Raw genomic sequence first — 57,671 nt, forward strand, 5'->3', positions numbered from 1 at the left:
GATATTTGCCCTATTTAAAACCGATAAAAACATATCAATAGAAGACATAGACCCTGCGGGGTGACCAGAATTAGCCACACTGGTCATCTTCAATATATCTCCTCTGGCGATTAACGACAAGCTTTTTAGTTCTTTTAAACTTTTTTTCAATGATTACACCTCCAACGTTTACATTGTCATTATTGCGTAAATCACTTCATCTGTAGTTCGATTTCGTCTACTCTGATTAACGGACATCCAAAGAATTCTATATCCTATCGGGGTTACAAGGCACATACTATCTATTTCCTAAACACCTCCTATCTTTACCAGTGTTTCCCCTGCCTGCTCCCATGATAAAAATTATACATTCGACCTTTTGAAAAAAGTTGTTAAGTACTTGGATCTTAGTATTTTCAACTTCTTAGCTGATGCCGCATATGATTCAACCGATCTTTACGATTACGTCTATTTGAAAAGCCGTTTCAATCGCTTTCATTCCTCTTAATCCTTGAATTTATTTAGCTATTTCATAAGTTCTATTCTTAATTATTTCCTAAATAAACACAGACAGAAAAAAATTAATGCATTAATTATAAAAATTCGAATCTTTAATTCAAATTACAATTGTTCTAGATATTCTTTCATAGCTTTAAGCATTATACTAATTGAGGTGGCACCTGCATCCTGATGACCAATAGCTCTATCGTTTAAATAACGTGCTCTACCCCGTTTTGGAGTCATTTCTTTGGTAGCCTCTACGCCTGTCAAAGCACTTTGGTAGGCCATATTCACCCCTTCTTCAATAGATAAACCATCTTTGGTGGCTTGGCTTAGTGCTTCAGCTGCAGGTTTTAAAGCGTCAATCAGTGTTTTATCTCCTGGTTTTGATTTGCCTAATTTACAAACATCCGCCACAGCGACGGTAAACATTCTGCTTAGCAAATCCAAATCTACTTCCTTTCTATCTCCAGCAATTTTGGCAAAAGATAAAAAAATAGTGGAAAAAAGTGGACCCGTAGCTCCACCTATCTCCTGCAATAAAGTTAAACCCACAATTTTATTAACTTCAGCAATAGTTGATAAATTCTCACTATTTCTCAATTTGTCTTCTACTTTTTTGAACCCTTTAGCCATACTAATTCCATGATCTCCATCTCCAATTGCAGCATCAATTCTACACAAATAATCTTTATGATTTTGAATTTCTTCTGCAATTTTTAAAATCATTTCTTTATATTCTTTGACGTTTATACTTTTCATTAAATCACCTCTATTAATTTATGATTTATTTATTTCCCACAAAATCTATATCCAGGGGAATCAGCTTTATTCTTATATAATTCTTTTAATTTATCATTTAGTTTCATTAATGTAAATGAACAGCCTGCCATTTCTTGAGTTGTACAATATGACCCTATTTCTACATCGTAAACCTTGATTTGCTTTTCTTTTAAAATTTTATCCAATTCATTATACATGATTAATAGTTCCATTCTAGTTGTAGAACCCAACCCATTAACCAAAACTGAGACTTCATCTCCTTTTTCAAAGGGTAAATCTTGTAAAATCTGCTCAGACATTGTCACTGCAGTTTCTTTGGCTGCCACCAATTTAACGCGCTTCACCCCGGGTTCTCCATGTAATCCCATTCCAATCTCCATCTCATCTTCGGCTATATTAAAAGTTGTTTTACCCGTAGAAGGTATAGTAGCCGAAGTTAATGCAACACCTATACTTCTAATATTATCTCTAGCTTCTTCAGCAGTTGATTTAACCTTTTGTAAATCCGCGCCCGTTTCAGCAATAGCTGCAGCTATTTTAATGATAAAAAGAACACCGGCTATGCCTCGCCTTTCTTCTATTCTATCAAGAGGGGCAGAAGCAACATCATCCCAAACTCTAACCGTCTCTACATTGATACCTTCCATTTGAGCAAGATCTGATGCCATACCAAAATTCAGGTTATCCCCCATATAATTATTATATATATAAAGAACACCTTTGCCGCTATTTGCTGCCTTAGTTGCTTCTAAAATAGCTGTCGATGGAGGGGCTGCAAAAACATCACCAATTACGACAACATCTGCCATTCCTTTACCAATTAGTTCTAGAAACATTGGTTCATGACCTGAACCTCCCCCAATTAAAATTCCAACTTTATCTTTGATAGGAACATTTTTTCTAGCAGCAGCATTTATTTCACCAATCCTTTTTACTTTGTTCTTATTTGCCAGTAAAAATCCTTCAAACATTTCATTTACAACATTATCAGGATTATTAATTAACTTTTTCATTCGAAATCCTCCTCGTATTATGTATTGATATGAAACTTAAAAAATGGTACTAAAAATCTGTTTTTTGATCTTTTTTATTATTTCTTTTGTAAAGAGATATCCTAATGCTAAAATAGTACCACGATGATTAGCGAGGGAAGATTCCCTTCCTCTCTGCAAGGTCTTTTGGTCGTTGCTTAAAAAGATTGCTTCCTGACTTAGCAGTCAACTTGCTAACCGATTACTGCATCACCTTTGATTAGACCATCAGCAAGGCTATTTTTCATTGGTGGATGCTCATAGAGCGCGAGGCTGCCTTTGGCTGCTAAGATGAGGGTATCTCTTTCTTTCATCCTTTATCTTTCTTCGAAAGGTGGTTCTCAGTTTTTAGCTTTACAAAGGCTTACACGCCATAGGTTCCATTTAGTTCATACACTCGCTTCTGAAAAGAATTGGATGCTTTCCAACATTTATCTGAAATTCAGTGAATTGGCTGTGAATAATAGAGATAAGCCCTTTTCCGATATATATGGTGCTACATCTTGCGCTGCTTTGACTAAGTTCTAATCTTAACTTCCTTTCAATCTCATGATAAGTTGGCTAAGTTTGCAGGACTGACTTGGAGAAAATGTCAATCAGGGAATTATTTCTCTTTTTCTTTTTTTCAAGCCTATTTTGTGTTTTTTAAAAGTATGGGTATTGTCAGTTACGCTAATTTTTAACAATTTTTTTTGATTTTTATCTCATGATATATCACTGATTAGCTTTTTGAGAATTTTTATTAATGAAAGTTTCATACACCTGGTGAATAATATTTGAAAAAGAATTTGCTTTCCAAGCTGCTCTGCCAATAAATAATCCATCTACATTATTTTGATTTAAAATAGAAAGGGCATTTTCTTGGTTAACACTTCCCCCATACAGGATAGGAATTTTGTTAGAAATTTCATCATTATATAATTTTTTTAGGGTTTGTCTGATAACTGAATGAATTTCTTCAATGTATTCTGGAGTAGCAGGTTTTCCTTTCTCACCTATAGCCCAGACAGGTTCATAAGCAATCCATAAAATATCATTCAGTTCCTTTTCAATATCATTTAATTTAACCCCATTCAAAATAGTCTTAATTTGAAGCTTAATAAACTCCTGACTCACTCCATATTTTTTTTCTTCTTTTCTCTCTCCTACGCAAATTAAAGGAATGAAGTTATATTTTAAAGCTGCTTTAACTTTTTTATTTAATTCAATATCATTCTCATTATAGTATCGCCGTCTTTCAGAATGTCCCAATTCAATTAAATCTATTTCAAAATCTTTTAACAATGGAGGAGATATCTCTCCAGTATATTCTCCTTCATCCATCCAATGCATATTTTGTGCACCATATAAAATTCTACTATCTTTTAATATTGTTTTAGTAATGTCAAGAGCGGTATAAGGAGGGATAACAAATACTTTTATATTATCAAAATTAATATCTTTGAGATAATTTTTCAAATCATGTAAATAACTTTTAGTTTCTGATATTGTTTTGTGCATCTTCCAATTAGTACCTAAGTATATATCCTTCATTTAACAACTCTCCCTTACCTTTCTTAAAAATAATTTAATTTTAACTACTTATAGTTTTTTTAAAATTTTGGTGTTCGTAATCTTTAATTAAATTTAACTTTGGCACAGAACGTCCACCACTGAATTCTAAGCTAAGCCATTTTTCTAATAGTTTTTTTACTACTTCTGGCCCAGTATTTCTGGCACCAAAAGTAATAACATTCGAATTATTGCTTAATCTTGCCCTTTCAGCAGCATAAATGTCATAGCAAGCTGCAGCATAAATACCAGGAAATTTATTAGCAGTAATTGCCATGCCAATCCCAGTTCCACAAATAAGTATACCCTCTTTTTGATAATTGCTTTCTATAATTTTCTGAACTACCCTTTTAGCAATCTCAGGATAAAAGGTATTATCATTTTCTGCGAAAATCCCTACATCTTCATATTCAACTTCCAATTCATCGAGGAAATTCACAATTTCATTTTTTAAATTAAAACCTGCCTCATCAGCGCCAATTACATATTTTTTGCCTTGTATTACACTCATTTATTTATACCTCCCCACATTAATATGTTATAGTGTCTTTAGAAACTCTAAAACATGCATTGTAACCAACTTTTAATACCCTCAAGATTGTACTTTTACCTCCTCACTGTATAATTTATTTGATACCATATTTTTATTATTTCGTAAGGAGGTCATTCAATTGTCATTATACGGTAACTCTTCTCAACTGTACTTTGATTTCGTCTACTCTGATTATATGAAAAAACATTCTGAATTTTCTTATCTCCTCTACGTTCCTTCTGAGGCTACTTTCTCTTCATTTAAGAAGGAGTTTGGTCCTTCTTATTTGGATAAGGTTATCGTTTTTACCGTCCTTAAAGGTATCAAAGAGGGGATCTTTGATACTAGCTATCTTGTTGCTGATTCTTACCCCATTGTCTTTAATTCTTTTTTCAACAACAAGAAGAGTCACGGTAAATTCAAAGATTACAAAGAGTACTATCGTTCTCCTTTAGAAGCAAATTTCGGCGTTAAACCTGTTTCTAATTCTAAACCTATCTACGATAAGTACGGTAACCCAAAGAACGCTATGTCTTATCTGGGTTACAAGGCTCATACTATCACTTTCCTAAACGTTCCTCAGTTTCCAAATCTAATAAGGACCAATTATGTTGCCCACATAGGGGGGAAAGTCACTTAAAATAAATTTTTCAATAAATATTCAAAATAGTAAATTTATAATAATCCACTATTCTAAATTTCGATGGCGACTTTCCATTTCTTCTCTAGTTTTTGCAAGCTTTCCTTGTAAATCCATCACAATCAAATCAAAAAGAATTAATAAACTTTGTTCAAATAAATTCCCCATGGGTTGTTCAGAAGGTACCACATCGGCGGTTCCTAAATAAACGGTTGCTGGAAGAAATAATACTATATCAGCAATTGACGGAGTCTTTTGTTTTGGATCACCTGTGATCACAGCTGTCTTTGCGCCTTTTTGTTTGGCAGTTTCCACGACATAATGAATATGACCTATTTTTCCACAGCCAGAAGTAGCAATTAATAAATCTTCCTTTTCTATTGCTGGAGTAGTCACATCCCAAATCCAGTGACTTTCTATACCTAGATGCATTAAGCGCATGGCAAATGCCTGAGTAGCAAGCCCCTCTCTTCCAACACCAATCAAAATAACCTTTTTAGACTTTAAAATATGTGTGACTAAATCTTCTACACTAGCAATATCAAGTCTTTTAAAAACTTCTTTTAATTCATTAATAATTGTCAAAGCTTTTCCTTTATAATCCATTTTAACAGACCCCTTTTACAAGACAATTAGTAAGAATTTCCATCGTTTTTTTAACATTTTCATAAACAATCTCGTCACTTTCTTCAAAGGGAAAAATTAATTCTACATATTGTACAACGTTTTCTGCATTGGTTCTTTCAATTAAATCTTTTATCAATTTTGGAGCTAACTTTCCCTCTTGAGTGAAATCCCAATGCCTATCAAGTTTTCCATCTGTTTGTTGGAGATGGAAGCCATCAATATATTTTTTACAAGTATTAATCCACAAGGTCATATCCGCCTTTTCTTTAAGAAGCGGTTCAAATAATGCATGACCCCAGTCAATTAAAAGGCGTATAGGAATATCTGTGGTACCATCTAAATCTTTCATTAGTTGTAGAGATTCTTCCGGGGTACTAGGAAATTCAGTAAATAGTGGAGTCGGTTCAATTAATATTTTTTTTAAACCCTTTATTTTAGCATAAGCTGCAAGTTCACGAATATGATCAATGGCGATTTTATAAATCTCTTTTCTTCGGTTTTTATCATAAGCGTCTTTATGAGTCATGCCTCCCAAAGGAGTTCCAATTGTATCAGTTTCCATGACGGAAGTCATATCAATAGCACGTTTAAAAAAGTCAACCGCAATTTTTCTTTCGTCGTCAGTAGAAGCTAGCAGCTGAGGATAGGTATATGCAGCTATACCTGCAAAGGTGCCATCTAGAATTATATTTTCCTTTTTAAACATTTTGCTCCATTTTTTAGCAATTTTATCCCTCTTTAGTACAGGCCACCATGGATTCACTATATCCCAAGTAAATTGAATATATTTAGTTTTAAAATCGTTGCTAATCATAGGGACCAATTCCTCTGGTTCGTACCACCGCTTAACGGCAAACGATAAATTTAAACCCAGTTTCATAAGTATTCATCTCCTAATTTCATTGATAAGATGGGTAAAACAGAGTACTCCTGTCGGACTTTACTTAAGGCTATCTTCGTTCAAAAGGTTAAGGGTTTTACAGTAAGGGAGTTGATTCATTTCCTTAAGAGTAACCCTTTCTTTGCTAAATGCATCGTTTCGATCCTATTATCAACTATCTACCTTCTGAAGCTACTTTCTTTTCTTTTAACAGATACAGAAACTATTCATAAGGATAATTTCCGCAACTTTACTTCATTGATAAAAGTTTTTCTCAAAAAATTTTTCACTACTAAATGTTTTTTGGTATTTCTAAATCTTCTAATTTCCACTTTTTGAGACCATACGTGATATAGAATCAATAATGACAGCTGCAACAACAATTGCACCGCTTACAGCTGTTTGCCAGTATGGGGAAACTCCAAAGAGTACGATAATATTATTTACAATAGCAATAATAGCTGCTCCCAGTAGTGCGCCAGCCGGACTACCCACCCCTCCAGTTAGAGCAACTCCTCCGATAACAGATGAAGCAATTGAATCCATCACCCAGCTTTCACCTATACTGGGTTGAGAAGAGCCAAGACGAGCAACCATAAGCATACCAGCTAATGCTGCAAGCAAACCAGTAATCATAAAAGTAGCTATTCTAACTCGTTTCACTCTAATTCCTAATATTTCTGACGCCTCTTTACTATTACCGATAGCGTACATATAACGACCAAAAATTGTAAATTTGGTAATAAATACTATTATTACAAGGGTGATTAACATAATTATAAAAGGCATAGGTATATTAAAAAATGTACCCTGTCCTAAAAAATATATCTCTTTTGGAATACCGATTATAGCCTTTCCTTTAGAAATAACTAAATTTATTCCTTGATATACCCCTGTCATACCTACTGTTACTACTAAAGCATTCAAATTAAAAGTGGTCACTAAAAAACCATTAATGAAACCAAAGCCAGCCCCTAATAATAAAGACAAAACAAACGCAATATAAGGATTCATTGATGCGTTGACCATCATTATACCGCCTAAAACCCCACTTAAACCTGCGATAGCTCCCACAGATAAGTCTATTTCGCCTAGTATCAACAGACAAGCCTGACCGATGGCAACAATGCTCACAAAAGCTAATGAACGGATTACAGATTGTAAATTATACACGGTTAAAAAATATGGTGAAGCAATTGAGGCAATAACAATTATTAATATAAAAACAATGAATATACCACTCATACGAAATTGTTTAAACTTCTGTATCAAATTATTTCCCTTTATATTATCCATAGCTCCCTCCTAATTCAAACTATACTCTATGCCTTGATTTCCTATAATTGAATGCATAATTGTTGTTTTTTCAGTATGTTCAGTTTCAAATTCACCCGTTATTTTACCTTTATAAATAGTAATAACACGATTAGTACATTTGAGAAGTTCGTCGAGTTCCGAAGATACTAGAATAATACTTATACCTTTTTCGGCTAATTCTTGCATTAGTTTATAAATTTCTTCTTTTGTTGCTACGTCAATACCTTTTGTAGGCTCGTCAAAAATCACCACTTTAGGGTTAGTAAACATAACACGGGCAATTATTACCTTTTGTTGGTTGCCTCCGCTTAAATAGTTGATCTTTTGCTCCATAGAAGGAGTTTTAATATTAAATGAATTTATTGCTTCTTTGACTATTTTCTTTTCTTTATTTGTAGATATAGCAATACCATTTTTTAACTGGTTAAGTATCTGAATGCTAATATTTTCTCTCACGCTAAGTTCAGGCAGAATACCTGCCTCCTTTCTTTCTTCAGGAAGATAAAACAGCCCATGTTTAATTGAATAAACAGGATCTCTAAATTTCCATGGTTTATCTTCCAATTTGATTTCCCCTGAAAAAGCAGGAAGGATACCAAAGATTGTCTGCATAATTTCCGACCTACCTGATCCGATTAAACCAGCAAAACCTAGAATTTCACCTTTGTGTAGTTCAAAATTAATATTTGAAAATCCTACTCCCGATAAATTTCTAACAGAAAGAACAACATTTGTAGTAACCTTTTTAGAACGATAAGTATAGTTCTCGTCAATATTTCGACCGGACATTTTTTTTACAACCCATTTTTTATCAACTTCGTTGACAAGAGCCTTCCCTACAACTTGACCGTCACGAAGAACAGTTAGGTTATCGCAAAGAGCAAATATCTCTTCTAATTTATGTGATATAAAAATTATAGATTTGTTTTCTGATTTTAATTGAGTAATCACTTCAAACAGGTTATCAGTATCTTTTTGAGTCAAACTAGTCGTAGGTTCATCGAGAATAAGAATTTCAAAAAACTTGTTAGCTACTGCTCTTGCCACCTGGAGTAATTGTCTATTTGACACAGATATATTTTTTACGTAATCATCAGGTGAAGCATTAATTTTAAATTTTTCTAACAGTGGAACTGCTTTTGAATGAAAAATTTTTTGATTTAAAACTATTCTTTTAAAGCCAGTTTTATTAAAAGGCATGAATAAATTTTCTGCAACTGACATGTGATTAAATAAATTTAGTTCCTGAGGAACATAAGAAACTTTCTCGAACAATGTTTCATCATCAATGACGTTTTTACCTTTAATCTTTATTATACCTTTATCTGGCTTATAAACTCCAGTTAATACTTTTACTAATGTGCTTTTCCCTGCTCCATTTTCTCCAATAATTCCGTTGACTTTTCCCTCTTCTATATTTATGTCAACATTGTCCAGAGCTTTAACGCCAGGGAATACCTTAGTGATATTATAAGCTTCTACTATAGGCATAAAAACACTCCCTTTTAATTAAATTTTATAATAAAGGTTGCCATTGTTAAACTATGGCAACCTTAAAAATTGAGGATGTGTAAACTATTCTATTTTCCCCTTAATACCCTAATTCTTCGAGATTTTCTTTAGTTATAATTTCTATACCGGTATCAATCTCTTTTGGCGTATCCATCCCCAATGCTCTTTGCCAAAGCATCAGCACAGAATAAGCTCCTTGCATTTGTGGTTTGGTAGATGAGGAAGAATCGACGACACCTTCTCTAATAAGTTCGATCAACTGGTTGAGATTATCCAGTCCAACCACTTGAATATCACCAGCTCTTCCAGCTTCCTTAACTGCAAGTCCTATTCCAATAGGTCCTGCTGCATCGCATGCTACAAATCCATCAATATCTGGATGAGCAGCTATAATTGCGGCAGCTTGTTCTTGAGCAGTTTGGATATCATCATTGTCAATACCTTCAGCTACAAGTTCAATACCAGGATATTTGTCAAAAACGGCTTTATGGGCCTCGTAACGAATTCGATGGTTGGGAGCTGTAGGTACACCTTGCATAATAGCAACTTTACCTTTACCTCCAAGCAATTCAACCAATCTTTCTGACGCAATTTGAGCTTGTTCAGCAAAGTCATTACCAATTTTTGTTAAATTCATGCCTTCTGGAGATTCTGAGTCAAAAATAACAACAGGGATCCCCATATTAACTATTGATTCCAATACAACTTTATTTCCAGCTTCATCAAGAAGGTCAACAGCAATACCATCAGGTCTAGTAACTGCAGCTTGTTCGAGAATATTATTCTGTAACACCACTTCTCCCCTGGAAGGGGCTCTGTAATCTATTATTATGGTATCTCCAGTCTGTTCTTCAAGAAGCTTAGCCTGAGCTCTTGCTCCCTCAACAACCAAATCGAACCAGGGATGAACAACTTTTGGAACAATTACAAATCTATATTCTTTTGCGAAGGCAATACCATTTACACCTATCAGGCCGAACACTAATGCAAAAATTAAAAATAACTTGAATCTTTTCATAATCCTTACCTCCTTTATAATATGTTTATATACTATCTTTAGAAACCTCAAAGTGCTCATTACATCATGGATTTAAAAAACTATTTTTTCAAAGTACCTCCTTTCTCCTTATGCACTTTTATTCAGTATTTGAAACTTTTTTATTAGTTCTCTGAAAATCGAAACATTTTATTGTATTCTCTAACCCTCATAAAAACCACCTCCCATTTTAAAAATTTTTCTCTTTATAAAGTTTTTAATTTTTGTCATTACAAAGTGACCAAAGATATTTATCAAACAAAAAATGCCTTAGCATATATTTCAATATACTAAGGCATTCATGACCTCATATTATTAAATTTTTTATTGAATATTATCATCCCATCCTTGAGGATAACTTTCTAAAAACATTTAATCATATTTTCATTTTTATGTCAAATCTGACTACAAGCGATTACAAAAGATTACAGTCGATTAAAAGGAAATAAAGCCAAATAATAAGAAAATCCTTAGTTTTTCTAATAAATATAAAATTTGATATAATAAAAAATGAAATTATTTAATAATGTGGTGAAAATAAATGCCAGTAAAGATTTTTAAAATTCAGAATTTTAGTGTAAAAGATCAAGGCGTAGAACTTTTAAAAAAATTCTCCTTAGAAATACAAAAGGGAGAAGTTATAACCATTGTTGGTCAAGAAGGCTCAGGTAAAAATGCCATTATCAATGGATTGATTGGTAAGTTACCTGCAGAAGGGAAATTGTTTCATATGGGGCAACTTATCCCTTTCAGTCTATATGATCTAAAAAAAATAAGATTGAAATTATTAATCAAAGTCTTAAATTATCAGAGAACCTATCTGTTTCAGAGAATTTGTTTTTAGATGCTTCTTTTAAGAAAAAATCATTCATTTTTTATTTTAAAAGAAAAACACAGAGAATAGTAGAGGAAATTTTAAAAAAGTATAATTTGAACTTATCACCAGAGATGAAAGTAGGGGATCTTACACTAGAAGAAAAGAAAAATTTGGCATTTGTGAGAGCTTTTTCTGTTAATCCAGATGTTGTGATTTTCTACGAACCAGCAGAGAATATTTCTTTAAGTTCTTTGATGAATCTTCACAATATGATAAGAACACACAAAAAAGAAGGTAAAAGTGTAATCTACATAACCAAACAATGGGAAGATGCCTTGAGAATCGCTGATAAGATCGCAATATTGAATGAAGGTGAGGTTACCGAAATTCTGGACTCCCAAGAGGTAAAAAATAATCCTAAAAAATTGATAAATAAGATTATGGGAATTAACTCTGATGACAATAATGTAAATCCTGAAGAAAGTCAACTAATTGAATCGGTCTTCGAAGCTGCAGAATATTTAACATCAGAATATGAGCTAGATGATCTTATGAATCTACTTGCAAAAAACGCTGCAAAGGCTATGAAGGCAGACGCTTGTGGGATATCTCTGATGGATGAGGACACAAACACAATAATAGACAAAGCTTTTTACAAACGAAATAAAAACGTGGAAGTTGAACCGAATGAATCAGAAATCTTAAATTTAATTGGGGATGAGAAAGTTTATTATTTTTCAAAAAGAGATAGAGGCTTCGAAAAATTCTTTAAAATCAACAAAGATATCGGTAGTTTTATATGTGTCCCTTTGTACATAAGATCAAGGTTGAGTGGTATAATCCATATTTATTACAAAGAAGTATATATCTATTCTGAAGAAGAGATAAAATATTTAGAAACTATTGCTCATCAAGCTGCTTTAGCAATTCATGACACAAGGTTGGTTGGAAGTTCTGTATTGTTGCAAGAGAGTCATCATCGAATCAAGAATAATCTACAGTCCATAATTAGTTTGATGTCTTTGTATAAAATGTCGATCAAAAAAGATTCCAGGAAAGATATAGTAGAGATGCTCGATGATTTAATGTCTAAGATAAAAAGCATCGCTGCTGTGCATGAATTGTTGTCGAAAGATAAATTGGGTAGAAGTATTATCAATCTCAAAGATATGATAATAAAGATAGTCAAATTCATGAACAGTACAAGAAAAGAGATAAAATTTAACTTTGAATTGGACGATATTTTTGTTTCATATAGCAAGGCCTCTGCTATAGCTTTGGTGGTGAACGAGTTAGTTACTAACAGTCTAAAGTATGCTTTTGTTGGTAAGGATAATTGTGAGATTACTATTATTTCAAGATTTGAGAATGAATCAATAAAACTAGTGATTTCAGATAATGGAGTAGGATTTCCACAAAATTTCGATATTCAAAAAACCCAGGGGCTTGGTTTATCGATCGTATATTCTATAATTACTAAACAACTAAATGGGGAAATAGAGATGGAAAGTTCGAACGGTGCCAAAGTACGAATTGAAATCCCGATAAAACAGATTAGTAAGAACAGTTCTGTTGAAGAAATGGAGAAAATTTGAAGATGTTGGGGGTTAAACTATGAAGGATTTGAAAGTATTGGTCGCCGAGGATGAATATTTAATTTTAATGGGGTTAAAAAGTAACTTAGAAAATTTAGGATATAAAGTAGTTGGAGAAGCTACAAACGGTGAAGAGTTGATCAAATTAGCTTTAGAAAAAAAGCCAGATATGATTATAGCCGATATCAATCTACCTGTTATGGATGGTTTGGAGGCATTAAGAAGGATAAGCGAGAAGGTTTTTATTCCCACATTGATTGTAAGCGGCTACGATGATGAAGAATTGATCGATAAAGCAAAAAATCTAGGAGTCTTGGGGTACTTAATAAAGCCCATAGACGAATCAGATTTGAAGGCTGAAATTGAAATCGCTCTTTCTAGATTTGAGGATATTAAGAATTTAAAAAATGAATTAGAAGTAACCAAAGAAACCTTGGAATCAAGAAAATTAATAGAAAAAGCCAAAGGTATCGTAATGGAAAGATTACGATTGAACGAAGAAGAATCTATGAAATTTTTGCAAAAAAAGAGTAGAAATTCCAACAAAAAGTTAGTTGATGTAGCGCAGGAGATTATAGAAGCTGACAAGGCTTTTAGAATTGATTAAGTTGCACACAGCAGTCTATTTTCAATCTTTTATTTCTTCTATTTTGTATTCCATAATGTTATTTAAAATATTTTTGTCGTCTCTCCATTTGTCACGGACTTTTACGTAAAGATCGAGGTAGACTTTTCTTTCAAAAAGTTCTTCAATGTCTTGCCTTGCCAATTGACCGATCTTTTTAATCATACTTCCGTTTTTACCTATTATAATAGGTTTTTGACTTTTCTTTTCAACATAAATTTCTGCTCTTACGTACAAAACGCCGTTCTCTCTTTCTTTCAATTCTTCTACAACTACCCCGCTTGAATGAGGGATCTCTTCCTTTGTTAAATGAAAGATTTTTTCCCGAATTAACTCAGAAATGATGAACCTTGACGGTTTATCGGTGATCATATCTTCTGGGTAGTATTGGGGACCTTCGGGTAATAAATCTATAATACTTTGTTTTAATTCAAAAAGATTTTTACCCGTTAATGCCGAAATTTCGATGGTTGTAACTATATTTGAACACAAGCTTTGTATTTTTTCTGTCATCAGGTTAATTTTCTCTTTGTCTTTTACCAGGTCGACTTTGTTCACAAGAAGAATGGTAGGAATTCTTGATTTATCGACTATTTCGGCAACTCTTAAATCTGAATTTCTTAAGCCATCCTTTGCATCAATCATAAAAAGTATCAGGTCAACGCCTTTCAATGCATTTATTGCAATATTGACCATGTATTCCCCAATTTTTCTTATAGGTTTGTGAATACCTGGGGTGTCGACAAAGACTATTTGATAATGATCTTCCGTTAATATACAGTTTACTCTATTTCTTGTGGTTTGTGGCTTGTCAGAAACGATAACCACTTTTTGACCCAACAAAGCGTTTATCAATGTTGATTTTCCAACGTTAGGTTTTCCTGCCAAGGCAACAAAGCCACTTTTAAAACTGTCGTTTTCCATGTTTTCCTCCAAAAAACTATATTTGAAAAATCACACTTATTATTTATATTCTAGTTTAGTATTAAACAAAAGTCAAGTTATAAAAGGCAATTTTTCAAACTGAGTTATATTGCAATTCGCTTCCAGAGCGGAAAAGATGGATTAACACTGTTACCCTTGTAAAATCAAAATTTCTAAAATAATATGTATTATATTATAATTAAAACTAAATTAAATATGTTATAATTTCAGCGAAAAAGTAACCTCAATCTTTGCTCTATTATCTGGCAAAGGAGGTGAAAAAATGGTCGAAGTAACTAATGATGTTTCTTTAAAGGTAGAAAATCTAAATTCCCAAGTTGGTGGATTCAGGCTAAAAAATATCTCTTTTGAATTACCTGTTGGAGAAGTTTTGGCTATTTTAGGACCTTCGGGTTCGGGTAAGACGGTGCTATTAAGAACTTGCGGGTTTGAATAAAACTGAGTCTGGAGCAATTGTCTTTGGAGACGAAAGGATAGAGAAGTATTCCCCAAGAGACAGGAAAGTCGGGTTTGTCTTTCAAAACTATGCAATTTTTCCTCATTTAGATACGAAATTGAATTTAGGTTTCCCTTTGTACATTGGTGGGAAAAAGAAAAAAGAAGTTTATGAGATAGCAATAAAGGCGGCAGAAGAGTTAGACGGTTTACCAAATTATTTAGAGTTAAAGCCTGATGAATTGCCCGAAGGCATGAAGCAGTTGATCGCCTTTGGGAGAGAGAAATTACACGATTGTAGGTTGTTGCTCCTTGATGAACCGCTAAGTCAGTTGGATAGAAAGCTTCACGTAGAAATGAGAGCTTTGCTCAAAAGATTTATAAAAGAGTTAGGTAAAACAACGATTGCGGTTTTCAGTGATCCTGAAGATGCTTTGTCGGTAAGTGATTATCTTGCTATACTGGATGATGGAGAACTTCTGCAATTTGGAGAAACCTTCGATGTTTACCAGAACCCATCAAACTTAAAAGTTATGGAACTTACTTCCAGATTAGGATTGAACACAATAGACGTTGAAATCAAAGATGGCAACGCATTAAATAAATTAAAAGTGAATAAAGAGGATGGTAATTACAAGTTATGCTTTAGACCTGAAGAAATAGTCATTAAAGGCGAAGGATTCGAAGTTCAGACGATAGAAAGTTATATCTACGATTCTTCTCATAATTTGGTAGAATGCGATTTCCATGGAAAACCGATCAGACTCTTGGTACATAAAAATGCACCTGAGAAATTTAATTTTATTCCAACTAATCCTAAATATTTTTTATAATTTATACTAAGGGATTTTGGAGAGTGACCTCCAAAATCCCTTCTTAAAAAGTAATTACGAAGGAAGGTAGAAAAAGCAAAAATGGGAGGAAAATACGTTTTTGGAAAGAGTTGGTGGGGTAAAAAATGGGTAGAGGCCTTGAAAAATATCGATAGTGATACTAACAGGTTGCCACGCGGTAGAAGTTACGCAAAAAAAGGAGCGGTTTTGGAGATTAAAATTCAAAAAAACTCTGTAATATCGGCAAGGGTTCAAGGTACTAGGCCAAATCCGTACAGGGAAAAGATAGCTTTACCTGTTTTTACGGAAGAAGAGAAAGAAAAAATTAAAAAAATTCTAAGCGAAAGATTAGACCTTTCTGCTATGTTAATTGGTGGGAACCTTCCCGAAGAACTTTTAGATATTACCAAAAATATGGGAATAAAGTTGTTCCCACAAAGTTGGAATGAGATAGATGCACATTGTTCATGTCCTGATTGGGCAAATCCTTGTAAACATTTGGCAGCCGTTTACTATATTATAGCCGATGAGATAGACAAGGACCCTTTTTTGATCTTCGAAATGCACGGCATGAAAAAGAAAGATTTGATAGAAATCGCTAAAGAGACAGAAAAAACTTCTGATTCTATCTTTACAGATAAAAAGGAAGAACCTTCCAAACCGATGGAACAACCAGATCCCTCGTATGAAAAGTATGAGATAGAAAAGGTTATAAACCTACTACCTGATGAGGCTTATTTTTACGATGGGAAAAACTTTAAAAACCTTCTGTTGAGGATGTACAATCAGTTATCGAAAGCAATAAACGAAGAAGATGGAAGGGTAGATGAAGAGTTTAACCCATATTTCAAGGAGACAGAGATAAAATTTATTTATTCTCCCATTACTCCATATATAATTTTAGAAGGTGAACCGTTAGAAAAATTAGAATGTAAAAAAGAAAAGAACTATTTTACGGTGCATTACGAAGATTTATTCGATTTATTTGGATCGATACCTCTTGTGGAAACCGATGAGGACAGTGAAGCATCGCTATTTTTAAAAAGATTGGTTTCTTTCGTATACAAGCTTATCGATATGAAGGCATTCATCCCCACTCCACAAAAAATAAATGAAGAAGATTTTGTTATCGATTACTCACCTGTTTACTTTAACGATTATGTAAAGGACTACGTTAATTATTTGAGTTCTATCGTCCCCGTGGACCTAGTAATCAACGAAAAAGGTCAATACATGAAAAGGGATAAAATCGTTGAATACCTTGTATCCCAGTACCTCAAATATCTTATAAAAAAGTATTACAAATCAGAAGTGAAGAATAAAATAACTGATGTGTTCTTTGAATCCAAAGTGTACACCGCCCAAAAGTTTGAAGAAAAAAGAACCTACGAAAGTATAAAGAACTATCTTGAACCTTTACTTTTGAGGCAAAGCAAGTATCAATTGGTTATTAGTATAGAGGATATGGGAGAGTTGTTTTTCAACCTATCACTCGATATCTACCGAAAAGATGAGCCTTTTGATACTTACCAAGATATAAAAAGTTTCTTTGAAAGCCAAGAAGATGGAAAGTCAGAGGTCTTGAAAGAGATAGTAACCATTGCAAAATACGCGGAATTCTTTGGAGAGTTTTTAAAGAAAAAAAGTTCTAAAATAATGGTCAATACGGAGCAATTATCTGAAATAATGATAAATGCCATGCCCATATTAAAACTTCTGAACGTTGAAATACTAGCTCCAAAAGGACTCCAAAAGGTTTCCAGGCCAAAACTAGTCCTAAAAGCAAATTCTACAGACAGCCACGTATCTTTTTTATCTCTGTCCAAGCTCATACGGTTCAATTACACTGTACTGATAGGAGATTCAGAAATTTCACTCGAAGAGTTCGAAAAGTTGGCAAAAAAATCAAAAGGTATAGTTAAGATAAAAGAAAATTACGTGTTTTTAGGTGCCAACGAGTTTGAGTCTATTATGGAAAAGGTCAAGAATATAAACTTAACCTCAGACTTTGAAACGTTGAAAGTTATACTTTCGCAAGAGATGAACGGTCTCCCTGTGATATTGGATAACAACCTTCAAAAGTTTTTAGAAGAGTTGAGAAGAGTTTCTCCAGTAAGGTTGCCAAAAAATCTTAATGCGGAGTTGAGGAATTATCAGAAAACTGGATTCAGATGGTTGTACACGAACTTAGAAAAAGGTTTCAACGTCTGTATAGCCGATGATATGGGGTTGGGTAAGACGGTCCAAGTTATTTCTGTAATTCTCAAAATGAAGGAAGAAAAAGCCTTAGAAAATCCGGTTTTAGTGGTATGCCCAACGACACTTGTTGGGAATTGGTATAAAGAATGTAAAAAATTTGCACCTACTTTGAATGTAAGTATTTACCATGGAAGCGATAGAAAGTTTGAGGATAATTCAGATGTAATTATAACGACTTACAGTGTAGTGAGAAACGATGTTGAATTTCTAACGAAAAAAGAATTTTCAATGGTTGTTATAGACGAAGCGCAAAACGTAAAAAATTCAGATACGCAACAAACCAAAGCGGTAAAAGCCCTCCGAGCTCCAAAGAGGATCGCAATGACAGGAACTCCCATAGAAAACAGATTAACCGAATTATGGAGTTTATACGATTTCCTTATGTCTGGATATTTGGGTGGTAAGAATCGTTTTGTAGAAACCTTCGCAAAACCTATTGAAAAATACGGGGATACAACCGCAACCAAAAGGTTACAAAGTTTGATAAATCCATTTTTGATAAGAAGAATTAAAACTGATAAAAATATCATAAAAGACCTTCCGGAAAAGTTCACATACGATGAATATGTATACTTAAAACCTTCACAAATTGCACTTTATAAAGAGGTTGTTGAACACGTAGAGGAAGAGTTGGAAAAGATGGAAGCTGATGGCATCCAAAGAAAAGGATTAATACTTAAAATGTTGACATCACTCAAACAGATCTGCAATCATCCTGTTAACTACACTAAAAAAGGAATTCCTTTACCAGATGATTCTGGTAAAACTGAGAAATTATTGGACCTACTTCAAAATATTTTAGACAACAACGAAAAAGTGGTACTTTTCACTCAATACAAAGAGATGGGAGATATATTAACGAAGATACTGACAGACAATATTAAGATAGAACCTCTATTTTTCCATGGAGGGCTCAACAGGAAAAAGAGAGATGAAATGATAAACGACTTTCAAACAAAGCATAGATACCCAATTATGATCCTGTCTTTAAAAGCTGGGGGTACTGGATTAAATTTAACGGCGGCAAACCACGTTATACATTATGACCTTTGGTGGAATCCTGCAGTGGAAAGTCAGGCAACAGATAGAACTTTCAGGATCGGTCAAACCAAGGACGTGATAGTTCATAGATTCATCACCTTAGAAACCTTTGAAGAGAAAATAAATGAGATGCTAGAAAAAAAGAAAGAATTATCTGAAAATATTATAAAAACAGGAGAAAGCTGGATAACTGAGTTGTCTAACCAGGAGATAAAGAACTTATTTAAACTGGGTAATTAAGGTTTAAAACTATTTTCTTATTAATTCCATAAAGGAGATGGAAAAAGTGAAAAGTGAAAAACTACCGTTGAAAACTAAGTTGTTCTATGCGTCGGGGGATATTTTTGGTGGCGGTGCTTTCAATATAATAAATTTTTTCTACGCTATCTTCCTTACCGATGTCATTGGTCTAAGGATGCAGTATATTGCTCCCATTCTTTTAATTGGTAAGATCTGGGATGCGGTTACAGATCCTTTAATGGGATTCATAAGCGATAATACAAGAACAAAGTTTGGCAGAAGAAGGCCTTACTTGTTGGCAGGAACCTTTTTGATCTTTATATCTTTTTTCATTCTTTGGTATCCGGCAAGTTTTCCTAATCAATTGGGTAAATTCATTTACGCACTAACGGCATATATAGCTTTTACAACCGTATTTACAATGGTTATGACTCCTTATACTGCTTTAGGAGCCGAATTAACGTTAGATTACAATGAAAGGACATCTTTAAATTCATATAGACTTGCCTTTTCGATAGGTGCGGGTTTGGTTTGCGCAGTGCTTCCAATGTTAATTGTGAATGCTTTTTCTGATATTAGGATAGGTTATATAGTTATGGCAATAACGTTTGGTTTAATCTTTTCAACTCCATGGATAGGTGTTTTTATGTTCACCAAGGAAAGAAAAGAGTTCTCAAAAGAGAAAAGTACCTTCAACTTTTTCAATATGTTTTTTGAACCTTTTAAAATCAAGAGCTTTCGACTCCTTATTGCTATGTATCTTCTAGCTTACTTATCGATAGATGTAGTTTCAACCATTTTTGCGTATTATACTAAATATTATATTGGAAATGAAGGTTTACTTCCCATAGCTTTAGGTGCTCTTTTCATAACTGAAATTATTTTTATCCCATTTTATGCCTTTATTGCTAAAAAGACATCCAAAAATATCTCATATATTTTAGGTGCTTTAGTTTGGTGTGTTGCTGGATTCATTCTTTTTACATTTTCCCCTGATGTAACGATGTTCCAGGTAATTTTAATGGCTGCAATAATAGGTGCAGGGGTTTCGGCAGTCGCAGTTATGCCTTATACTATATTTGGTGATGTAACCGATGTTGCTGAGTTAAAATTTGGTAAAAGAGAAGAGGGTACTTTGAGTGGCCTGATGACGTTTGTTAGGAAAGTGGCATCTGGCTTGGCTGTTGCAGGAGTTACCTTTTCATTAGGATTAGCAGGATTTATTAACCCAATAGACGGTGTAGAGCAGCCTCAGCCTGAGAGTTTTTTGTTTGCATTGAGATTTATAATTTCTTTCGTCCCAATAATCTTATTGATTTTAGGAATAATTGCAGCAGTTAGATATCCTTTAAATCCAAAAAGACATGAAAAATTAAGAGAATATCTAGAGGCGAAAAGAGCAAATAAAACAATAAAAGAGGAATTAGAAAAAGAAATAACTGAATTGAAAAAAGAATTGATTTAAAGTAAGAGAGGGAGATAACTCTACATGAGCAATGACATTAAAAAAGATGGAAAAAGTAAGGAAATTATAGAAGATATACTTAACCAGATAGAAAATACAAAAATAAGATTCTCTTCCAAAGAGTAGGTAGAAAAAATGAAATATGAACAAAGGATTAAATAATATGGTATCATTTAGTAGAATTAAAAGAATTATTGAAGTAGAAAATACTCTCGTGGAGAAAACACATAAAAGAAAAGACTTTAATCGCAATATCTAAGGTAAAAATTAAAGATATCCAAACTAATCTGATTGTAGTGTTCACTGAAGAAAAAGAAGGAATAAAAATAGTAACTACCTATCCATGTAGAAACATCGAGAAAGAAATAAGCAAAAAGGAGAATATTAGATGGGTGAGAATATAAAAGTTTGGTTTGATGAAGATGCTGATATACTTTATATATCGCTTAAAAAAGGGGCTGCAATAGATTCCGAAGAAGTATCAGATAATGTAAGAGTAGAATATGACGCACACAACCAAATTATTGGAATAGAAATTTATCACATATCAAAAATGGTGGCTAAGAATCTTGCAAAAGAGCTGAAGGAATCATTGAAATAATTTTTTGTAGCATGGCTCTCTATCACCTTTAAAAGGTTTAAAACTCTCTGAATTTGCGTTATTGTGCAAATAATGTTTTTAAATAATTTTGATTTTGAACTTCGGGATCTTAAGGGGCTTGACTCTTTAACGCTTGATGGGTATTTCCGAAATACGGACTTCCGTCAGATAAGGAAGATGGGACTAAACATGATAGAGATATAAATGCTGGTGTTAGCATTAGGCAGTTTGGATTAAAACAGGCATTCGCAACACAGTCTTACGGCAGATAAGTAAACAGCTGGTCACTGTATAAACTGATTCTATCCCATAAATCCTAAAAGACATGAAAAATTAAGAGAATATCTAGAGGCAAAAAGGGCGAATAAAACAATAAAAGAGGAGTTAGAAAAAGAAATAACTGAATTGAAAAAAGAATTGATTTAATGCAAATGGCTGTGGCCATTTTTTATAAAATAAGGAAAACTAAGTATTTACTAAATAAAAGCCTCTAATCGATGATAAATAACTGTGATTGGTTGTAAATGGTTATAATTGACCTTGACAATATAAAAACTTTAATATACAATTAGTTTTAAAGTTTCTAAATTACGTAATTTGTAAAGTTTTTTAAAATAGTGGAAGAGTGAACTAGGCTTAAGACTCAAAGTTAATAAAAGCAATAGGGTGGAGAAGAAGAGAAAACCTTAGTAAATATTAGTATATCTAAAAGTGGGGAACCACTCGAGGATAGAAAACAGTATTTATTGAGGTTTTTTGTTTTGTAGTAAGGTAAGAGTAGAATTAAAATAAGGAATAATGAAATTATTTTCTTTGCGCGTAAAGAAAAGTTTCATAGAAGTAGAAAGTATCATGTTTTAACAAAGTTAGCAGCTGAAAGCCTAGCATTTGTATCCTCTGGCGCCAGAAAAACGTAGCTAGGTAAATTCTAATACCAACTTCAGAAATAGGTAAAAGCAATAATTAACGAAAGGTAGAGTAAGTTAAAGCAAGAAGAAAAAGAGTCAAAATACTGAACAAGTCTCCAAATACTTAACAACCTTTTCTAAAAGGTTCAAAGCATAGTTCTTGGCATGGGCAGAAACAGAAGAAACAACGGTGAAGATAGGAAAATTTAAAAAAGATTTCTCATAAGGAGGATAACAAGATGAAAGATGTTTCTGTTAAGAAAAAGAAGTATCAAAAATTAATTATGCTGTCCATAATTTTAATTTTGCTTGGAAGTGTTCTTGCCCATTTATTTAATACTTCATTTTATTCTACTAAGTTAAGCAGAATAAGTTTTGATACTGAGAAGGGTGAATTATCTGGTCTGCTTTATATTCCAAATGGTGCTAATAGTCAGGATCCAAGACCGACAATTATTACTACACATGGGTATTTAAATTCTAGTGAAATGCAGGATGCAGTGGCAATAGAGCTTTCCAGAAGGGGATATGTTGTCCTGGCTCTGGATATGTATGACCACGGTCATTCAATAAACAATACAGAATTTTCTAGCTCTAGCGCCTTCTTCTCTTTTTGGCCCACTAGTATCTATGATGCAGTACAGTATATGTATGAACAAGATTATGTATTAAAAGATGAGGCAGGGAATGGGATTATTGCTGTTGGTGGTCATTCTATGGGTGGATTTTCATCCACAATGGCTATGGTGCAGGATGAACAGGATTATGCAACTACTGGGATAAGAAAAATACATGCTGGTTTAACCATGGGTTCGGATTATAGTTGGTCGAGTTATTTAGGTGTAACTGGTGATGTAGCTTTCCAGGCTTATGGTCCCAGAATAGTTGGTAAAGTTGCAGCTCATTATGATGAATTCTTCTTTGATCAGGAAGCTTTTGCATCAGGAGAGTCGGTAGTCTATAAAGATTATACTAATACTGAAGAAGGGCGAAAATTCTTAGGAAATCCTGCTGAGCCACAGAGTGAAACCTGGTATAATCTGGAAAATGGGGGAAAAAGAATTATCTATACACCTCGCGAGATTCATCCTAGAAATCATTTTTCAATTACCACAACCGGTCATGCGATAGATTTTTATAATGTTGCTTTTGAGGAGTATACATCAACTAATCAGAATTCAGCAAATCTGCCATCTGGTAATCAAATATGGTTTTTAAAAGAACTATTTTCATTTGTGGCCATGATTGGATTCTTCCTGCTTCTTGTCCCGTTAGTCTTACTTATATCAGATCTACCTTTCTTCTCAAAATTAAAAACAGAGATAAATCCAGAAATTAAAGGTCCTGGGACCAAAAAGGATAAGATCATCTATTGGATTATATTTAGTATCTCCGCTTTATTCCCGGCATTATTCTTTCCCACTCTGATGGATAAAGCCGGAACGGGTATGACAGTTCTTAAGGTGTTCTCAGTGCTTGTAATTGCCCTTTCTGTAGTTAAGGTAATTATGGGGTTTGTAAAGAAAGATAAAGAAGGGTTTAAGGCAATCATCACAGGACCAGCACTGTTATCTGCCGTATCTATTATTTTATTATTGATTTTGATTAATTCTTCAAATGTCCTTAAATTGAACAGTTATTTTAATGAACCAACTACAAATCAAATTCTCTATTGGGCCATGGTAGTAACATCTGTAGTAGCAATAATTGGCCTGTTCACCCATTATTTAAATAAAAATTCACAGAGTATTTCTCTCAAGCAGTATGGTTTTGTTGTTAACTGGAAATCTATTTTAGCTAGTTTAGTAGCAGCCCTGGTTGCGGTGCTAATTGCATATCTAATTCTGTTTATCATTGATACAGTATTCAAAGTTGACTTTAGAATCTGGACATGGGCTGTAAAGACTTTTGGAAGCAGTCATTTGGTTGCTGCTTTGAAATATGCTCCTTTCTTTTTCCTGTATTTTTATGTGACCGGGATTACGGTTAATGCTAATACTGGACATATGAAGGGATGGAAGGGTTACGTGGCTGCCTCTGTATTGAATGTTGGAGGTCTGGTTCTGTATCTGATATTACAGTACGGGAAACTTTTTATTACTGGAACAGCACTCTTCCCTTCCCAGTCACTCAGCAGCATCTTACTGTTTGCCCTTATTCCAACTCTGCTTGTTGCCACTATTTATTCTAAAGTTCTTTTTAAAAGAACTGGTAATATATATACGGGAGTATTTTTAAATACATTCCTAGTTACAATGATTACGGTTGCCAACACTACCTTATATAGTGGTTTAATTTGAATATTGAGGGAATTGAGTCTTTAATATTATGGAGTATATACCAAACCAACAGGCATGTATTATATATATGCCTGTTGGTTTGATAAACTTCTTTAGTACGCCTTTCTGTGGTTAGACTATTATTGGAAAAAAACGCATGAAAGAATTACAGCTGAAAAGAGTTTCTGAATAACGACAATTGTATGACCTCTTATGAGACAATAATGATGTGATATCGAATAAATTATACTGTGAGGAAGTAAATGTACAAAAATTGAAAATTTTAAAAGTTAGTTAAAATGCGTGTTTTAGAATTTCTAAAATGAGTATAAAAAAGTTTTTAGGAGGACTGTAATGGAAAAGTATATTTTATCAATCGATCAAGGGACTACAAGTTCTCGGGCTATAATTTTTGATCACGATGGGAATGTTGTTAGTTTAGCACAGCAAGAATTTATGCAGTATTATCCTAAACCCGGATGGGTAGAGCATGATCCCAATGAAATTTGGGCAACTACAATGGGAGTTATAGCAGATGCTATGGCTCGAGGGAATATTAAACGTAGTCAGATCAGTGCGATTGGTATAACTAATCAAAGGGAGACAACCGTTATTTGGGATGCAGAAACGGGGAAACCTGTTCACAATGCAATCGTTTGGCAAGATAGAAGGACTTCAAAAATTTGTGATAATTTGAAAGAAAAAGGTTTAGAAGAAGCTATTAAGCATAAGACAGGTCTTATGGTAGATGCTTACTTTTCTGGAACTAAAATTAAATGGATTTTGGATAATATTGAAGGAGCCAGAGAAAAAGCAGAAGCTGGAAAACTTAGATTTGGAACTATAGATACGTGGTTAATCTGGAAGCTAACTAATGGAAAAGTTCACGTTACTGATTATACCAATGCATCCAGAACAATGATATACAATATTTTCGATCTTAAATGGGATGAAGATCTTCTTAAAGAGTTAAATATACCTTTTTCTCTTTTACCAGAGGTAAAACCTTCGAGTCAAATATATGGTAATACCGATGTAGATGTATTCGGTGCAGAAGTACCCATTGCTGGAATAGCAGGAGATCAGCAAGCTGCTACGTTTGGTCAGGTTTGCTATGAAAAAGGTATGGTAAAAAACACATATGGCACCGGTTGTTTCATGTTAATGAACACTGGGGAAGATCCTATTGAATCTAAACATGGTTTATTAACTACAATAGCTTACGGAATTGATGGGAAGGTTAACTATGCCTTGGAAGGATCTATTTTCGTTACAGGTGCTGCTGTTCAATGGCTTAGAGATGAGTTAAAGATAGTTGATAGTGCTGCAGATACTGAATATTATGCAACTAAAGTCAAAGATAATGGTGGTGTTTATTTTGTGCCGGCATTTGCAGGGCTTGGAGCGCCTTATTGGGATATGTATGCAAGGGGTACAATCGTTGGCTTAACAAGAGGATCTTCAAAAGCACACATTATTAGAGCTACTTTGGAATCTATAGCATATCAAACAAGAGATGTTCTTGAAGCTATGGAGGCCGATTCGGGTATAAAACTTAAAACTCTCCGAGTAGATGGTGGTGCTGCATTAAATAATTTCCTTTTGCAATTTCAATCTGATATTCTTGGTGTAGAGGTTGAAAGGCCCGTAGTTAATGAGACGACAGCGTTAGGTGCAGCATATTTGGCGGGTTTGGCAGTAGGATATTGGAATGGTCAGGAGGAATTATTAAGAAAATGGAAACGGGATGCCCTTTTTACTCCTCAAATGGATGAGGATGAAAGGGAAAGATTGTACGCTGGTTGGAAAAGAGCCGTTGAAAGGGCAAAAAATTGGATTGAAGAAAAATAATCAAATAATTGTAAGTCTGTTAACTTTCACTTAATTTAAGTATGTTAGAATGTGTGGTGAAATAAAAGTTAATAATAAAATGGTGGAGAATAAGAGAAAACCATATCCTAAAGCGAAATTATTTCGTAAAGGGTATGGTTTTTTTTATAATATCAGGAGGTTGGTAAAAGTTGATAGCGGTTATAGGTTCTGGAATAGTAGGAAGTTTAATCGCAAGAGAAATTAACAAATATATAGAAGATGTCTTCATATTTGAGGCAAGAAACGGAATAGGAACAGGTGTCACAAAAGGAAATTCTGGAATAATTCACGGGGGGTATGACGATACTCCTGGAAGTTTAAGGTCAGAACTGTGTTATAAGGGTAATAAATTGTACGATGAGATATCCCAGGAACTTTCTGTAGAAGTGAAAAGAGTTGGATCACATGTTGTTGCATTGAACGAAGATGAGTTAAAAGCGATCGATGAGTTGGAAGAAAGAGCAATTCAAAACGGGGTCAAAGAATATGAGATTTTAGATAAGGTAGAACTATTAGAAATGGAGCCAAATTTAAATAAGAGTGCTTTAAAATCCTTTTATTGCCCTATAGCAGGTGTGACTGAGCCATGGGAAGTAGCTATGCAAGCTACAAAATCGGTAGAGATCAATGGAGGAAAAGTTTTAAAAAATAAGAAACTTGTTGAAGTAAAAAAGAAAGATAACAAGTTTGAATTGTTCTTTGAAGATGGGAGCAGTTATATAGCAGATTTAGTTATTAATGTTGCAGGATTATATGCAGATGAAGTAGCAAAACTTTTTGGAGATGAGGTACCTTATATTTTCCCTGTAAAAGGTGAGTATTATCTTTTAGGAAAGGACATAAAGTATGCAAATGCTGTCATTTTTCCAACTCCCTCTAAGTTGACGAAAGGTTGTTTGGTGGTTCCGACTGTGGATGGGGGTTATTTAGCTGGGCCTACTGCTCATGGTGTGAAATCGAAACAAGAACTTTCCACGACTCAAGAAGGACTTTTAGAAGTTAAAGAGAAAACTTTGAGATTGGTCCCAACTTTAGATTTTTCAAGGAATGTGGTGAAAACATTTGCCGGTCTAAGACCTGAAACAAAGGAAAAAGATTTTCATATCGATGTAGGTGGAGGGAATGTTATACATGTTTCTGGTATAAGATCCCCCGGATTAACCGCTGCACCTGCTATTGCAAAGTACGTTGTTGAATATCTTATTCAAGAAAAGTTGCATATAAATTTACAAAAAAGGGAAAATTACTTCTCTCACATTGAAAAAGTTCCACATTTGGTTGAAGAAGATTACAGTTATTGGGAAAAAGTAATTCAAGAAGATCCCGATGCAGGAGAAATGATCTGTTATTGTAACAAAGTAACAAAAAAAGAGGTTAAAGAGGCTGTAAGAAATGGGGCAAGAACTTTAGATGATGTTAAATTTGCCACAAGAGCTTCTTTTGGAGAATGTCAAGGAAGTTTTTGCACACCAAAGATATTAAAAATAATCTCCGAAGAGGCAGGGCTAAAACCAGAAGAAGTACTCCAAAATGAAAAAGGTTCTTGGATAATAAATTCAGAGGTGAGGATAATATGAAATACGAAGCGGATGTTGTTGTATTAGGTGGTGGCGGAGGAGGTATGGCCGCTGCTAAGGCTGCAGATAAAAATGGTGCAAACGTGATTCTTATTGAGAGGGAAGAAGAAAACGGTGGAGTTTTGAATCAATGTATTCACAATGGTTTTGGGATACATTACTATAGAAAGGATTTAACCGGTCCAGAATTCAAAGAAACTCTTCAAGAAGAATTAGAGAATACGAATGTAAAAGTATTAAACAGCGCTTTTGTGTTGGATGTGAATAAAGATAAACAATTGACTTTTGTTAATCATAAAGGGATACACGAGATAAAAACAAAGGCTTTAGTTATGGCAACAGGGGCAAGAGAAAGACATTTTAATTCACTTGCGGTTCCTGGAGACAGGGTTGCTGGTATTTTTACTGCAGGAGTAGCTCAAAAATACATCAACCTTCAAAATCTTAAGCCAGCTAATAGCGCCTTGATAGTTGGTTCTGGAGATATTGGATTGATAATGGCTCGCAGGCTTCATTTAGAGGGAATAGAAGTTAAAGGTGTTGTAGAAATTTTGCCATACCCAGGTGGGTTGGAAAGGAACGTTCAACAATGTCTCAGAGATTATAATATTCCATTGTATCTTTCTCATACCGTCACAAGGGTAGAGGGAAATAAGAGATTGAGTAAAGTTTACGTATCTCAAGTTGATGAAAATAGGCAAGTTATTCCAAACACGGAAAAGGTATTTAACGTGGATGCCCTCATAACATCCGTTGGCCTTATACCTTTAACAGACCCTGTAAAATTTGTTGAAACTGGTCCTGGATTTATCACATCTAATACTAATCAAACTTCTGAAGATTGGATCTTTGCAGCTGGGAACTGTACAGTTGTATTTGACTTAGTGGATTATGTTTCAAGAGAAGGGGAAAAAGCCGGTAAATATGCTGCTCTTTATTCACAAAATCAATACTTTCCAGAGCAAAAGGTAAAAGTTAAAAAAGGTAAAAATATAAATATATTGCATCCAATGTATATAGATCCCAACGAAAGGACAAAGTTGTACCTTAGAGTTTCAAAAACTTTCAAAAGAGCGGAAGTTACAGTAGAACCTCTTGGAATTAAGATGATAGAAGAAGAAGCTAGACCTTCTGAAATGATTGAAATTTCCATAAAACCATTTAAGGATAAGAATTTGAAAGAAATAGAGGTGAGTGCACGTGAACTCGGTTGAATACAAAAAGAAGAAAATAGTGTGTACAAATTGCCCTTTGGGATGTAAAATAAACGTTGTTTATGCAGATGCAGATGAAATAGAAATTGTAGAAGTTAAGGGGAACAGATGTAAAAGAGGTTTAGAATTTGTAAAACAAGAAATCACTGATCCCTTAAGAGTGGTTGTAACAAGCGTTAAAGTAGAAGATGGAGAAATTTCGATGGCTTCGGTTCGGTCTGATAAACCTGTCCCATTGAGACTTATGCAAGATATAATGAAAATATTAAAAGAAACAAAGGTAAAAGCACCCGTTAAAAGAGGGGACGTTGTAATACAAAATATATTAGACACAGGTAGTGATATAATAGCTACGAGAAGTGTCAATAGGAAAAAATAAGAAACAAAAAAGTGTCTTAAAAGGAGATAATATGAAAGGTTTATGTAATTTAATCAAGAAAAACACTATAATTCCTGCTATTAGAGATTTAAATGACTTAGATGATGCCTTAAAAACTGAATCCCCTATCATTTTTTTGCTTACGGGATCCATATTGATTTTAGAAGATGTTATGCCTATTGTAAAACAATTTAATAAAAAGTTATTTATCAATATCGATTTACTAGAAGGCATCGCTTCTGATAAAAAAGGTATTGAATATTTAGCTCGTAAACAGTTATGTGATGGAATAATATCCACAAAAAATAACGCTATAAAAACAGCAATGCAAGAAAATTTAATGGCAGTTCAAAGGGTGTTTTTGATAGATTCTAATTCTTTAAAATCTGTTGTAAATTTTCTGGAAAAAACTTCTCAACCTGATGCCTTTGAAATATTACCAGCGATAGCAGCACCATATTTTTTAGAAAATATAGGAACAAAAGTATGTTTGATAGCTGGAGGATTAATCAGTAAAGAAGAGGAAGTTCTGGAACTCTTTAAGAATGGTATCCATGCTATTTCTACAAGTGCTAAAGATTTGTGGTGAAAAGATTATTTAAAAGTATATAATAAAGAAGTTGTATACTAAGTCTGCTCTGAGAAAACTCTTTTTGAGTAGACTTATTTCTTTCTAGTATTTGATATTGTCCAATTTTACTCTAGTAAATTCACAGTTTTTCTTTCGAGTGATTCTTAACAATTATTTTCATATTTTTTAGAATAAAAGCCATGACAGTTATGATAGAATTTCTTTTGTGTATATATTCTTCGTTTTACAAAATGTATTGTGGGGGTTCCAATGGATATCTACAAAAGAATAATAAGAATAGCTTTCCCGATAGCCCTTCAGCAAGTTATCTTTACAAGTGTTAATTTTGTTGATACCTTAATGATTGGCCTTTTGGGGGAGGTTGCCATCGCTTCGGTTGGACTTTCAAACCAGTTTTTCTTCTTGTACAACTTAATATTATTTGGATTAGTCTCTGGAGGAGGCATTTTCTTTGCCCAGTATTGGGGGAAAAAAGATGAGGATGGTTTATCCCGTTCCGTTGCGTTAACTATCTTGTCCTCCCTTCTTTTCTCTATTCCATTCTTTTTATTGAGTTATTTCGCGCCAGAAATGGTTTTGAGATTTTTTAGTCCAGATATTGAAGTTATAAAAGCGGGAATCCCTTATTTAAAGGTAATTGCTTTCAGTTACCCCTTATTTGCAATTACGATGGTTTTTTCTTTTATGCTTAGAAGCATAGGAAAGGCTCATTTGCCATTGATAATAACTATTATAGAATTATCTACAAACATCGTTCTAAATTATTTGCTAATCTTTGGTAAGCTTGGTTTCCCTGTTTTAGGTATAAAAGGTGCTGCAATAGGGACTTTGATTGCTAGGGCAATAGGATGTATTGCAACAGTTTTTATAGTTTACGTTGGAAAGCTCCCCGGGAGAGCATATTTTAAACATGTTGCAGAATTGAATTCAAAATTTGTGAAAAACTTCTTTCATTACGCCTTACCTACTTTGGCAAATGAATTTGCCTGGTCATTGGGGTTCACTATGTATTCTGTTGTTTATGCCCATATGGGAACTGATGTTATAGCTGCTCAAAGAGTTATGTCAACTATAGAAGGGTTTGCGGTTTCTGTGACTTTTTCTATAGCAAACGCCGCATCTGTAATTATTGGAAATATATTGGGAGTATCTAAATTTGAAGAAGCCTTTGAAACTTCTAAAAAAGCCTTAAAATTAGCGGAGTTAATAAGTGTAATAGCAGCTATTATAGGGATAGTAACTACATTTTTAGTAGTTGATGTATTCGATGTTTCAGAAGAAGTTAAAAATATGGTAAAAGTCACAATAGTTATTTCAATGGGTTTTCTTCCGGTGAAGATCTTCAACGGTATGAACGTTGTCGGATTTTTAAGAGCCGGAGGAGATACAAGATTCTCTTTTTTGGTTGAAGCCTCTACGTTATGGCTTATAGGTGTTCCTCTAGCTGCGGTTGGAGGACTGATATTAGATTTGAGTTTTCCCACCGTCTACTTTTTAACAATGATGGAAGAGATTATAAAATCCATAATTCTTTTTTTCAGATACAGAAGTAAGAAATGGCTTAGAAACGTTTTAGAAGAGGCTTAGGTTTTGGATATTATAGGGGGGATGTTCATTATGGAGAGTATTATTGAAGTGAAGAATTTGAAGAAGTATTATAAGAACGTAAAAGCGGTTGACGATGTTTCTTTTGATGTAAAAAAAGGAGAGATTGTTGCTATTTTAGGGCCAAATGGTGCTGGAAAAACAACAACACTTGAAATAATAGAAGGATTAAGAAAGAAAGATGCTGGAGAAATTTACTATTTCGGGAAAAAGATAGAAAACGTAGATTCTAATATTAAGGAAAGAATAGGCATTCAATTACAAGATACTAATTTTTTCCCAAATTTAAAAGTTTTGGAAACCCTTAAGGCGTTCTCGGGATTATACAAAAACAGTCTTGATGTAAATAAGATTATGAAAGATTTTAATCTTGAAGAAAAAAAGAATAGTAGGGTATCGAAACTTTCAGGTGGACAATTACAAAGATTAGCGTTAGCTACAGCGGTAATTAACGATCCTGTGTTGTTGTTTCTTGATGAGCCAACTACAGGGTTAGATCCTCAAGCAAGAAGAAGTACATGGGAAAAAATAGAAGACTTAAGAAATTCCGGGAAGACCATAATACTAACTACCCATTATATGGAAGAAGCTGAATTTTTGGCTGATAGGATCTACATTTTTGATCAAGGCAGGGTAATAGCCCAAGGAACACTTAATGAGCTTATACATTCATTGAAAATGGATTCCATAATCACCTTTGAAATTAACTCTAATGGGAATTTTGATGAGGTAAAAGAAGAGCTTTTCAAAGATGCAAATTTTCAAGTCACCAAAAGCGAAAATTTTTATACCATAGAAACAAAAGATGTAGAAGGTGCTCTTGTAAAAATATTTGAGGATGCAAAAATACAGAAATTTGATATATCGAATATCGTTGTTAGGAAACCTAATTTAGAGGACGTCTTTTTACATTTAACCGGGAAAAGCTTAAGGGATTAGGTGAGATAGCATGAAAAAAATCAGAAATCTCACAAAGGCCTTTTTTGTTAATTCTTCAAGAGAATTTGCTGTTCCTTTTTGGACTATAATATTTCCTACGTTATTTTTCGTTTTATTCGTGGGTATCTTTGAAAATATTGGCACCTCGGAAAATTTGGATTTGAAGGTTGGAATATATTACGAAGAGCCTTTGCAGGGAGTAATAAAAACCACCTTCGATGATGTCTTTTCTCCATCGGATTCCAATGATATCCCTTTTCAAGTAGTAGAGTATGATTCTTTTGAAAAAGGGCTTCAGAATTTAAAAAATTCTGAAATAAGTGCTTTTGTAGTGTTCCCTGAAAACTTTAATTTGCTGAATCTGAAATTTTTTATCGAAACCACTGAGGTTCCTGATATAAAAGTTTATTATACCAACGATAGTGCTTCTATGTATGCAAAAGACATTTTTGAAGTATTTATAGATGAAATCAATATAATGATGTATACAAGAGGGGAAGAAGTAAAACTAACTGTTAATGAAGAGATTATAGGGATAAAACAATCAGAACCTTATAGATACAGAGATTTCCTATTTCCTGCCATTATTTTGATGTCTGTTTTGACAGTAGCTGTATTTAATATGCCTTTTGATTTTTCATATTACGTTGAAAAAGGGGTTTTTAAAAAACTAAACTCTACTCCTATAAAAGGGAACGAATATTTTTTTAGTTTTTTACTTTCACATCTCATTTTACTGTTAATTTCTTTGATAGTTTTATACATTGAGGCTTACCTTTTTGATGTTAGTTCATATATATATAAACCAGGGTTTATAGCTTACAGTGGTTTTTCAATCCTGGTAATACTGAGTGTTGGCCTTCTTCTTTCTTCATTGTATAAAAATATGGGATCCGCCGAAGCGATTTCTCAGGTCATATATCAAGCGACCATTTTTTTAAGCGGATTTTATTTTGAAGTTACTAATACACCTTGGTTTATAAGATGGTACGTTTATTTTAACCCTGCTACTTATTTAGTAGATGGGTTGAGAAAGTTGATGACTGGTAATGTTCTTGTCCCCGTTAATATAATTGTTCCTGTTATCTGGATGATAGCATCTATCTTAATCTTTTCGATGAGTTATAAGGGGATGGTTTACCGTGAAAAATAAACGCATGGTTTCGTTAATGAGTATATTTTATAAAGAAACCTTTAGAAATGGTTTCGAAGTGTTCTTTACCCTACTTCTCCCAGTTCTATTACTGTTTCTTTTCGGGATTATTTTTGGTACAGAAACTGACCAAAGTGTTGAGTATAAATTGGGAATCGCTGGTAATTTTAATGAGGGAATCGTAGAATCTCTTCCTTATGAAATTTTGATTTTTGAGGACAAAAACTCTTTAAGTCAAGCTTTAGAAAGTGATCAAATCGATATTGGAATAATTATGGTTGAGAATAATCAAATAACTTTTGTCGAAAAAGAAACAGACATAAATAATCAGAGCAATATATTTTTAAAGTTAAAATTGCAAAGTTTTTTGAAAAAGTATTTAATAGGTATGAATGAAGATTATATAAACTTGGAATTTGTTGAAACCCCCATAGGAGAAAGTCAAGAAAATTCTTTGGATTTTATTTTGACAGGGGTTATAGGATTATCGCTTTTATCAGGTGGAATGTTTTCAATGATAAATGTATTTGGAAGATATCGAAAACTAGGTACAATTAAAAGATTTAAAGCCTCACCAATGAAACCGATAGAATTCACTCTATCGGCTTCATCCACTAAGCTTTTTTTGAATCTCATATCCATGTTTATTATAGTTTTTTTAGGTAAAATAATATTTGATTTGAGTTTGACATTCAACTGGGGACTGCTTGTTATAGTGTTTTTTACTTCATCTATAGGAATGATGGGATTTGGCATATTGCTTTTATTGTTGTTCAAGGAACCTTCGGTAACCATAGAAATTGCTTCTATCCTTTATGTTGCAATGACTTTCTTTTCAGGGGTATATTTCCCTGTTGAATTTTTGCCCACTTCTGTCAGATGGGTAAGTAATATTTTACCGGTTAAGTATGTGGTGGATTTAATAAGGTACACAGGAAATATCAAACAGATTAACTTAAACGAATTTTTAATAATTAATTTGGTTTTGTTTGTAGGAGGGCTTTTTCTCTTGTTTGTATCGTCTAAAGTTTTTCTGAAAGAAGAGAGATAATTGTAAAAGAATTAAAAAATCTATGAATATTAAACTCAATTTTACTTGTTGTTTTAACTTTGTACTTGACAAAAGTGTTGTGAGCGGTTATAATATTCAACGGTTGCAAAAAAAGAATTTTGATATATGTAACTACTAAGTGACCCGCTAGCTCAGCTGGTAGAGCATTTGACTTTTAATCAAAGGGTCCTGGGTTCGAATCCCAGGCGGGTCACCATTTTTTTATAGTTATTAGCGCGAGTGGCGGAACTGGCAGACGCGCAGGACTTAGAATCCTGTGGATTTATAATCCGTGTGGGTTCAAGTCCCACCTCGCGCACCAGCCAAATATTGCGGATATAGCTCAGCGGTAGAGCACTTGCTTGCCAAGCAAGGGGTCGTGGGTTCGAATCCCATTATCCGCTCCAACAAAAAAGTCCCCTGGTGGGGACATTTTCTTTACCTGCCGTGAGGCTGTCTTCATTCTTCGTTCATGAATGGATATTTGAAATTTTTTGGTGGAGAGAAATTTTCTTTAATTGCTCTGGCGGAAGCCCATCTTAAAAGGTTTATAACACTTCCAGCTTTGTCGTTTGTTCCTGAAGCCCTTGAACCACCAAACGGTTGTTGAGCTACTACAGCACCTGTAGGTTTATCGTTGATGTAAAAGTTCCCGGCAGCGTTAACGAGTACTTCTTCTGCCTTTTTAATAGCATTTCTATCTTGAGCGAAGATCGCTCCAGTCAAACCATAGGGTGAAGTTTCATCACATAATTTCAATACACTGTCAAATTCTTTTGCATCGTAAACGTAAATACTCAAAACAGGGCCGAATATTTCTTCTACCATAGTTTTAAACTTTGGATTAGTAGTTAATATTACAGTTGGCTCAATGAAATATCCAATAGAATCATCACACTTTCCACCATAGATTATTTCTGCTTCATTACTTTCCTTTGCAAAATCTATGTAACTTTTTATCTTATCAAAAGCCTCTTTGTCAATTACAGCATTCATAAAGTTGGTGAAATTTTCTGGAGAGCCGATTTTAATTTCTTTCAAATTTTCGATCAAATTTTCTTTTACCTTCGGCCAGATGTTGTTAGGTATATAAGCTCTTGAGACAGCCGAACATTTTTGACCTTGATATTCAAAGGCTCCCCTAATTAGCGCTGTTGCCAGTGTTTCTATTTCACTACTTTCGTGTGCAATCACAAAGTCTTTTCCACCTGTTTCCCCTACTATTCTTGGGTAAGTTTTGTAATTTCTTATGTTCTTCCCAATTGTTTCCCACATATTTTGAAATGTTGGAGCTGAACCAGTGAAATGTAATCCCGTAAAGTTAGGATCTTTAAAAACTATACTTCCAATTTTGGACCCTGAACCAGGTATGAAATTTATTACGCCATCGGGTAAGCCGGCTTCTTGTAGCAATTTCATAAAGAAGTATGCAGAATATACAGCTGAAGAAGCAGGTTTCCACAAAACCGTATTTCCCATGATAGCAGGTGCCGTGGGTAGGTTTCCTGCTATAGAAGCGAAATTAAATGGAGTAACTGCGAAAACGAATCCTTCTAAAGGCCTATACTCTAATCTATTCCATACACCTTTGATAGATTTTGGTTGATCCATGTATATCTTTGTTGCATAGTATGAGTTGAATCTTAAAAAGTCTATCAATTCGCAGGCTGAATCTATTTCTGCTTGAAAAACATTTTTGCTTTGACCGAGCATGGTTGCTGCATTTAATGTTGATCTCCAATTCGTTGATAACAGTTCAGCTGCTTTTTTGAAAATGGATAGTCTATCAGCCCATGAAAATTTATCCCATATTTTCTTTGCCTCTAAGGAACTTTCTATTGCCATTGCAACTTCTTTCTCGCTAGCTTTGTGATATTCTGCCAATACATGTCTATGATCATGAGGCATAACACATTTTCCAAGATCACCTGTTCTTACTTCTTTTCCACCAATTATAAGAGGGATTTCGATTTTCTCACTTTTGAGTTCAGAAAGTTTTTCCTTTAATTCTTTCTTTTCTTTACTTCCTGGCTCATAGTTTAAAATTGGCTCGTTTTCAGGCATTTCGAAAATAGGTATCGAGTTGTTCAAAGTTGATTCCTCCTTTTGAAGTTTTATACCACAGAGGGTTCTTCAATGATTTCTCCCCTGTTGAATCTTTCTAAATCTAAAATTACATCGTAAGTTAATTTATCTCCTGTAAGTATATCTGCCATTAGAATCCCAACGGCTGGTGCAAGCATAAAACCATGTCCACTGAATCCACAAGCCACATAGAGACCTTCTACCTGATTAATCTTTGATACTATTGGTTGTCTATCTGGTGAAATGTTGTATAAGCCAGCCCATTGCCTAATGATGCGAATATTTTTAAGAGGAGGCAGCAGCCACGTTGCCTTTTTTGACATAGTTTCAAGAAATTCCCATGAACTTTCCATGTTGTAAGTAGAGGGCTCGTTATCTGGTCCATAGCCCATAATGAAACTTCCATTAGGTTCTTGTTGACAATAAATATTGTAAGAGAAGGACATTAACATTGGATCGAGTATATTTTTAACAGATTCTGTTACCAATATTTCGTGTCTTTCGGAGTAAACTGGGAGTTCTATTCCAGCCATTTTAGCTATATTTTGTGTCCAACCTCCTGCTGCTACAACTACATTCTTACATTCTATGAAACCTTTGTTTGTTTGTACCCCCAGCACTGTGTCATTCTTAATTTTTATATCTTTGACTTCGGTAAATTTGTTTATTTCCACACCTAATCTTTGTGCAGCTTCAGCATAACCCAAAGTCACTTGGAAAGGGTTGGCATGCCCATCTTTAGCACAGTAAGCGGCTCCTACCAACTTTTCTATGTTTAAGTCGGGAACAATCTCTTTAGCTTCTTTAGGAGTTAATAGAATAGAAGGTATATTTAAACTGTGTTGAACTTCGATATTTTTTTTAAATTGCTCTAATTCTTTGTCAGAGTATGCTAGTAACAAATAACCTTTTTGCTTTAATTCTATGTATCTTTTTATTTGAAGGACATCTTCAAAGTGTTCAAAAATATGCATACTTTCGCTTGCCAAAAGACAGTTTTGTTTGGTGCCCCATTGTTGCCTAACTCCCGCACCACATCTACCAGTTGCTCCGCTTGAAAGGTAGGATTTTTCAAGTACTACTACATCTTTAACCCCTTTTTTGGCAAGGTTATAGGCAATGGAACAGCCTACAACTCCTCCTCCTATTATCACAACGTTTGCTTTATTTTTCATATTTTTCACCTGCTAATTATATTAGAGTTTATTTATCATTCTTCATTACGGTTCCTTTTGTTACTTCTTCAAAGGTTATTCCTCCGTATGGAGGTCTGATGTTTTGTAATTCTATTTCTTCCATCGGCTTGCCAGTCATCTGTGAAATTTCCCTTGCGATCAACAAGCCACAGGTTTTACCTTGACAAGGTCCCATCCCGCTTCTTGTCACCCTCTTTATTTCTTCAACGGTGGTGAATCCTTCTCTTATGGCATCCCTTATTTCTTTTAAAGTTACATCTTCACATCTACAAATTATTACCTTGTTTTCATCCATGGTTTCCTTCCTCCACTTTAAAATTCCTGGCTTGTAAATAGTATCTCTTTGGAATTTCTATACTCACTGCGGCTGTTTTGTCTTGAAATTTTCCATCCAATATTCTTATTACTTTGCCATCACATAAGTATTTTCCCTCTCTATCAAATACCTTTACAATTTCTCCTTTATGGGGTCTTGGAAGAAATTCGTAAGGCATAATAACAACCGAAGTTGTTTCACTGAAATTCTTATGAACTACAAACATTGCCAGTCCTGGACATTTGCTAACACATATGCCACATCCGGTGCATTTTTCAAAGTCAACGTAGGGAATGTTGTTGATGTTACCATTTTCAGATATGGCGTTGAAAGGGCAGCTTTTTACGCAGGGGTCGCAAGGGAATCTTTGAAAGCACTCTGATATGGCTATAGGTCCTTTGTCAAAGACCTTTTCTTCTGATGGTAACTTGTTTTTTAAGTTTTCTTCCGAAGGTACCCCAGTTTTCATCAAGTGAGAGATATCGAGTGCTTCTTCTGAAAAATTTTCGTTATAATTTTTCCCGTGATTCAAACCTAATTTAGATAAACCTTTCCTAATTTTCTTGCCTACAGGTCCAGATCTTAGCAATTCTAATTCATTTTTACCTTCTTCTATTCTTTTTTCAATTTCTTTTTTGTTGTTTTTTCCGATTCTTTTGGCAACGGATAAACCGGCTATTTGACCTTCGATCATTGCTGCTGTTGCTTCTTCTATCCCTGAAACATCCCCTGCAACAAATAAATTTTTAATTGAGGTTTCCATATTTTCGTCTCTTAAGGGGACGTAGCCGCCCAGTTCTGAGACATAAGTGGTTTTTACTTTCCTTTGTTTTAAGAGGTCAACCAATGGGGTTAATCCAACAGATAGACAGATTGCATCACATTTGATCAGTTGTTCTGTATCTTTTACTTCATTCCAATCGTTGTCGAGTTCACATATTACCGCTCCTTCAACTTTTTCTTTTCCGATAGCTTTTTTTATGGTATGAGACGTTAAAATCGGTACGCCCAACCTTCTGAGTTTTGATGCATGAACAGAGTATCCACCTATTTTTGGCGCTGCTTCAACTATTGCAGCTACTTTTACACCAGCTTGTAATAATTGGTAAGAAACTATCAACCCAATATTTCCCGAACCAATCATTAAGACATTTGTTGCTGGCATGACGCCATAAACATTCATCAAAGTCTGAACTGCCCCAGCACCAAAAATGCCAGGAAGGTCGTTATTCTCAAAAGCTAAAAATTTTTCGGATGCCCCCGTTGCAAAAATAATACTTTGAGGATAATACTTTTTCATTTTATGATCGTTTAATATAGTTACAACGTTATCCTCATAGATTCCCAAGACTCGAGAAGATAATAACACTTCTATGTTTTTATTTTTGTTAACTTCGTCGATCAACTTTCTCAGTATATCTATTCCCCTTGTGCCTGCGTATTCTTTTTCTGAACCGAAAAATCTATGGGTTTGTTTTATTAGTTGTCCCCCTAAAAATTCTCTTTCTTCTGCTAAAGATACTTTAATTCCGTAATTAGCAGCAGCAAGTGCAGCTGAAAGTCCTGCAGGACCTCCACCTACAACCAATAATTCAAGGTTTTCAATTTTACTCATTTATCTCAACTCCGATATTTTGGGATTCCACTTTCATTCCATCTTTTAGAGGAGTTATGCACGTTCTTACGTTTGGGACTCCATCAACTGTCATCAAGCAGGAGGAACAATGTCCAATAGCGCAGAAAATTCCTCTTGGTCTGTGTAATTTCTTACTTTCACTGAATTTAAAAACACCATTTGCGTACAATGCTGCCCCAATGGTTTCTCCTTCGTAACCTATCAATTCTTTACCATTGTAATAGAACTTTATTTGTTTATCTCTATTGAAACTTAGTATGGGATGATTTTGTATTCTCATTTTTTTCTCCCTCTTAAATAATTTATATGTTCCATTCGCCTCGCAGCTCCACACAAGTACCATGTTTCTACTATTAATTGAATCATAATTTTCGTTTTTTAAAAAAGGTGATTATAGACGATTATGAAAAAAATTTCATGATTATAGACGATTAAAGCCAAATATTGAAGTTTTTTTCAATTTTTGAAAAATATTATAAAGTTAATTATTTCTTTGTATAAAAAAAGAGGCCTTTAGGCCTCTTTTCATCGTTTTTACTTTGAATTAGTCGTTGTAATAGGGACAATCTTGATATCTTTGTTGATTGAATCTTTGGTAGTTTTGGTATCTTTGAAAATCTTGGTAGTCTTGATAATTCTTGTACTGTTGATATCTTTTGAAATCTTGGTAATCTTGGTAGTCTCTATATCTTTGATAATCTTGGTTTTGTTGGAAATCTTCTTGGTATCTTTCTTCGAAATTTTGAGATCGAACATTTTCCATATATCTCTGCATATTCACTGTTCTATCTTGATATTTGATCTCTAAAGGTACAAAGTTTTTGATGTCGTTTATTACTACCTTGTATCCTGTTAGTTCAATACTTTCACCGGCTTTTACATCATCCAAAAAATTCTTGGGCACTCTTACTGAGTAGATTTCAGAGTCTACTTCAACACTCAAGGTTAGAAATACATCGTTATCCACTATGGTTTTGACAGTTCCTGTAATGGTTACTGGTGAAACATCTTGAAAGAATATTCTTTCTTGCAATCTTTCTTGATCCTGAACCATTTGGTTGAGAGGATCCTGATTTTGTACCTGGGACATTGGAGCCCCACCAGCTGGTCCTACTTGTGCAAATAACGATCCGACTAAAAGAATACCTATAAAGAAAGACAGAAAAACTTTTTTCATACCAACACCTCCACTAAGTAATGTTTTTTATTTTTGATACATCAGAATAATAAAACAATATGCTTAATGTTCACTTAATGGAAGCTTAGAAGAAGCTTAAGAAAGTGTGATGTGGTTTCAAAGTTTTAAACCGTCACTCCTAGATAAGTTTTCCTAACTTCATCGTTTTCTAAGAGATCTTTTGCAGGTCCTTCGAGAACAATTTTGCCGGTTTCTAAGACATAACCATAATGAGCGATTTTTAATGCACCAACGGCATTTTGTTCTACAAGCAGTATGGTTACCCCCTCTTCACATATTTTTTCTATAGTTTCTAAAACCTCTTTAACTAGAATAGGAGCTAGTCCAAGAGAAGGTTCATCGAGCATTAGAACCTTTGGTCTTGACATTAACCCTCTTGCAACCGCCAGCATTTGTTGTTCTCCCCCAGATAGTGTGCCTCCAAGTTGCTTGAGTCTTTCCTTTAATCGTGGGAAAAGTGTAAGTACCCAATCGAAATCTTCGCTTATTTTTTCAGAGTCTTTGCGAGAATACGAACCCAATCGGAGGTTTTCTAAAACCGTTAGATTTGGGAATATACGTCTACCTTCAGGGACTAGAACTACTCCTTTTTCTACCATTCTATGAGTTTCCATGCTTGTAATATCAACATTATCTAAAAACACCTTTCCACCGCTCTTTTTAACTACATTCATTATTCCGTTCAAGGTTGTAGTTTTTCCCGCTCCATTTGATCCAATCAACGTTGTGATTTCATTCTTTTTGATTTCCATATCGATTCCTTTTACTGCATGGATACCACCATAGTGAACGTTCATATCAGATATTTTAAGAATTATGTTTGAATTTTCACTGTTCATATTGCCAACTCCTCACCTAAATAGGCTTTTATTACCAAAGGATCTTTTTGAATCTCCTGTGGACTTCCTTCAGCGATTTTTTTCCCATAATCCAAGACATAAATACGCTCACAAATTCCCATGATGACTTTCATGTCATGCTCTATAATGAGAATAGATAGCTCAAACTCCTGTCTTATATGTTTTATAAATTCCATCAATTCACTTGTTTCATGAGGGTTCATTCCTGCCGCCGGTTCGTCTAACAGAAGTAGGTTTGCTCCGGTGGCAAGTGCTCTTGCGATTTCTAACTTTCTTTGTAATCCATATGGAAGAGAGTTTGCCTTGTCATTAGCGTAAACAGACAATCCGACTTCTTCTAGAAGATCCCAGGCTTCGTTTTGCATCTCTTTTTCTACTTTTAAAACGTCAGGAGTTTTTAAAACACTTTTAAAAAGCCAAATCCAACTTTTCAATTTCAAATGCTGAGAGACTAAAACATTTTCTAGAACTGTCATATCTTTAAACAATCGAATATTTTGAAAAGTTCTAGCAATTCCCAACTGAGTTATTTCATGAGGTTTTTTAGAATTTATTTTTTGTTTCTTAAATAAAATTTTTCCAGTATCTGGAGTGTATATACCAGTGATCAAATTGAAAAGAGTGGTTTTCCCTGCTCCATTGGGACCTATTAGACCAAGTAATTCGCCATTTTTCAAATAGCCATTGAAGTTATTAACTGCCATTAAACCTCCAAATCTTTTGGTTACATTCTCAAATTCTAAGATATATTCGTTATCGTATTGGTTAGTCATTGGAAGCCTCCTTGAAAATTTTCTAATTCATTCATCATCTCTCAATCTATTTTTATTTCTTGCTTTCATTATCAGTTTATAGATGCCATCCCATGTTATTTCATTTCTTCCCATTATGCCTCTTCTCCAAAATAGCATTATAATTATGAGAATGAGAGATAAAACCACCATTCTCATTCCCGGGACACCTGGTATGTAGATGGGACCTATCGATATTGGTTCTTCTAGAACTCTAAGGAACTCTAATCCTACTGTATAAAGTGAAGCTCCGATTATGGCTCCACTAATACTCCCAAGTCCACCGATGACCACCATTATCAATATTTCAAAGGTTTTTTGAAACATGAAAGATTTTGGATCTATAGTAGTGATTAAGTGAGCCCATAATGCTCCACCAACTCCTGCAAAAAAAGAACCAATTACAAAAGTGACTACTTGATGAGAAAAAACATTAATTCCCATAGATTTAGCAGCAATTGGATCTTCTCTTATTGCCTTTAAAGCTCTTCCATAACTACTTTTTATTAAGCTGGAAATGAAGACTACCGTAATTAAAGCAAATCCCCAAGTCCACCATAGGTTAGAATATTGTGGGATGCTTTTTAAACCCAAAGCCCCATTTGTGATAGACCAGGTATTATTTGCAACGATTCTAACCACCTCACCTAAACCAAGGGTTGCGATGGCTAAATAATCACCAATTAGTCGAAGAGATGGGGCAGCAACTAAGTAACCAAACGCAGCAGCTACCAGTCCAGCTATTATGATTGCTGGTAGGAAAGGGATTTGGATAACATTTAAGGGGTATATTAAAGGTTTTATCAGAAAACTTATTTCTTTTTGAGCAGGAGAAAGTGTTAAAATGGACGATACATATGCCCCAATTGCGATGAATCCAACATGCCCCAACGAAAAGATACCTGTAATACCGTTAATAAAGGTTAAACTTACGGCGAATATTATATTAATTGCCATTAAATTCAATATCAAAATTAAATAATCACTAGCTTTGTTATTAGCTGTCAACAGTAATAGAAAGATTGCCAATATAAAAAGAATTGTCAAAAAGAATTTAGTCTTAAAAGATAGCGTTTTTTCCATATTCACACCTTCTCCCCTATTTCCACACCGAGAAGCCCGTTTGGTTTTACTAGAAGAATAACTATCAAAATAATATAAGCAATAGCGTCTCTATATCCTGCCAAAGCGGGTAAGAATGCGACTATCATTATTTCGGCAACCCCTAAAATAAAACCTCCAAGCATAGCTCCTGGAATACTTCCAATTCCTCCGACAACTGCAGCTATAAATGCCTTTAAACCGGGGATCATGCCGGTATAAGGATAGATTTGAGGGTATTTCATAGCCCAAAGAATACCTCCCACAGCTGCTAAAGCGGACCCCAACATAAATGTTTGAGAAATAGTTCTGTCGGTGTTTATACCCATTAATTTTGCTGCAGTAACATCTTTAGAAACTGCCCTCATCGCCATGCCGGCTTTTGTTCTATAAACTATCCAAACCAATACAAAAAGTGCAAGAATAGAAACACCTATGATTATGAAAGTTAGTAAAGGTATCCTTACATCTCCAAAAGTTAGTACTTGTGCGAATTGTGTTGGGTAAACTCCTAATTGGGGATTGAATGATTTTGCTCTTCCACCAAAGACAACTATTGCGAAGTTTTGTAAGAAGAACGATACACCAATAGCTGTAATTAATGCTGAGATCTTGGGGGCATTAGCCTTTCTTAATGGTCTGTAAGCGACTCGTTCGATTGTAGCACCTAGTAGAGTCGTTAAAACAATCGCAAAAATAAAAGCTGCCCACCATGGAAATAAAAAGAGAGTAACTGCATAAAAAGCAAAATACATGCTAAAAGTAAAAATGTCACCATGAGCAAAATTTATTAAATTGAGTATCCCATAAACCATGGTATAACCTATGGCAATAAGTGCGTATATGCTGCCAAGAGAGATGGCATTTGCTAGATGTTGAAAGAACATTTGGATAGTCAATTATGAGCCCCCTTTCTGGATCCAAGAAAGTATAGCCATCTCATTTTGTGAGATGGCTTTAATATAGTTAAATATTACATCCTGGGTTTTATAACGGTACGGAAAACAAATTGTCCGTTTTCAACCATGTTTATTACCGCTGGTTTTATAGGGTTTCCAGAACCTTGAGGATACGTAATTGTACCGGCGACACCAGGAAAGTCTCTAGTTTGTGCTAAAGCGTCTCTAATTTTTACAGGATCTGTGGACTGTGCAGACTCAATAGCGTTAACTATTACCATGTAAGCATCATACGCCAAAGCTCCAAATGCGTCGGCTCTTCTGTTGTATTCCTCTTGATAGGCCTCTACAAAAGGTTTAGTAGCAGCGGATAATTCTGCATCCTCGTGAAAGTAAGTTGTATAAGAAAGGCCTTCTACGTATTCTCCACCAATTTGTATTAATTCTGGTGCGTCGGCACCATCTCCAGCAAACATGGGACCTGTGAAACCTAAATCTCTAGCTTGCTTGGAAATTAAAGCTATTTCAGCGTAGTACCCTGGCATAAAAATAGCATCTGGATTTTTTGAAAGGGCGTCGGTAAGTTGAGCGGTGAAATCTTGATCACCAGTTGTATAAAATTCAGTAAAATAGGTTCCTCCAAACTGTTCAAAAGCTTTTTCAAAATAATTAGCAAGTCCCACAACGTAATCTTGGGCTACATCTACCATTATGGCGACGTTTTGAGCTCCAAGTTCTTCCCAGGCAAATGTTGCAAGTAGAGCACCTTGCAAAGTATCTTCAAAACAGGTCCTGAATACATACTTTTTGTTTTGGGCAACTAAAGGGTTAGTTGCGGTGTTGACCACCATTGGTATTTGCCTTTCTTCTGCTATTGAAGCTGCAGCTAATGCTGCCGAACTTGTTGCAGGACCAATAACTGCAACTACCTTTTCGTGATCTATCAACCTTCTTATTGCGTTAGCTGATTCTGCTTTGTCAGATTTGTTATCGACAGCTACAACTTCCACTTTGATTTCTTTACCCCCGATGTTAACTGTTGGTTTCAACTTGTTGGCTAACATTACACCGTCTCTTGACATTTGACCATACCCAGAAACAGGTCCTGTTAGTTCGAAGTTCATACCAATTTTGATGACTTCTTGACCAAAGAGTGTGAAAGTCATAATAACTACCAAAAACACAAAAACAAAGGTTTTTTTCATGTTTTTCCCCTCCTCATATAATATGTGTGGATGTTATTTTGCTTAATAAAGTGTAGAAAAAATTTTCATAGTCTTTATCTTATGTGAACAGAATTTCATAAGAATATATTAATAATCTAACAGAAAAGAAATCAAATAGTAATTTTCTTAATTATACAACAAATAAAATTATAATGCAACTTTTTTTTGCAGTCTTGTGCAAAACGTTTTATTTATAATGTTTTAGAAGTACTTTCCATATTCTCATTTGTGAGGTAAATGACATGTAAAAACTGGGCAGAAGGTAGATAATTGATTTATCTACCGTTCTCCTACACCACCAATGAACACTCTTTGCTTTCAACTACTGATTGACGCTACCTCTACTCACGAAGAACTTTTACCACTTAGATTTTATCTATACGCACTAAAAAAGAGGCCTTTAGGCCTCTTTTTAAAGTATTTGGTTTAAATTAGTCGTCGTAATAAGGACAATCTTGGTATCTTTGCTGGTTGAATCTTTGGTAGTTTTGGTATCTTTGGAAATCTTGGAAATCTTGAAAATCCTTGTACTGTTGATATCTTTCTTCGAAATCTTGAAAAGTATGAAATAGTTTCAAGGTTTTAAGCCGTTACTCCTAGATAAGTTTTCCTAACTTCATCGTTTTCTAAGAGATCTTCTGCCGGACCTTCAAGAACAATTTTTCCAGTTTCTAAGACGTAACCATAATTAGCGATTTTTAACGCACCAACAGCATTTTGCTCTATAAGCAATATAGTTACTCCCTGTTGGCTTATTTTTTCTATAGTTCCTAAAACCTCTTTGACTAGAATTGGAGCTAGTCCCAGAGATGGTTCGTCGAGCATTAGAACCTTTGGCCTTGACATTAACCCCCTTGCAACCGCCAACATTTGTTGTTCCCCTCCAGAGAGTGTACCCCCAAGTTGCTTAAGTCTTTCCTTTAATTGCGGGAAAAGTGTAAGTACCCAATCGAAATCTTCGTTTATTTTTTCAGAGTCTTTGCGAGAATACGAACCTAATCGGAGGTTTTCTAAAACAGTGAGATTAGGGAAAATACGTCTACCTTCAGGAACTAGGGCTATCCCCTTTTCTACTATTTTGTGAAAATCCAACGAGAACACTCTCCAATTTATTGGAGAGATGATAGCTAGCTTCAAACACAAAACGAATTTGAATCAAAAAATGTTGTTAATTATATGTATATGTGATACAATTGTATTATATCATACAATTATCGAATTAAGGTGATTGAATATGCTTAAAACATACAAGTTTCGTATATATCCAACTAACGAACAAATTGAGAAATTTAGCCAACATTTTGGACATACTCGATTTGTTTACAACCTATTCTTAGAGTTTGCTAACAAGGCATATAAGAATACTAAAACGTATACTAATTATTATATGTGGGCTAAAGTGCTTACGGTTCTTAAAAAGACAGAGAAGTATCGATGGTTGAATGATGTCAACTCTCAATCATTACAACAGTCTATAAAAGATTTAGAAAGTGGGTTTAAACGTTTCTTCAAGAAACAAAGTAAATACCCCAAATTTAAGAAAAAATCAAGTAGACAATCGTTTAGAGTTCCACAACATATACAACTGTACGAAAATGAAAATAATGATAAATACGGTATTCTATTCGTACCAAAGTTTAAAGAAGGTATCAAAGTAAGAGTACATAGAAAAATAGATCCAAATGCAAAGATAAAAAATTGTACTTTCATTAAAACTTCAACAGGTAAGTACTTTGTGTCTATGACCTTTGAAGTCGAAGGTTCTTACCTTGAAAGAGATATAGACTACGAAAACGCAATCGGTATGGATATGGGACTTAAAGATTTTGTTGTATTATCCGATGGAACGAAGTATCCAGCTCTTAAAGTATTGTCTAAGTACGAAAGGAAACTAAAACATGCATATAAAAAGTTTTCAAGTAAAGAAAAAGGGTCAAAGAATTGGGACAAAGCAAAATTAGAAGTTGCTAGAATACATGAGAAAATAAAAAATACACGAGAGGATTTTCTGCATAAACTAACAAAAGAAATCAGTGAGAACCAAGCTGATTTCTTCATTGTAGAAACTCTCAATATAAGAGGTATGTTAAAGAATCATCACTTAGCTAAAAGTATCTCAGATTCAGGATGGTATCAATTCAAAACGTTCCTAAAATACAAAGCAGAGAGACTAGGTAAAAAGGTAATCGAGATAGGAATGTTTGAACCTTCGTCTAAGACTTGTAGTGTATGTGGGTATAAGAAAGAAGGTTTAAAACTTTCTGATAGAGAATGGATATGTCCTGAATGTGGAACTAAACATGATAGAGATATAACGCTGCCGTTAATATTAGGAAGTTTGGATTAAAACAGGCATTCGCCACACAGCCTTACGGCAGATAAGGAAACAGCTAGACGCTGTATAAACTGACTCTACCCCAGGAACTGGGGGATGTTAAGCCTTTGGAGACAGTGTAAGACGGTTATCCTTAGATCCTTTCTAAGGTGTTTCGCAACGGTCGCTGAATTAGGAAGCTTACCTCTTTAGAGATAAGTAGTTCACAATGCAACTATTTTGCCAATTTGCTTGCGCAAAAAGCTTTATTCATAATGCCTTAGAATTAACTTCCAAATTCTCATTTGCGAAGCAAATGATGCATATAAAAAAATTGACCGGAATATTTCCAGTCAATTTTTGTTGTAATAAAAGATTATTAACTTTAAACTTTAACCTTCGATGATTTTTACTATAAAATTTCTGTTTCTTGGACCATCGAACTCACAGAAATAAATTCCTTGCCATGTCCCCAATAAAAGCTTTCCATTTTCAATAATTAAAGACAATGTTGGTCCAACGAGCGTTGATTTTATATGCGAGTCAGCATTGCCTTCAAGATGAGAATATTCCGTGCTTTTAGGGATTTTATTTCTTAGAAAATCTGTGATGTCTTTTCTTACAGATGGATCTGCATTTTCGTTGATTGTTACGGCGGCAGTTGTATGGGGGACATATACTATCAAAATGCCTTCTTCTATTTTTGAATTTTCGACACTCTGTTGAATATAGCTGGTTATGTCGATCATTTCTTCTCTATTATGGGTTTTTAAAGAGTAGGTATATATCATAATTCTCAACTCCTTATTTATTACTGGTAAAATATATTAGCAACAATAGTGATAGAGTTGCCTTCTTTGGAGACATGTACTTTAACATCTTCTTTTTTTACTGACAGATGTTTAACAGCATAATCTTTAATATAGTTTATTACGAAATCCAAATCTTCTTGTTTGACATTTTCAAATCTAATTTGGCTCTTTCCTCCATTTTTTCGGTCTGAGGTACTTAAGAAAGAATTCATTCTTTTTATTGCGGTTTCCCGAGTTTTAGTCTTTTTACTTTTGAAAGGCCACATTTACTTTCACCCTCTTCTGAATAATCTTTTGATGAATTCTATAAATCCTTGAGGGGCGTGGTCGACATCTATCAAATCTTTTTCTAACGGTATATCTTTTCCTAAGATTCTATCGCTTATATTATTGAAAACCGAATAAAGTTTAGCTTCTTGGTTTGTTGATATTGGAGTTCCTTCGTTGGAAGAAAGTAAAATTTCCTCACTATCAGGTATTATTCCGATTAAATTCAATGCTAGCGCTTCTTTGATATCATCAGCGGAAAGCATTTCGTTTCTTTTAACAAGTCTCAATTTTAATCGATTCACAATTAGTGATATGCGATCGTCGGTATAACCTTGATTTTCAAGCAACCCTATGACTCTATCTGCGTCGCTTATGGCAGTCAGGTCTGGTGTAGTAACAACGATAGCGTGTTGTGCAGATGAAACAGCGTTTTGGAATCCTCTTTCTATTCCTGCTGGGGAATCTATAATAATGTAATGAAAATGTTTAGAGAGTTTAGAAACTATATCGCTCATATCTTGAGGGGACATTAAATCTTTGTTGGCAATTTGAGAAGAAGCAGTAGAGAGAGATTTTTTAATTGTTTGTGTTTTACGAGTGCTTCCATAACAGTTTTGTTACCACTTACAACATCCATTATAGTGTAAACTATTCTGTTTTCCAACCCCAAAATCAAATCCAGATTTTTCAATCCAATATCTGCATCTATAAGGCAAACATTGTAACCTTTTTTTGCTAAGGTGGCCCCTAAATTAGCTGTGATGGTAGTTTTACCAACTCCCCCTTTTCCAGAGGTAATAACAAACACCTTTGCATTTTCCATCTCTACCCCTCCACTAGAAAACTTTGCCCATTTTTTAAAAATTAAAAAAGTTATAATATTCTAAGGGCTAAACAGATTATACTACAAATTGATTAAAAATAAAAAAATCGGGGAGAAATCCCCGATTAATTTAAAAACTATTTTTGTTACCGTATTATTCTTCGATACTTATAGCTTCAGTTGGGCAGGCATCGATAGCATCTTGCACGCATGGTGCGTCACTTTGTTCATCAATGACTTCGGCCTTTCCGTCATCTCCCATTTGGAATACGTCTGGGCATAAACTTTCACATATAGCGTCTCCTATACAAGCTTCTTTGTCAATAACTATCTTCATAGCTACACCTCCAAATAGTTTTTAAAATCTTTGCTATCTGTTACATATGCTAATTAAAGCCATCTGATTATACCATATATCTACTCAATTAAATTTAAAAATTGATTTAAGAAAATATAACTTCATTTCGTCAGTTCAGTTTTTTAACTTCTTCTACTACTCTGTCTATTATATTTATTCCCACTCGTTCTTGCGCTTCTTTTGTAGAAGCACCTATATGGGGTGTTACGACAACGTTTTGTAAAGCAAAAAGTTCCTTGTATAGATCACCCTTTGGAGGTTCTTCTTCGAAAACATCCAATCCTACTCCAAGGAGCTTGCCATTTTTCAAATATTTAAGCACAGCATTCTCGTCGAGGACGCCCCCCCTTGCAGCATTAATTATTACTGCACCATCTTTCATCATTTTGATTTGGGGTTCACTTATAAAATGGTAAGTTTTTTCGTTTTTTGGAATATGTAAAGAAATAATGTCAGAATTTTGGAGTAACTCCTCCAAAGTTACCTGTCTAACATTATAATTCTTTTGCTCTTCTTCACTTATCTCAAAAACATCATACACCAGAGTATTGGTCTGAAAACCTTTTAGTAATTGTGCCAAATTTTTTCCTACATAGCCAAAACCGATGATGCCAAAGGTTTTTTGCGACAACTCCAATCCTTCTAGTTGTTTTTTCTCCCATTGTTCATTTTTTAAACCGATCGTCCCTCTTGTAATGTGCCGATAAATATCTAAAACCATTCCTATAACCAATTCTGCAACGGATAAAGAATTCTGGCCCGGCGTATTTAAGACGGTTATTCCTTTCAATTTAGCAGTATCGACATCTATATTATCTAATCCCATGCCCGCTCTTGCTACAATCTTTAATTTATCTGCGTGTTCTAATATTTCTTTTGTTACCTTAGTTGCACTTCTTACAATTAATACGTCAATTTCTTTAATTTTATCTTTGAGAACATCTTTTTCGAGGTGTTCCGAAGTGATTTCAACATCAGGTAATTCATTTTGTAATTTTTTTAAGGCATTTTCATCCAAAGGGTCGTTTATATGAATTTTCATAGTTATTTAAACCCCCTCTTTCATGAAAACTTCTTCGGCAGCTTTTACACCTTTTCCAAGTTCAACTTCGAAACCAAATTTGTTAAAAGCCATTTCTAAGGCACTTACCGCAACGATGACATCAAATTTTGACATGTAACCAAGATGAGCAATTCTTATTATTTTTCCTTTTAGCTGGGACTGTCCTCCTGCAAAGGTAACTCCCCATTCATCTCTCAAGAATTTAACTATACCTTCACCATTAATATTCTGAGGTACCTTTATTGCTGTTAATACATTTCCAGGTCTTTCTGCAAAAAGTTCTAAGTTCATCGCTTTAATAGCAGCCCTTGTTGCTTCTGCCAAGATTCTGTGTCTTTCCCAAACGCTTTCAATTGTTTCCTCTTTTAGCGTCTGGGTTGCCTTTGCTAACTGATAAACAAGGTTAACAGGAGGAGTATATGGAGAATCCGGAAAACTTTTTTTATATGCTCTTAAATCAAAGTAATATCTACGGTTGTTAGAATTTTCTACAACTTTCATTGCTTTGTCACTTAACGCTATCATTGCTATTCCTGGAGGCATCATAAATCCCTTTTGAACTCCAGTTACTACAACATCAATGTTCCACTCATCCATTTTTAAAGGTTCAGCCAGCATTCCAGAAATAGCATCAACAACTAAAACTGCATTGGTTTCTTTTACAATCTCGGCTATTTCTTTGATAGGATGTACAACACCTGTAGAGGTTTCGCTTATGGTGGTGAAAACAGCTTTTGTTTCTGGATGCTCTTCTAGTTCTTTTTTTATTTGTTCTACTCGAACATATTTTCCCCATTCGATATCGATTTCAACTAAATTTGCATCGTAAGCTTTACACAATTCGCACCATCTTTCCCCAAATTTACCTCCATTTACAGCAATAGCCGTATCACCTGGTGAAATAAGGTTGGCAACTGCAGCTTCCATTACTCCTGTTCCAGAAGCAGCTAAGGTGTATACATTATTCTTTGTTTGAAAGAGATATTTAAGATTTTCTAGGGCTGTGCTTTGAATTTCTAAATATTGTGGGGTTCTATGATGGATGGTATCCTTTGCACCTTCCAATAAAAGATCAATTGGAACAGGGGTTGGTCCTGGAGCCATGAGATAGTTCTTTCTTACTAACTTTGTCACAAGTATCCCTCCTCTAAAAATTGTGAAAGTTTTCTTATTTTTATTTTACCATACTTTTTAAAGTACAAATACGGATATTTTTTATCCTTTTTATTTTGTGTTTTCTTAAAATGTAATGAAAAAATATTTTGAATGACAGCAATAAAATGTTATAATAAAAAAGAAATCAAGGAATCACGAAAAAGGGGATTTTGAATAAAGCATGGGGAATGGGAATTCCTTAAATGAACAAAAGATTTTGAGTTATATGGGTTTTGCTGCTAAAGCGAAGAAGATTGTTTATGGTAAGCAAGGATTGAGGAATTATATACGCTCATTTCAAAAAAAGAAATTAATACTTATTCCAAAGGATGTTGGTTCAAGAGTGAAACTAGACGTAATAAAACATTGTCAAATTTTTGATGTACCTTATATAGAATTATATTGCTCAAAGTCAACATTAGCTAAGGCTCTTGGTAAACAAAATATAAGTGTCATAGGAATTACAGATGAAAATATCGTCGAAGGAATATTGAAAATGTTCCAATAGTGGAGGTGGTTTATAGGTGTCGAAGACCCGAATATATGAAGTTGCAAAGGAGTTGGGAATGAACTCTAAAGAATTAATGGAATTTTTAGAAAAGGAATTAAATATTTCTGTCAAAAGTCATATGAGCACTATAGAAGAAGAAACTGTGCAAGTTATCATGGATCTTATTGAGGAAGAAAGGCAAACTAAAAAGGAAGTAAAAAAGCAAAAAGAACCTTCGAAAGAGAAAGGCAAATCTTCAGAACAAGTGAAAGTCAAGGAAAAATCAAAAGAAGAACCTGTTGAAGAAAAGTTTTTAAGAGAGGTTACTATAACTTCCCACGATTTAAGCCTTGATATTTTAGCAAAACAAATTGGATTGGAACAAAATGATATTATAAAAGACATGTTTATGAAAGGCGTTGTATTAAGGCCAGGTCAGAAACTAGATATAACCATGGCAGAAAATATTGCTATGAATTATAACGTTATATTGAATTTCGAAATTGAAAAAAAGGAAACAGAAGAAGGAAAAGAACAAGATATAGAAGCTATCCTTGCTAAAAAATGGAACGATATTTATGAAAAAGAGAAAGACAAATTGGCTCCACGCCCTCCGGTTGTCACTATTATGGGACACGTTGATCATGGGAAAACAACCTTGTTAGACAAAATTAGAAATACCCACGTCGCTGATAAAGAAGAAGGCGGTATTACTCAATCTATAGGTGCTTACCAGATAGAGTACAACGGCCAAAGGATTACTTTTATTGATACCCCTGGCCACGAAGCATTTACAGAAATGAGAGCCAGAGGAGCTCAAGTAACTGATATAGTTGTTCTTATCATTGCGGCAGATGATGGTGTAATGCCTCAAACAATAGAAGCTTATAATCATGCAAAAAGTGCCAACGTTCCTATAATAGTGGCTATAAATAAAATTGATAAACCTAATGCCAATGTTGAATTAACAAAACAACAGATGGTTTCTAAACTCAATCTTATTCCGGAAGATTGGGGAGGAGATACAATAACAGTTCTTGTTTCAGCAAAAACAGGCGAAGGAATCGATGAATTGTTGGAAATGATTCTCCTAGAATCTGAAATGCAGGAGATAAGATGTATTCCCGATGGAAAAGCTAGAGCAGTAATAATTGAAAGTCGCGTTGATAAAGCTATGGGCCCTTTGGGAACGGTTATTGTTAAAGACGGAATATTGAAAGTTGGAGATGACTTTATCTCGGGTTCTACTTATGGCAGAGTCAGAAGATTGATAAATGACAAAGGAGAAAGTTTAATAAGAGCCGTTCCTTCCACCCCTGTTCAAGTTTTGGGGTTTAACGATGTTCCAAACACACATTCTATTTTATACGTTATTGATTCAAAAGAAGAAGCCAGAGGGCTAGCAGAAAAAATAAAAGAAAAAGAAGAAGAAAAAAGTAAAGGTCCAGCTAAAAGGCACGTAAAGCTTGAAGATATTATGCAAAAAATGGAAGAGGAAGAAAAAAAGAAATTAAATATTTTATTAAAAGCTAGTACTTATGGAGAAATAGAGGCTTTGAGGAATGCTATCCAAAAGTTTGAAAATCCAGAAATAAATATTGAAATTATACATGCTGGAATAGGTCCAGTAAGCACAAGCGATATAATGTTAGCTTCCGCTTCAGATGCGATTGTTTTGGGTTTTAGAGTAAAAGCTGATTCAAAGGCATTAAAGATGGCAGAAGCTGAGGGAATAGAAGTCAGAAGATACAATATTATATTTGATTTGATTGATGATATCAAGAAAGCTTTAGAAGGTATGTTAGAGCCTATTCAAAAGGAAGAGCTTACGGGAAATGGTGTAATTAAAGAAGAGTTCAAGATAAAAGGTGTAGGGAAAATTGCTGGTGTTCAAGTAAATGAAGGTTACGTTCAACGGGATGGTGGAGTTAGAATCTATAGGAGTGGCGGTTTAGTTGCCGATGTAAAAATTAAGAGTTTGAAACATTATAAAGATGAAGTTAAATCTATTGAAGCACCTAAAGAATGTGGAATTCAATTTGAAAATTTCGAAGATTTCACTAAAGGTGATGAATTAGAGTTTTATAAACATGTATTCGTTAAACGAGAATTGGGTTTGGAACAAAAAACTAAATAATTAAGTGTTTTGGTGATAATAAATGGGGATATGATAATATGGAGCCTGAATATAAAATAGTGGGAATAAGAGGAGCGACTTCTTTAAACGAAGATCATCCAATAGAATTAACTGAAAATGTTATAGAGCTATGGAATGAGATAATGAATAAAAACGATATATCACGTATAATATCAGTGATATTCTCTGTAACTCCTGACATCAAAAGTCTCAATCCTGCTACCATTTTACGTGAGAAATTAGATCTGAATAACGTCCCTTTTATGAGTTAGAAGAAGCTTCCTTTAACGATTCTCGAGAAAAAATAATAAGGGTGCTGATTATTTGTGAAAGCAGCACCCAAAATTTTGTATACTTACATGAGGCAAAGAACTTAAGAGCAAAAAAAGAATAATCTTTTTATATTTCACTTTGAGAGTTTATTAAATCTAAAATTTCGCTTTTTGTATTAAAATATTCTTCTGTATGAAGTATCTCTTTTGCTTTTTGAGTTAGCAACTTGTTGGTAAAATCCAAGTTAAATTCCTTGATTATTTTTCCAGGTCTGGGAGACATCACTAAAACTTTCGTACCTAGCATTAAAGCTTCGTCTACATCATGAGTTATAAAAAATATACTACAATTATTTTCTTGCCAAATATTTCTAATCAAATTTTGCATATTGCTCCTAGTAAATGCGTCTAAGGATCCGAAAGGTTCATCCATTAAGATAACTTCAGGATAATTTGCTAAAACTCTTGCAAGAGCTACTCGCTGTTTCATACCTCCGGAAAGCTCGAAGGGATATTTTTCTTCAAAACCGGTAAGATCAACTTCTTGAATAAAAAATTTTGAAATTTCTTCGATTTTGTCTTTTGCGACACCCCTGCTTTTTGGCCCAAACTCGATGTTTCCTTTAACAGTTAACCATGGATATAGAGTAGGAGATTGAAATACAACTCCTCTATGCCAGTCTGGCCCTTCTATGGGGTTTTCATGCATCAAACATTTCCCTGATGTTAATGGGATGAAACCTGCTATTACTCTTAACAATGTACTTTTTCCGCAACCGGAGGGTCCTAAAATACAAAGAAACTCGCTTTTTTTCAATTCTAAATTAACGTCTTTTAAAGCTTCTATCACACCGGTTTTTGTTTCGTAATTGACACTCAAATTTTCAATTTTTATCAAAGTTTCTTTATAAAGATTGTCTATATTTCATCATCCTTTTCCAAGGATTTTTCAATGTAATAAGGGTTAATATATTCAATAAATTCTTCTAAACTTGGCGAACTTTCGATATAGCCCTGAGTTTTTAAAAAATCTGACGTATCTTTCATGACTCTTACAAAATTACCAGGTTTTTCACTTGTTCCCATATACATAGAACTGATCATCTCTTCTCTTGTAAGCCAAATTGAGCCTTGCATTTGGGTTAAAGCAGTTTCAGGAGATATTCCTAAATTTTTCGAAACTATTTCAGCAGCACGTTCTGGATCATTTAAATATATGTCGTTTGCTTCAGCCAAACAGTCTATAAAAGATACAACTAAATCAGGGTACTTTTCTGAAAACTTTTTGCTAACTAAAGCCACATTTGCTGTAATATAGCCTTGTTCTAACATATCCTCACTGGAAATCAAAACTCTTCCACCATTTGCTATAAGTTCACCTAAAGAAGGTTGCCAAGTATAAGCAGCATCTATATCTCCTCTTGACCAGGCAGCAACTATCTCGGTTGTTTTCATGTCTAGCAGTTGAACTTTATCTTCTATTCCTGCCTCTTTGAGAATATTCAGTAAAATATAATGACTAGTGGAAGCAAAAGGAGTTGCTATCTTTTTACCAATAAGATCGTTTATACTGTTTATTTCATCGTTCTCTCTAACGACCAGGGCCTCTATATCACCCAAGACTTCGTGTATCCAAATTAACTCTACATCAAGGTCTCTAACGAAAGCAATGATAGAATTTATGTTCCCCATGGTAGCAAAATCTATACTTCCTGAGGCGAAAGCTTGATTGGCTTCTACTCCAGAATCAAAAACTATAAAATTACATTTGATGCCCTTATCAGTAAAGTATTTATCAAACAGCCCTTGTTCAATGGCAATGGTTTCGTCATTCGGGACTCTTAAAATCCCAATA

General features: G+C 34.3%; 52 protein-coding genes, 3 tRNA genes and 2 pseudogenes (1 of these 57 running past the window's edge). 26 read left to right on the plus strand and 31 right to left on the minus strand.

Annotated elements, in window-relative coordinates; all coding sequences use genetic code 11:
* Positions 1 to 600: 600 nt before the first annotated feature.
* Entirely contained in the window at positions 601 to 1,242 is a 642-nt protein-coding gene (dhaL, locus tag NAAC61_RS02670; RefSeq protein WP_202695231.1) for a dihydroxyacetone kinase subunit DhaL, read from the minus strand.
* Between the two features lie 29 nt (positions 1,243 to 1,271).
* Entirely contained in the window at positions 1,272 to 2,276 is a 1,005-nt protein-coding gene (locus tag NAAC61_RS02675) for a dihydroxyacetone kinase subunit DhaK (RefSeq protein ID WP_202695232.1), read from the minus strand.
* Positions 2,277 to 2,573: 297 nt separating this feature from the next.
* On the opposite strand from NAAC61_RS02675, the gene NAAC61_RS02680 reads away from it, so the two are divergent.
* Positions 2,574 to 2,822, plus strand: coding sequence for a hypothetical protein (locus NAAC61_RS02680; protein ID WP_202695233.1), 249 nt, complete (start codon positions 2,574 to 2,576; stop codon positions 2,820 to 2,822).
* 186 nt (positions 2,823 to 3,008) lie between these two features.
* Here NAAC61_RS02680 and NAAC61_RS02685 read toward each other — a convergent pair whose 3' ends face one another.
* Both NAAC61_RS02685 and rpiB read right to left on the minus strand, forming a co-directional pair.
* Entirely contained in the window at positions 3,009 to 3,827 is an 819-nt protein-coding gene (locus NAAC61_RS02685) for a triose-phosphate isomerase (RefSeq protein WP_202695234.1), read from the minus strand.
* 40 nt (positions 3,828 to 3,867) lie between these two features.
* Positions 3,868 to 4,356 carry a ribose 5-phosphate isomerase B gene (gene rpiB, locus NAAC61_RS02690; RefSeq protein ID WP_202695235.1) on the minus strand — a complete coding sequence of 163 codons (489 nt, stop codon included), beginning with the start codon at positions 4,354 to 4,356 and terminating at the stop codon, positions 3,868 to 3,870.
* Positions 4,357 to 4,516: 160 nt separating this feature from the next.
* Between rpiB and NAAC61_RS02695 the strand changes: the two genes are divergently transcribed.
* Positions 4,517 to 5,017, plus strand: coding sequence for a hypothetical protein (locus NAAC61_RS02695; RefSeq protein ID WP_202695236.1), 501 nt, complete (start codon positions 4,517 to 4,519; stop codon positions 5,015 to 5,017).
* 48 nt (positions 5,018 to 5,065) lie between these two features.
* Here NAAC61_RS02695 and hxlB read toward each other — a convergent pair whose 3' ends face one another.
* From hxlB to NAAC61_RS02720, 5 genes are all read right to left on the minus strand, one after another.
* Positions 5,066 to 5,623: a 6-phospho-3-hexuloisomerase gene (gene hxlB / locus NAAC61_RS02700; protein WP_202695237.1), complete on the minus strand. Its 558-nt coding sequence runs from the start codon at positions 5,621 to 5,623 to the stop codon at positions 5,066 to 5,068.
* A 1-nt stretch (position 5,624) separates the two neighbouring features.
* Entirely contained in the window at positions 5,625 to 6,524 is a 900-nt protein-coding gene (locus tag NAAC61_RS02705; RefSeq protein ID WP_202695238.1) for a sugar phosphate isomerase/epimerase family protein, read from the minus strand.
* 321 nt (positions 6,525 to 6,845) lie between these two features.
* The gene (locus tag NAAC61_RS02710) at positions 6,846 to 7,820 is read right to left on the minus strand and encodes an ABC transporter permease (RefSeq protein WP_202695239.1); all 975 of its coding nucleotides are present in this window, start codon (positions 7,818 to 7,820) and stop codon (positions 6,846 to 6,848) included.
* 9 nt (positions 7,821 to 7,829) lie between these two features.
* Positions 7,830 to 9,332 (minus strand): sugar ABC transporter ATP-binding protein, encoded by a 1,503-nt coding sequence (locus NAAC61_RS02715; protein ID WP_202695240.1) that lies wholly within the window; start codon positions 9,330 to 9,332, stop codon positions 7,830 to 7,832.
* 100 nt (positions 9,333 to 9,432) lie between these two features.
* Positions 9,433 to 10,371, minus strand: a complete 939-nt coding sequence (locus NAAC61_RS02720; protein ID WP_202695241.1) for a substrate-binding domain-containing protein — start codon at positions 10,369 to 10,371, stop codon at positions 9,433 to 9,435.
* 559 nt (positions 10,372 to 10,930) lie between these two features.
* Between NAAC61_RS02720 and NAAC61_RS02725 the strand changes: the two genes are divergently transcribed.
* Genes NAAC61_RS02725 through NAAC61_RS02735 form a run of 3 tightly spaced genes read left to right on the plus strand, consistent with a single transcriptional unit; the run spans position 10,931 to position 13,408 of the window.
* Entirely contained in the window at positions 10,931 to 11,233 is a 303-nt protein-coding gene (locus NAAC61_RS02725) for an ATP-binding cassette domain-containing protein (protein WP_202695242.1), read from the plus strand.
* Complete coding sequence (locus NAAC61_RS02730) at positions 11,224 to 12,801, plus strand: ATP-binding protein (RefSeq protein WP_202695243.1); 1,578 nt, start codon at positions 11,224 to 11,226, stop codon at positions 12,799 to 12,801. The genes NAAC61_RS02725 and NAAC61_RS02730 overlap by 10 nt, the downstream gene beginning before the upstream one ends.
* A gap of 19 nt (positions 12,802 to 12,820) precedes the next feature.
* Positions 12,821 to 13,408 carry an ANTAR domain-containing response regulator gene (locus NAAC61_RS02735; RefSeq protein ID WP_202695244.1) on the plus strand — a complete coding sequence of 196 codons (588 nt, stop codon included), beginning with the start codon at positions 12,821 to 12,823 and terminating at the stop codon, positions 13,406 to 13,408.
* Between the two features lie 21 nt (positions 13,409 to 13,429).
* Here NAAC61_RS02735 and era read toward each other — a convergent pair whose 3' ends face one another.
* Positions 13,430 to 14,350, minus strand: a complete 921-nt coding sequence (era, locus tag NAAC61_RS02740) for a GTPase Era (RefSeq protein WP_202695245.1) — start codon at positions 14,348 to 14,350, stop codon at positions 13,430 to 13,432.
* Between the two features lie 283 nt (positions 14,351 to 14,633).
* Here era and NAAC61_RS02750 point away from each other — a divergent pair.
* The 17 genes and pseudogenes from NAAC61_RS02750 (at position 14,634) to NAAC61_RS02830 (ending at position 35,221) form a co-directional block, all read left to right on the plus strand.
* Positions 14,634 to 15,639: pseudogene (locus NAAC61_RS02750) on the plus strand (ABC transporter ATP-binding protein).
* Between the two features lie 81 nt (positions 15,640 to 15,720).
* Complete coding sequence (locus NAAC61_RS02755) at positions 15,721 to 19,179, plus strand: DEAD/DEAH box helicase (RefSeq protein WP_202695248.1); 3,459 nt, start codon at positions 15,721 to 15,723, stop codon at positions 19,177 to 19,179.
* Positions 19,180 to 19,216: 37 nt separating this feature from the next.
* Entirely contained in the window at positions 19,217 to 20,644 is a 1,428-nt protein-coding gene (locus tag NAAC61_RS02760; protein WP_237729722.1) for an MFS transporter, read from the plus strand.
* Between the two features lie 388 nt (positions 20,645 to 21,032).
* Entirely contained in the window at positions 21,033 to 21,245 is a 213-nt protein-coding gene (locus NAAC61_RS02765) for a DUF2283 domain-containing protein (protein ID WP_202695249.1), read from the plus strand.
* Positions 21,246 to 22,392: 1,147 nt separating this feature from the next.
* Positions 22,393 to 24,453: an alpha/beta hydrolase family protein gene (locus NAAC61_RS02770; protein ID WP_202695250.1), complete on the plus strand. Its 2,061-nt coding sequence runs from the start codon at positions 22,393 to 22,395 to the stop codon at positions 24,451 to 24,453.
* 333 nt (positions 24,454 to 24,786) lie between these two features.
* Positions 24,787 to 26,283 (plus strand): glycerol kinase GlpK, encoded by a 1,497-nt coding sequence (gene glpK, locus NAAC61_RS02775; RefSeq protein ID WP_121514466.1) that lies wholly within the window; start codon positions 24,787 to 24,789, stop codon positions 26,281 to 26,283.
* Positions 26,284 to 26,453: 170 nt separating this feature from the next.
* Entirely contained in the window at positions 26,454 to 27,881 is a 1,428-nt protein-coding gene (locus NAAC61_RS02780) for an NAD(P)/FAD-dependent oxidoreductase (protein ID WP_202695251.1), read from the plus strand.
* Entirely contained in the window at positions 27,878 to 29,095 is a 1,218-nt protein-coding gene (locus NAAC61_RS02785) for an NAD(P)/FAD-dependent oxidoreductase (protein ID WP_202695252.1), read from the plus strand. Before NAAC61_RS02780 ends, NAAC61_RS02785 begins: the two co-directional genes overlap by 4 nt.
* The gene (locus NAAC61_RS02790) at positions 29,082 to 29,474 is read left to right on the plus strand and encodes a DUF1667 domain-containing protein (RefSeq protein ID WP_103077493.1); all 393 of its coding nucleotides are present in this window, start codon (positions 29,082 to 29,084) and stop codon (positions 29,472 to 29,474) included. Before NAAC61_RS02785 ends, NAAC61_RS02790 begins: the two co-directional genes overlap by 14 nt.
* A gap of 31 nt (positions 29,475 to 29,505) precedes the next feature.
* Entirely contained in the window at positions 29,506 to 30,063 is a 558-nt protein-coding gene (locus NAAC61_RS02795) for a glycerol-3-phosphate responsive antiterminator (protein ID WP_202695253.1), read from the plus strand.
* A gap of 252 nt (positions 30,064 to 30,315) precedes the next feature.
* Positions 30,316 to 31,653 carry an MATE family efflux transporter gene (locus tag NAAC61_RS02800; protein WP_012208128.1) on the plus strand — a complete coding sequence of 446 codons (1,338 nt, stop codon included), beginning with the start codon at positions 30,316 to 30,318 and terminating at the stop codon, positions 31,651 to 31,653.
* A gap of 30 nt (positions 31,654 to 31,683) precedes the next feature.
* Positions 31,684 to 32,610 (plus strand): ABC transporter ATP-binding protein, encoded by a 927-nt coding sequence (locus tag NAAC61_RS02805; protein ID WP_202695254.1) that lies wholly within the window; start codon positions 31,684 to 31,686, stop codon positions 32,608 to 32,610.
* A gap of 10 nt (positions 32,611 to 32,620) precedes the next feature.
* The gene (locus NAAC61_RS02810; RefSeq protein ID WP_202695255.1) at positions 32,621 to 33,763 is read left to right on the plus strand and encodes an ABC transporter permease; all 1,143 of its coding nucleotides are present in this window, start codon (positions 32,621 to 32,623) and stop codon (positions 33,761 to 33,763) included.
* Complete coding sequence (locus NAAC61_RS02815; protein ID WP_202695256.1) at positions 33,753 to 34,814, plus strand: ABC transporter permease; 1,062 nt, start codon at positions 33,753 to 33,755, stop codon at positions 34,812 to 34,814. The genes NAAC61_RS02810 and NAAC61_RS02815 overlap by 11 nt, the downstream gene beginning before the upstream one ends.
* 141 nt (positions 34,815 to 34,955) lie before the next feature.
* Positions 34,956 to 35,031: transfer RNA gene (locus tag NAAC61_RS02820), tRNA-Lys, on the plus strand.
* Positions 35,032 to 35,048: 17 nt separating this feature from the next.
* Positions 35,049 to 35,136: transfer RNA gene (locus NAAC61_RS02825), tRNA-Leu, on the plus strand.
* A 10-nt stretch (positions 35,137 to 35,146) separates the two neighbouring features.
* Positions 35,147 to 35,221, plus strand: a tRNA-Gly gene (locus tag NAAC61_RS02830).
* A gap of 52 nt (positions 35,222 to 35,273) precedes the next feature.
* Here NAAC61_RS02830 and pruA read toward each other — a convergent pair.
* The 13 genes from pruA to NAAC61_RS02895 form a co-directional block, all read right to left on the minus strand.
* Positions 35,274 to 36,905, minus strand: a complete 1,632-nt coding sequence (gene pruA, locus NAAC61_RS02835; RefSeq protein WP_237729723.1) for an L-glutamate gamma-semialdehyde dehydrogenase — start codon at positions 36,903 to 36,905, stop codon at positions 35,274 to 35,276.
* A gap of 23 nt (positions 36,906 to 36,928) precedes the next feature.
* Complete coding sequence (locus tag NAAC61_RS02840) at positions 36,929 to 38,074, minus strand: NAD(P)/FAD-dependent oxidoreductase (protein WP_103065176.1); 1,146 nt, start codon at positions 38,072 to 38,074, stop codon at positions 36,929 to 36,931.
* A 28-nt stretch (positions 38,075 to 38,102) separates the two neighbouring features.
* The gene (locus tag NAAC61_RS02845) at positions 38,103 to 38,390 is read right to left on the minus strand and encodes a (2Fe-2S)-binding protein (RefSeq protein WP_103065175.1); all 288 of its coding nucleotides are present in this window, start codon (positions 38,388 to 38,390) and stop codon (positions 38,103 to 38,105) included.
* Positions 38,383 to 40,026 carry an FAD-dependent oxidoreductase gene (locus NAAC61_RS02850; RefSeq protein ID WP_103065174.1) on the minus strand — a complete coding sequence of 548 codons (1,644 nt, stop codon included), beginning with the start codon at positions 40,024 to 40,026 and terminating at the stop codon, positions 38,383 to 38,385. Before NAAC61_RS02850 ends, NAAC61_RS02845 begins: the two co-directional genes overlap by 8 nt.
* The gene (locus tag NAAC61_RS02855; RefSeq protein ID WP_103065173.1) at positions 40,019 to 40,327 is read right to left on the minus strand and encodes a (2Fe-2S)-binding protein; all 309 of its coding nucleotides are present in this window, start codon (positions 40,325 to 40,327) and stop codon (positions 40,019 to 40,021) included. Before NAAC61_RS02855 ends, NAAC61_RS02850 begins: the two co-directional genes overlap by 8 nt.
* Before the next feature lie 264 nt (positions 40,328 to 40,591).
* Positions 40,592 to 41,224 (minus strand): hypothetical protein, encoded by a 633-nt coding sequence (locus tag NAAC61_RS02860; protein ID WP_103065172.1) that lies wholly within the window; start codon positions 41,222 to 41,224, stop codon positions 40,592 to 40,594.
* 125 nt (positions 41,225 to 41,349) lie between these two features.
* Positions 41,350 to 42,084 carry an ABC transporter ATP-binding protein gene (locus tag NAAC61_RS02865; protein WP_012208120.1) on the minus strand — a complete coding sequence of 245 codons (735 nt, stop codon included), beginning with the start codon at positions 42,082 to 42,084 and terminating at the stop codon, positions 41,350 to 41,352.
* The gene (locus NAAC61_RS02870; RefSeq protein WP_202695257.1) at positions 42,081 to 42,878 is read right to left on the minus strand and encodes an ABC transporter ATP-binding protein; all 798 of its coding nucleotides are present in this window, start codon (positions 42,876 to 42,878) and stop codon (positions 42,081 to 42,083) included. Before NAAC61_RS02870 ends, NAAC61_RS02865 begins: the two co-directional genes overlap by 4 nt.
* A gap of 27 nt (positions 42,879 to 42,905) precedes the next feature.
* Positions 42,906 to 43,979, minus strand: coding sequence for a branched-chain amino acid ABC transporter permease (locus tag NAAC61_RS02875; RefSeq protein WP_121959025.1), 1,074 nt, complete (start codon positions 43,977 to 43,979; stop codon positions 42,906 to 42,908).
* Between the two features lie 2 nt (positions 43,980 to 43,981).
* Positions 43,982 to 44,896: a branched-chain amino acid ABC transporter permease gene (locus NAAC61_RS02880; protein WP_012208117.1), complete on the minus strand. Its 915-nt coding sequence runs from the start codon at positions 44,894 to 44,896 to the stop codon at positions 43,982 to 43,984.
* A gap of 74 nt (positions 44,897 to 44,970) precedes the next feature.
* Entirely contained in the window at positions 44,971 to 46,101 is a 1,131-nt protein-coding gene (locus NAAC61_RS02885) for an ABC transporter substrate-binding protein (RefSeq protein WP_202695258.1), read from the minus strand.
* Positions 46,102 to 46,553: 452 nt separating this feature from the next.
* Positions 46,554 to 46,700: a hypothetical protein gene (locus tag NAAC61_RS02890; RefSeq protein ID WP_155811035.1), complete on the minus strand. Its 147-nt coding sequence runs from the start codon at positions 46,698 to 46,700 to the stop codon at positions 46,554 to 46,556.
* Between the two features lie 4 nt (positions 46,701 to 46,704).
* A complete protein-coding gene (locus NAAC61_RS02895; RefSeq protein WP_202695259.1) occupies positions 46,705 to 47,265 on the minus strand; it encodes an ABC transporter ATP-binding protein in 561 nt (186 codons plus the stop codon).
* 91 nt (positions 47,266 to 47,356) lie between these two features.
* On the opposite strand from NAAC61_RS02895, the gene NAAC61_RS02900 reads away from it, so the two are divergent.
* Positions 47,357 to 48,469, plus strand: coding sequence for a transposase (locus NAAC61_RS02900; RefSeq protein ID WP_237729725.1), 1,113 nt, complete (start codon positions 47,357 to 47,359; stop codon positions 48,467 to 48,469).
* A 359-nt stretch (positions 48,470 to 48,828) separates the two neighbouring features.
* On the opposite strand, the gene NAAC61_RS02905 is transcribed toward NAAC61_RS02900, so the two are convergent.
* The 6 genes and pseudogenes from NAAC61_RS02905 to NAAC61_RS02930 all read right to left on the minus strand — a co-directional run bounded on the left by NAAC61_RS02905 (position 48,829) and on the right by NAAC61_RS02930 (position 52,896).
* The gene (locus NAAC61_RS02905; RefSeq protein ID WP_012208113.1) at positions 48,829 to 49,227 is read right to left on the minus strand and encodes a secondary thiamine-phosphate synthase enzyme YjbQ; all 399 of its coding nucleotides are present in this window, start codon (positions 49,225 to 49,227) and stop codon (positions 48,829 to 48,831) included.
* A 20-nt stretch (positions 49,228 to 49,247) separates the two neighbouring features.
* Positions 49,248 to 49,514 (minus strand): hypothetical protein, encoded by a 267-nt coding sequence (locus NAAC61_RS02910; RefSeq protein WP_012208112.1) that lies wholly within the window; start codon positions 49,512 to 49,514, stop codon positions 49,248 to 49,250.
* A 6-nt stretch (positions 49,515 to 49,520) separates the two neighbouring features.
* Positions 49,521 to 50,341: pseudogene (gene minD / locus NAAC61_RS11310) on the minus strand (septum site-determining protein MinD).
* Positions 50,342 to 50,495: 154 nt separating this feature from the next.
* Entirely contained in the window at positions 50,496 to 50,678 is a 183-nt protein-coding gene (locus NAAC61_RS02920) for a ferredoxin (protein WP_103065168.1), read from the minus strand.
* 130 nt (positions 50,679 to 50,808) lie between these two features.
* Positions 50,809 to 51,741 (minus strand): D-2-hydroxyacid dehydrogenase, encoded by a 933-nt coding sequence (locus NAAC61_RS02925; RefSeq protein ID WP_103065167.1) that lies wholly within the window; start codon positions 51,739 to 51,741, stop codon positions 50,809 to 50,811.
* A 6-nt stretch (positions 51,742 to 51,747) separates the two neighbouring features.
* Positions 51,748 to 52,896, minus strand: coding sequence for a pyridoxal-phosphate-dependent aminotransferase family protein (locus tag NAAC61_RS02930; RefSeq protein ID WP_103065166.1), 1,149 nt, complete (start codon positions 52,894 to 52,896; stop codon positions 51,748 to 51,750).
* Between the two features lie 202 nt (positions 52,897 to 53,098).
* Between NAAC61_RS02930 and NAAC61_RS02935 the strand changes: the two genes are divergently transcribed.
* The 3 genes from NAAC61_RS02935 to NAAC61_RS02945 are packed head-to-tail and all read left to right on the plus strand — an operon-like array spanning position 53,099 to position 55,816.
* Complete coding sequence (locus NAAC61_RS02935) at positions 53,099 to 53,425, plus strand: L7Ae/L30e/S12e/Gadd45 family ribosomal protein (protein ID WP_103065165.1); 327 nt, start codon at positions 53,099 to 53,101, stop codon at positions 53,423 to 53,425.
* A gap of 16 nt (positions 53,426 to 53,441) precedes the next feature.
* Positions 53,442 to 55,544 carry a translation initiation factor IF-2 gene (gene infB, locus NAAC61_RS02940; RefSeq protein ID WP_202695260.1) on the plus strand — a complete coding sequence of 701 codons (2,103 nt, stop codon included), beginning with the start codon at positions 53,442 to 53,444 and terminating at the stop codon, positions 55,542 to 55,544.
* Between the two features lie 38 nt (positions 55,545 to 55,582).
* A complete protein-coding gene (locus tag NAAC61_RS02945; protein ID WP_337919688.1) occupies positions 55,583 to 55,816 on the plus strand; it encodes a chorismate mutase in 234 nt (77 codons plus the stop codon).
* A gap of 127 nt (positions 55,817 to 55,943) precedes the next feature.
* Here NAAC61_RS02945 and NAAC61_RS02950 read toward each other — a convergent pair whose 3' ends face one another.
* A complete protein-coding gene (locus NAAC61_RS02950) occupies positions 55,944 to 56,714 on the minus strand; it encodes an ABC transporter ATP-binding protein (RefSeq protein WP_199171173.1) in 771 nt (256 codons plus the stop codon).
* A gap of 20 nt (positions 56,715 to 56,734) precedes the next feature.
* Positions 56,735 to 57,671, minus strand: partial view of a taurine ABC transporter substrate-binding protein gene (locus NAAC61_RS02955; protein ID WP_103065187.1) — the 3' portion only. 110 nt of this gene lie beyond the right edge of the window; 937 of the gene's 1,047 nt are visible here — the last part of the coding sequence; its start codon lies off the right edge, out of view; the stop codon is at positions 56,735 to 56,737.

The organism is Petrotoga sp. 8T1HF07.NaAc.6.1 (assembly GCF_016772115.1).
Classification (GTDB): Bacteria; Thermotogota; Thermotogae; order Petrotogales; family Petrotogaceae; genus Petrotoga; species Petrotoga mobilis.

Excerpts from the sequence above, each read along its gene's own strand:
- NAAC61_RS02845 (WP_103065175.1), bottom strand. The coding sequence starts at position 38,390 with ATGGATGAAAACAAGGTAATAATTTGTAGATGTGAAGATGTAACTTTA.
- NAAC61_RS02865 (WP_012208120.1), bottom strand. The coding sequence starts at position 42,084 with ATGAACAGTGAAAATTCAAACATAATTCTTAAAATATCTGATATGAAC.
- glpK (WP_121514466.1), top strand. The coding sequence starts at position 24,787 with ATGGAAAAGTATATTTTATCAATCGATCAAGGGACTACAAGTTCTCGG.
- NAAC61_RS02905 (WP_012208113.1), bottom strand. The coding sequence starts at position 49,227 with ATGATATATACCTACTCTTTAAAAACCCATAATAGAGAAGAAATGATC.
- era (WP_202695245.1), bottom strand. The coding sequence starts at position 14,350 with ATGGAAAACGACAGTTTTAAAAGTGGCTTTGTTGCCTTGGCAGGAAAA.
- NAAC61_RS02870 (WP_202695257.1), bottom strand. The coding sequence starts at position 42,878 with ATGACTAACCAATACGATAACGAATATATCTTAGAATTTGAGAATGTA.
- rpiB (WP_202695235.1), bottom strand. The coding sequence starts at position 4,356 with ATGAGTGTAATACAAGGCAAAAAATATGTAATTGGCGCTGATGAGGCA.
- NAAC61_RS02770 (WP_202695250.1), top strand. The coding sequence starts at position 22,393 with ATGAAAGATGTTTCTGTTAAGAAAAAGAAGTATCAAAAATTAATTATG.
- dhaL (WP_202695231.1), bottom strand. The coding sequence starts at position 1,242 with ATGAAAAGTATAAACGTCAAAGAATATAAAGAAATGATTTTAAAAATT.
- NAAC61_RS02855 (WP_103065173.1), bottom strand. The coding sequence starts at position 40,327 with ATGAGAATACAAAATCATCCCATACTAAGTTTCAATAGAGATAAACAA.
- NAAC61_RS02755 (WP_202695248.1), top strand. The coding sequence starts at position 15,721 with ATGGGAGGAAAATACGTTTTTGGAAAGAGTTGGTGGGGTAAAAAATGG.
- NAAC61_RS02805 (WP_202695254.1), top strand. The coding sequence starts at position 31,684 with ATGGAGAGTATTATTGAAGTGAAGAATTTGAAGAAGTATTATAAGAAC.
- NAAC61_RS02925 (WP_103065167.1), bottom strand. The coding sequence starts at position 51,741 with ATGAAAATTCATATAAACGACCCTTTGGATGAAAATGCCTTAAAAAAA.
- NAAC61_RS02860 (WP_103065172.1), bottom strand. The coding sequence starts at position 41,224 with ATGAAAAAAGTTTTTCTGTCTTTCTTTATAGGTATTCTTTTAGTCGGA.
- NAAC61_RS02945 (WP_337919688.1), top strand. The coding sequence starts at position 55,583 with ATGGAGCCTGAATATAAAATAGTGGGAATAAGAGGAGCGACTTCTTTA.
- NAAC61_RS02760 (WP_237729722.1), top strand. The coding sequence starts at position 19,217 with ATGGAAAAAGTGAAAAGTGAAAAACTACCGTTGAAAACTAAGTTGTTC.
- NAAC61_RS02795 (WP_202695253.1), top strand. The coding sequence starts at position 29,506 with ATGAAAGGTTTATGTAATTTAATCAAGAAAAACACTATAATTCCTGCT.
- NAAC61_RS02800 (WP_012208128.1), top strand. The coding sequence starts at position 30,316 with ATGGATATCTACAAAAGAATAATAAGAATAGCTTTCCCGATAGCCCTT.
- NAAC61_RS02685 (WP_202695234.1), bottom strand. The coding sequence starts at position 3,827 with ATGAAGGATATATACTTAGGTACTAATTGGAAGATGCACAAAACAATA.
- NAAC61_RS02900 (WP_237729725.1), top strand. The coding sequence starts at position 47,357 with ATGCTTAAAACATACAAGTTTCGTATATATCCAACTAACGAACAAATT.
- NAAC61_RS02675 (WP_202695232.1), bottom strand. The coding sequence starts at position 2,276 with ATGAAAAAGTTAATTAATAATCCTGATAATGTTGTAAATGAAATGTTT.
- NAAC61_RS02735 (WP_202695244.1), top strand. The coding sequence starts at position 12,821 with ATGAAGGATTTGAAAGTATTGGTCGCCGAGGATGAATATTTAATTTTA.
- NAAC61_RS02715 (WP_202695240.1), bottom strand. The coding sequence starts at position 9,332 with ATGCCTATAGTAGAAGCTTATAATATCACTAAGGTATTCCCTGGCGTT.
- NAAC61_RS02910 (WP_012208112.1), bottom strand. The coding sequence starts at position 49,514 with ATGTGGCCTTTCAAAAGTAAAAAGACTAAAACTCGGGAAACCGCAATA.
- NAAC61_RS02710 (WP_202695239.1), bottom strand. The coding sequence starts at position 7,820 with ATGGATAATATAAAGGGAAATAATTTGATACAGAAGTTTAAACAATTT.
- NAAC61_RS02920 (WP_103065168.1), bottom strand. The coding sequence starts at position 50,678 with ATGAAGATAGTTATTGACAAAGAAGCTTGTATAGGAGACGCTATATGT.
- NAAC61_RS02810 (WP_202695255.1), top strand. The coding sequence starts at position 32,621 with ATGAAAAAAATCAGAAATCTCACAAAGGCCTTTTTTGTTAATTCTTCA.
- NAAC61_RS02875 (WP_121959025.1), bottom strand. The coding sequence starts at position 43,979 with ATGGAAAAAACGCTATCTTTTAAGACTAAATTCTTTTTGACAATTCTT.
- NAAC61_RS02765 (WP_202695249.1), top strand. The coding sequence starts at position 21,033 with ATGGGTGAGAATATAAAAGTTTGGTTTGATGAAGATGCTGATATACTT.
- NAAC61_RS02840 (WP_103065176.1), bottom strand. The coding sequence starts at position 38,074 with ATGAAAAATAAAGCAAACGTTGTGATAATAGGAGGAGGAGTTGTAGGC.
- NAAC61_RS02785 (WP_202695252.1), top strand. The coding sequence starts at position 27,878 with ATGAAATACGAAGCGGATGTTGTTGTATTAGGTGGTGGCGGAGGAGGT.
- NAAC61_RS02850 (WP_103065174.1), bottom strand. The coding sequence starts at position 40,026 with ATGAGTAAAATTGAAAACCTTGAATTATTGGTTGTAGGTGGAGGTCCT.
- hxlB (WP_202695237.1), bottom strand. The coding sequence starts at position 5,623 with ATGGATTATAAAGGAAAAGCTTTGACAATTATTAATGAATTAAAAGAA.
- NAAC61_RS02705 (WP_202695238.1), bottom strand. The coding sequence starts at position 6,524 with ATGAAACTGGGTTTAAATTTATCGTTTGCCGTTAAGCGGTGGTACGAA.
- NAAC61_RS02725 (WP_202695242.1), top strand. The coding sequence starts at position 10,931 with ATGCCAGTAAAGATTTTTAAAATTCAGAATTTTAGTGTAAAAGATCAA.
- NAAC61_RS02935 (WP_103065165.1), top strand. The coding sequence starts at position 53,099 with ATGGGGAATGGGAATTCCTTAAATGAACAAAAGATTTTGAGTTATATG.
- NAAC61_RS02885 (WP_202695258.1), bottom strand. The coding sequence starts at position 46,101 with ATGAAAAAAACCTTTGTTTTTGTGTTTTTGGTAGTTATTATGACTTTC.
- NAAC61_RS02720 (WP_202695241.1), bottom strand. The coding sequence starts at position 10,371 with ATGAAAAGATTCAAGTTATTTTTAATTTTTGCATTAGTGTTCGGCCTG.